The organism is Pseudomonas sp. 382, from assembly GCF_002759075.1.
In the GTDB taxonomy this organism is placed as follows: domain Bacteria; phylum Pseudomonadota; class Gammaproteobacteria; order Pseudomonadales; family Pseudomonadaceae; genus Aquipseudomonas; species Aquipseudomonas vlassakiae.
Window position 1 is genome coordinate 1 of the sequence record NZ_PEMX01000012.1, and the last position, 54,766, is coordinate 54,766.

At 57.8% G+C, this 54,766-nt stretch carries 63 protein-coding genes, 1 tRNA gene and 1 pseudogene; 52 read left to right on the plus strand and 13 right to left on the minus strand.

Going from position 1 to position 54,766, the window contains the following annotated elements; all coding sequences use genetic code 11:
• Together CQW31_RS15285 and CQW31_RS15290 are read right to left on the minus strand one after the other, a co-directional pair.
• Window positions 1–1,854, minus strand: a 1,854-nt coding sequence (locus CQW31_RS15285; protein ID WP_143524222.1) for a Tn3 family transposase, incomplete at its 3' end; no start/stop codon positions are given.
• A 2-nt stretch (window positions 1,855–1,856) separates the two neighbouring features.
• Window positions 1,857–2,417, minus strand: coding sequence for a recombinase family protein (locus CQW31_RS15290; RefSeq protein ID WP_003124096.1), 561 nt, complete (start codon window positions 2,415–2,417; stop codon window positions 1,857–1,859).
• A 465-nt stretch (window positions 2,418–2,882) separates the two neighbouring features.
• Between CQW31_RS15290 and CQW31_RS15295 the strand changes: the two genes are divergently transcribed.
• The 4 genes from CQW31_RS15295 to CQW31_RS15310 are packed head-to-tail and all read left to right on the plus strand — an operon-like array spanning window position 2,883 to window position 6,603.
• Complete coding sequence (locus CQW31_RS15295) at window positions 2,883–4,370, plus strand: SulP family inorganic anion transporter (protein ID WP_003090759.1); 1,488 nt, start codon at window positions 2,883–2,885, stop codon at window positions 4,368–4,370.
• A 14-nt stretch (window positions 4,371–4,384) separates the two neighbouring features.
• Window positions 4,385–5,236 (plus strand): universal stress protein, encoded by an 852-nt coding sequence (locus tag CQW31_RS15300; protein ID WP_003090760.1) that lies wholly within the window; start codon window positions 4,385–4,387, stop codon window positions 5,234–5,236.
• Window positions 5,236–5,595, plus strand: coding sequence for a TraR/DksA family transcriptional regulator (locus CQW31_RS15305; RefSeq protein WP_003090764.1), 360 nt, complete (start codon window positions 5,236–5,238; stop codon window positions 5,593–5,595). The genes CQW31_RS15300 and CQW31_RS15305 overlap by 1 nt, the downstream gene beginning before the upstream one ends.
• Before the next feature lie 45 nt (window positions 5,596–5,640).
• The gene (locus CQW31_RS15310) at window positions 5,641–6,603 is read left to right on the plus strand and encodes an SdiA-regulated domain-containing protein (RefSeq protein WP_010794530.1); all 963 of its coding nucleotides are present in this window, start codon (window positions 5,641–5,643) and stop codon (window positions 6,601–6,603) included.
• Here the strand turns inward: CQW31_RS15310 and CQW31_RS15315 are convergent.
• Window positions 6,576–7,229: a site-specific integrase gene (locus tag CQW31_RS15315; protein WP_081011204.1), complete on the minus strand. Its 654-nt coding sequence runs from the start codon at window positions 7,227–7,229 to the stop codon at window positions 6,576–6,578. The genes CQW31_RS15310 and CQW31_RS15315 overlap by 28 nt on opposite strands.
• Complete coding sequence (locus CQW31_RS15320; protein ID WP_230852927.1) at window positions 7,204–7,482, minus strand: helix-turn-helix domain-containing protein; 279 nt, start codon at window positions 7,480–7,482, stop codon at window positions 7,204–7,206. Before CQW31_RS15320 ends, CQW31_RS15315 begins: the two co-directional genes overlap by 26 nt.
• 104 nt (window positions 7,483–7,586) lie before the next feature.
• Here CQW31_RS15320 and pilM point away from each other — a divergent pair, with 104 nt between their 5' ends.
• The 14 genes from pilM (at window position 7,587) to CQW31_RS15385 (ending at window position 18,444) form a co-directional block, all read left to right on the plus strand.
• Window positions 7,587–8,027, plus strand: coding sequence for a type IV pilus biogenesis protein PilM (gene pilM, locus CQW31_RS15325; protein ID WP_023629574.1), 441 nt, complete (start codon window positions 7,587–7,589; stop codon window positions 8,025–8,027).
• A gap of 898 nt (window positions 8,028–8,925) precedes the next feature.
• Window positions 8,926–9,276, plus strand: a complete 351-nt coding sequence (locus CQW31_RS15335) for a hypothetical protein (protein WP_023629572.1) — start codon at window positions 8,926–8,928, stop codon at window positions 9,274–9,276.
• Window positions 9,277–9,525: 249 nt separating this feature from the next.
• Window positions 9,526–9,651 (plus strand): hypothetical protein, encoded by a 126-nt coding sequence (locus CQW31_RS31650; protein ID WP_023629570.1) that lies wholly within the window; start codon window positions 9,526–9,528, stop codon window positions 9,649–9,651.
• 324 nt (window positions 9,652–9,975) lie between these two features.
• Window positions 9,976–10,548: an STY4534 family ICE replication protein gene (locus CQW31_RS15340; protein WP_023629569.1), complete on the plus strand. Its 573-nt coding sequence runs from the start codon at window positions 9,976–9,978 to the stop codon at window positions 10,546–10,548.
• Between the two features lie 53 nt (window positions 10,549–10,601).
• On the plus strand, window positions 10,602–10,760 hold the full coding sequence (locus tag CQW31_RS31160) for a hypothetical protein (protein WP_023629568.1): 159 nt from the start codon (window positions 10,602–10,604) through the stop codon (window positions 10,758–10,760).
• A 75-nt stretch (window positions 10,761–10,835) separates the two neighbouring features.
• Window positions 10,836–11,261: a hypothetical protein gene (locus tag CQW31_RS15345; RefSeq protein WP_023629567.1), complete on the plus strand. Its 426-nt coding sequence runs from the start codon at window positions 10,836–10,838 to the stop codon at window positions 11,259–11,261.
• Window positions 11,262–11,492: 231 nt separating this feature from the next.
• Window positions 11,493–11,843, plus strand: coding sequence for a hypothetical protein (locus CQW31_RS15350; RefSeq protein WP_023629565.1), 351 nt, complete (start codon window positions 11,493–11,495; stop codon window positions 11,841–11,843).
• 307 nt (window positions 11,844–12,150) lie between these two features.
• Entirely contained in the window at window positions 12,151–12,471 is a 321-nt protein-coding gene (locus CQW31_RS15355; protein WP_031314724.1) for a hypothetical protein, read from the plus strand.
• A 69-nt stretch (window positions 12,472–12,540) separates the two neighbouring features.
• Entirely contained in the window at window positions 12,541–12,951 is a 411-nt protein-coding gene (locus CQW31_RS15360) for a hypothetical protein (protein WP_023629564.1), read from the plus strand.
• Between the two features lie 60 nt (window positions 12,952–13,011).
• Window positions 13,012–13,617, plus strand: coding sequence for a DUF3275 family protein (locus CQW31_RS15365; RefSeq protein ID WP_023629563.1), 606 nt, complete (start codon window positions 13,012–13,014; stop codon window positions 13,615–13,617).
• Between the two features lie 92 nt (window positions 13,618–13,709).
• Window positions 13,710–13,964 carry a hypothetical protein gene (locus CQW31_RS15370; protein WP_023629562.1) on the plus strand — a complete coding sequence of 85 codons (255 nt, stop codon included), beginning with the start codon at window positions 13,710–13,712 and terminating at the stop codon, window positions 13,962–13,964.
• Between the two features lie 63 nt (window positions 13,965–14,027).
• Window positions 14,028–14,624, plus strand: a complete 597-nt coding sequence (locus CQW31_RS15375; RefSeq protein ID WP_023629561.1) for a hypothetical protein — start codon at window positions 14,028–14,030, stop codon at window positions 14,622–14,624.
• Between the two features lie 32 nt (window positions 14,625–14,656).
• The gene (locus tag CQW31_RS15380) at window positions 14,657–16,096 is read left to right on the plus strand and encodes a DUF6094 domain-containing protein (protein WP_023629560.1); all 1,440 of its coding nucleotides are present in this window, start codon (window positions 14,657–14,659) and stop codon (window positions 16,094–16,096) included.
• A gap of 98 nt (window positions 16,097–16,194) precedes the next feature.
• Window positions 16,195–18,444, plus strand: a complete 2,250-nt coding sequence (locus CQW31_RS15385; protein ID WP_028692964.1) for an SNF2-related protein — start codon at window positions 16,195–16,197, stop codon at window positions 18,442–18,444.
• Between the two features lie 41 nt (window positions 18,445–18,485).
• Here CQW31_RS15385 and CQW31_RS15390 read toward each other — a convergent pair whose 3' ends face one another.
• The 3 genes from CQW31_RS15390 to CQW31_RS15400 are packed head-to-tail and all read right to left on the minus strand — an operon-like array spanning window position 18,486 to window position 21,303.
• A complete protein-coding gene (locus tag CQW31_RS15390) occupies window positions 18,486–19,826 on the minus strand; it encodes a hypothetical protein (RefSeq protein WP_028692963.1) in 1,341 nt (446 codons plus the stop codon).
• Window positions 19,771–20,559 carry a hypothetical protein gene (locus tag CQW31_RS15395; RefSeq protein ID WP_081011201.1) on the minus strand — a complete coding sequence of 263 codons (789 nt, stop codon included), beginning with the start codon at window positions 20,557–20,559 and terminating at the stop codon, window positions 19,771–19,773. Before CQW31_RS15395 ends, CQW31_RS15390 begins: the two co-directional genes overlap by 56 nt.
• A gap of 57 nt (window positions 20,560–20,616) precedes the next feature.
• Window positions 20,617–21,303: an SOS response-associated peptidase family protein gene (locus CQW31_RS15400; RefSeq protein ID WP_028692962.1), complete on the minus strand. Its 687-nt coding sequence runs from the start codon at window positions 21,301–21,303 to the stop codon at window positions 20,617–20,619.
• A 106-nt stretch (window positions 21,304–21,409) separates the two neighbouring features.
• On the opposite strand from CQW31_RS15400, the gene CQW31_RS15405 reads away from it, so the two are divergent.
• The 24 genes and pseudogenes from CQW31_RS15405 (at window position 21,410) to CQW31_RS15520 (ending at window position 41,731) form a co-directional block, all read left to right on the plus strand.
• Entirely contained in the window at window positions 21,410–21,838 is a 429-nt protein-coding gene (locus CQW31_RS15405; protein WP_028692961.1) for a LexA family transcriptional regulator, read from the plus strand.
• Window positions 21,828–23,108 carry a translesion error-prone DNA polymerase V subunit UmuC gene (umuC, locus tag CQW31_RS15410; RefSeq protein ID WP_023628655.1) on the plus strand — a complete coding sequence of 427 codons (1,281 nt, stop codon included), beginning with the start codon at window positions 21,828–21,830 and terminating at the stop codon, window positions 23,106–23,108. Before CQW31_RS15405 ends, umuC begins: the two co-directional genes overlap by 11 nt.
• Before the next feature lie 121 nt (window positions 23,109–23,229).
• Window positions 23,230–23,319 (plus strand): annotated as a pseudogene (locus tag CQW31_RS32160) (SEC-C metal-binding domain-containing protein); the annotation flags it as partial.
• A gap of 1,292 nt (window positions 23,320–24,611) precedes the next feature.
• Window positions 24,612–25,307, plus strand: a complete 696-nt coding sequence (locus tag CQW31_RS31165) for a hypothetical protein (protein WP_028690565.1) — start codon at window positions 24,612–24,614, stop codon at window positions 25,305–25,307.
• Window positions 25,308–25,317: 10 nt separating this feature from the next.
• Window positions 25,318–26,076 (plus strand): TIGR03759 family integrating conjugative element protein, encoded by a 759-nt coding sequence (locus CQW31_RS15425; protein WP_023628657.1) that lies wholly within the window; start codon window positions 25,318–25,320, stop codon window positions 26,074–26,076.
• Window positions 26,061–26,621 carry a hypothetical protein gene (locus CQW31_RS15430; RefSeq protein ID WP_023628658.1) on the plus strand — a complete coding sequence of 187 codons (561 nt, stop codon included), beginning with the start codon at window positions 26,061–26,063 and terminating at the stop codon, window positions 26,619–26,621. The genes CQW31_RS15425 and CQW31_RS15430 overlap by 16 nt, the downstream gene beginning before the upstream one ends.
• On the plus strand, window positions 26,618–27,148 hold the full coding sequence (locus CQW31_RS15435; RefSeq protein WP_051555665.1) for an integrating conjugative element protein: 531 nt from the start codon (window positions 26,618–26,620) through the stop codon (window positions 27,146–27,148). Before CQW31_RS15430 ends, CQW31_RS15435 begins: the two co-directional genes overlap by 4 nt.
• Window positions 27,149–27,231: 83 nt before the next feature.
• Window positions 27,232–27,402 (plus strand): hypothetical protein, encoded by a 171-nt coding sequence (locus CQW31_RS31170; protein WP_152955717.1) that lies wholly within the window; start codon window positions 27,232–27,234, stop codon window positions 27,400–27,402.
• 1 nt (window position 27,403) lies between these two features.
• A complete protein-coding gene (traD, locus tag CQW31_RS15440) occupies window positions 27,404–29,620 on the plus strand; it encodes a type IV conjugative transfer system coupling protein TraD (RefSeq protein ID WP_028690567.1) in 2,217 nt (738 codons plus the stop codon).
• 10 nt (window positions 29,621–29,630) lie between these two features.
• Entirely contained in the window at window positions 29,631–30,380 is a 750-nt protein-coding gene (locus CQW31_RS15445; RefSeq protein WP_023628661.1) for a TIGR03747 family integrating conjugative element membrane protein, read from the plus strand.
• A gap of 11 nt (window positions 30,381–30,391) precedes the next feature.
• Window positions 30,392–31,861 (plus strand): UvrD-helicase domain-containing protein, encoded by a 1,470-nt coding sequence (locus tag CQW31_RS15450; RefSeq protein WP_023628662.1) that lies wholly within the window; start codon window positions 30,392–30,394, stop codon window positions 31,859–31,861.
• 18 nt (window positions 31,862–31,879) lie between these two features.
• Entirely contained in the window at window positions 31,880–32,188 is a 309-nt protein-coding gene (locus CQW31_RS15455) for a hypothetical protein (RefSeq protein WP_023628663.1), read from the plus strand.
• Window positions 32,189–32,691: 503 nt separating this feature from the next.
• On the plus strand, window positions 32,692–33,009 hold the full coding sequence (locus CQW31_RS15465) for an RAQPRD family integrative conjugative element protein (protein WP_028690570.1): 318 nt from the start codon (window positions 32,692–32,694) through the stop codon (window positions 33,007–33,009).
• A 2-nt stretch (window positions 33,010–33,011) separates the two neighbouring features.
• Window positions 33,012–33,245 (plus strand): TIGR03758 family integrating conjugative element protein, encoded by a 234-nt coding sequence (locus CQW31_RS15470; protein WP_371040110.1) that lies wholly within the window; start codon window positions 33,012–33,014, stop codon window positions 33,243–33,245.
• Between the two features lie 66 nt (window positions 33,246–33,311).
• On the plus strand, window positions 33,312–33,611 hold the full coding sequence (locus tag CQW31_RS15475) for a TIGR03745 family integrating conjugative element membrane protein (RefSeq protein ID WP_230852930.1): 300 nt from the start codon (window positions 33,312–33,314) through the stop codon (window positions 33,609–33,611).
• A gap of 13 nt (window positions 33,612–33,624) precedes the next feature.
• Window positions 33,625–34,008: a TIGR03750 family conjugal transfer protein gene (locus CQW31_RS15480; protein WP_023628668.1), complete on the plus strand. Its 384-nt coding sequence runs from the start codon at window positions 33,625–33,627 to the stop codon at window positions 34,006–34,008.
• An 8-nt stretch (window positions 34,009–34,016) separates the two neighbouring features.
• On the plus strand, window positions 34,017–34,667 hold the full coding sequence (locus tag CQW31_RS15485; RefSeq protein WP_023628669.1) for a PFL_4703 family integrating conjugative element protein: 651 nt from the start codon (window positions 34,017–34,019) through the stop codon (window positions 34,665–34,667).
• Entirely contained in the window at window positions 34,664–35,560 is an 897-nt protein-coding gene (locus CQW31_RS15490; protein ID WP_023628670.1) for a TIGR03749 family integrating conjugative element protein, read from the plus strand. The genes CQW31_RS15485 and CQW31_RS15490 overlap by 4 nt, the downstream gene beginning before the upstream one ends.
• Window positions 35,541–37,040 (plus strand): TIGR03752 family integrating conjugative element protein, encoded by a 1,500-nt coding sequence (locus CQW31_RS15495; protein ID WP_023628671.1) that lies wholly within the window; start codon window positions 35,541–35,543, stop codon window positions 37,038–37,040. The genes CQW31_RS15490 and CQW31_RS15495 overlap by 20 nt, the downstream gene beginning before the upstream one ends.
• Complete coding sequence (locus CQW31_RS15500) at window positions 37,018–37,467, plus strand: TIGR03751 family conjugal transfer lipoprotein (protein WP_023628672.1); 450 nt, start codon at window positions 37,018–37,020, stop codon at window positions 37,465–37,467. Before CQW31_RS15495 ends, CQW31_RS15500 begins: the two co-directional genes overlap by 23 nt.
• On the plus strand, window positions 37,467–40,460 hold the full coding sequence (locus CQW31_RS15505; RefSeq protein ID WP_371858383.1) for a conjugative transfer ATPase: 2,994 nt from the start codon (window positions 37,467–37,469) through the stop codon (window positions 40,458–40,460). The genes CQW31_RS15500 and CQW31_RS15505 overlap by 1 nt, the downstream gene beginning before the upstream one ends.
• Window positions 40,457–40,762 (plus strand): hypothetical protein, encoded by a 306-nt coding sequence (locus CQW31_RS15510; protein ID WP_023628673.1) that lies wholly within the window; start codon window positions 40,457–40,459, stop codon window positions 40,760–40,762. The genes CQW31_RS15505 and CQW31_RS15510 overlap by 4 nt, the downstream gene beginning before the upstream one ends.
• A complete protein-coding gene (locus CQW31_RS15515) occupies window positions 40,755–41,399 on the plus strand; it encodes a thioredoxin domain-containing protein (RefSeq protein WP_052062247.1) in 645 nt (214 codons plus the stop codon). The genes CQW31_RS15510 and CQW31_RS15515 overlap by 8 nt, the downstream gene beginning before the upstream one ends.
• 8 nt (window positions 41,400–41,407) lie before the next feature.
• Window positions 41,408–41,731: a hypothetical protein gene (locus CQW31_RS15520; RefSeq protein WP_023628675.1), complete on the plus strand. Its 324-nt coding sequence runs from the start codon at window positions 41,408–41,410 to the stop codon at window positions 41,729–41,731.
• Between the two features lie 316 nt (window positions 41,732–42,047).
• On the opposite strand, the gene CQW31_RS15525 is transcribed toward CQW31_RS15520, so the two are convergent.
• Both CQW31_RS15525 and CQW31_RS15530 read right to left on the minus strand, forming a co-directional pair.
• Window positions 42,048–42,272, minus strand: a complete 225-nt coding sequence (locus CQW31_RS15525; protein WP_038705586.1) for a hypothetical protein — start codon at window positions 42,270–42,272, stop codon at window positions 42,048–42,050.
• 67 nt (window positions 42,273–42,339) lie between these two features.
• The gene (locus tag CQW31_RS15530) at window positions 42,340–42,621 is read right to left on the minus strand and encodes a hypothetical protein (protein ID WP_023628677.1); all 282 of its coding nucleotides are present in this window, start codon (window positions 42,619–42,621) and stop codon (window positions 42,340–42,342) included.
• Window positions 42,622–42,813: 192 nt separating this feature from the next.
• Here CQW31_RS15530 and CQW31_RS15535 point away from each other — a divergent pair, with 192 nt between their 5' ends.
• Genes CQW31_RS15535 through CQW31_RS15555 form a run of 5 tightly spaced genes read left to right on the plus strand, consistent with a single transcriptional unit; the run spans window position 42,814 to window position 47,435 of the window.
• Window positions 42,814–43,233, plus strand: a complete 420-nt coding sequence (locus tag CQW31_RS15535) for a TIGR03757 family integrating conjugative element protein (protein ID WP_023628678.1) — start codon at window positions 42,814–42,816, stop codon at window positions 43,231–43,233.
• On the plus strand, window positions 43,233–44,168 hold the full coding sequence (locus CQW31_RS15540; RefSeq protein ID WP_038707443.1) for a TIGR03756 family integrating conjugative element protein: 936 nt from the start codon (window positions 43,233–43,235) through the stop codon (window positions 44,166–44,168). The genes CQW31_RS15535 and CQW31_RS15540 overlap by 1 nt, the downstream gene beginning before the upstream one ends.
• Before the next feature lie 20 nt (window positions 44,169–44,188).
• The gene (locus CQW31_RS15545; protein WP_023628680.1) at window positions 44,189–45,550 is read left to right on the plus strand and encodes an integrating conjugative element protein; all 1,362 of its coding nucleotides are present in this window, start codon (window positions 44,189–44,191) and stop codon (window positions 45,548–45,550) included.
• 2 nt (window positions 45,551–45,552) lie between these two features.
• Window positions 45,553–45,909: a hypothetical protein gene (locus CQW31_RS15550; protein WP_023628681.1), complete on the plus strand. Its 357-nt coding sequence runs from the start codon at window positions 45,553–45,555 to the stop codon at window positions 45,907–45,909.
• Window positions 45,906–47,435 carry a conjugal transfer protein TraG N-terminal domain-containing protein gene (locus CQW31_RS15555; protein WP_023628682.1) on the plus strand — a complete coding sequence of 510 codons (1,530 nt, stop codon included), beginning with the start codon at window positions 45,906–45,908 and terminating at the stop codon, window positions 47,433–47,435. The genes CQW31_RS15550 and CQW31_RS15555 overlap by 4 nt, the downstream gene beginning before the upstream one ends.
• A 39-nt stretch (window positions 47,436–47,474) precedes the next feature.
• Here the strand turns inward: CQW31_RS15555 and CQW31_RS15560 are convergent, their stop codons facing one another.
• Window positions 47,475–47,825 (minus strand): hypothetical protein, encoded by a 351-nt coding sequence (locus CQW31_RS15560; protein WP_023628683.1) that lies wholly within the window; start codon window positions 47,823–47,825, stop codon window positions 47,475–47,477.
• Between the two features lie 113 nt (window positions 47,826–47,938).
• On the opposite strand from CQW31_RS15560, the gene CQW31_RS15565 reads away from it, so the two are divergent.
• The 5 genes from CQW31_RS15565 to xerC all read left to right on the plus strand — a co-directional run bounded on the left by CQW31_RS15565 (window position 47,939) and on the right by xerC (window position 52,879).
• The gene (locus CQW31_RS15565; protein ID WP_023628684.1) at window positions 47,939–48,220 is read left to right on the plus strand and encodes a type II toxin-antitoxin system ParD family antitoxin; all 282 of its coding nucleotides are present in this window, start codon (window positions 47,939–47,941) and stop codon (window positions 48,218–48,220) included.
• A gap of 4 nt (window positions 48,221–48,224) precedes the next feature.
• The gene (locus tag CQW31_RS15570) at window positions 48,225–48,578 is read left to right on the plus strand and encodes a type II toxin-antitoxin system RelE/ParE family toxin (protein ID WP_023628685.1); all 354 of its coding nucleotides are present in this window, start codon (window positions 48,225–48,227) and stop codon (window positions 48,576–48,578) included.
• A 113-nt stretch (window positions 48,579–48,691) separates the two neighbouring features.
• Window positions 48,692–49,639, plus strand: a complete 948-nt coding sequence (locus CQW31_RS15575) for a hypothetical protein (RefSeq protein ID WP_023628686.1) — start codon at window positions 48,692–48,694, stop codon at window positions 49,637–49,639.
• Window positions 49,640–49,733: 94 nt separating this feature from the next.
• Entirely contained in the window at window positions 49,734–51,629 is a 1,896-nt protein-coding gene (gene mobH, locus CQW31_RS15580) for a MobH family relaxase (RefSeq protein WP_028690576.1), read from the plus strand.
• Complete coding sequence (gene xerC, locus CQW31_RS15585) at window positions 51,626–52,879, plus strand: tyrosine recombinase XerC (RefSeq protein ID WP_023628688.1); 1,254 nt, start codon at window positions 51,626–51,628, stop codon at window positions 52,877–52,879. The genes mobH and xerC overlap by 4 nt, the downstream gene beginning before the upstream one ends.
• 338 nt (window positions 52,880–53,217) lie before the next feature.
• Here the strand turns inward: xerC and CQW31_RS15590 are convergent.
• From CQW31_RS15590 to queE, 3 genes are all read right to left on the minus strand, one after another.
• A tRNA-Lys gene (locus tag CQW31_RS15590) sits at window positions 53,218–53,293 on the minus strand.
• Window positions 53,294–53,354: 61 nt separating this feature from the next.
• Complete coding sequence (gene queC / locus CQW31_RS15595) at window positions 53,355–54,029, minus strand: 7-cyano-7-deazaguanine synthase QueC (RefSeq protein ID WP_054883394.1); 675 nt, start codon at window positions 54,027–54,029, stop codon at window positions 53,355–53,357.
• A 16-nt stretch (window positions 54,030–54,045) separates the two neighbouring features.
• Window positions 54,046–54,693, minus strand: coding sequence for a 7-carboxy-7-deazaguanine synthase QueE (queE, locus tag CQW31_RS15600; RefSeq protein WP_099814855.1), 648 nt, complete (start codon window positions 54,691–54,693; stop codon window positions 54,046–54,048).
• Window positions 54,694–54,766: the final 73 nt, after the last annotated feature.

Here is a 54,766-nt window from a genome sequence, read left to right on the forward strand (position 1 = left end):
CGCGTCGGCGAGGATCGTGGTCAGCAACAGGTTCTTGTCTTTGGCCGGGTCGCCCGATTTCAGATGCGCGAAATGCCGAGTGAAGCCCGTCCATTCGTCCACCTCCAGCAGCAGTTCGGTGATCTTGACGTGCGGCAGGATCATTGCCGTCTGGTCGATCAGCGCTTGGGCGGTGTCGGGTACCGCCGCGTCGAGCGGCGTGATCTTCAAGCCTGACTCGGTGATGATGGCGTCCGGCAGCTCGTTGGCCGTCGCCATACGGTTGACGGTGGCAAGCTGTGTTTCCAGCAGCGTCAGCCGGTCGTTCAGGTACCGGTTGCAGTCGGTGGCCACGGCCAGCGGCAATTCGCTGGCCTGCTTGAGGCTGGCGAATTTCGCGGGCGGCACCAGGTAGTCCTCGAAGTCCTTGAACTGGCGCGACCCCTGCACCCAGATGTCGCCGGAACGCAACGCGTTCTTCATCTCCGACAGCGCGCACAGTTCGTAGTAGCGCCGGTCGATGCCGGTGTCGGTCATGACCAGCTTCTGCCAGCGCGGCTTGATGAACTCGGTCGGCGCGTCGGCGGGCACCTTGCGGGCGTTGTCGCTGTTCATGCCGCGCAGCACCTCGATGGCGTCGAGCACGTCCTTCGCGGCGGGAGCGGCCCGCAGCTTGAGCACGGCAAGGAATTCCGGCGCGTAGCGGCGCAGCGTGGCGTAGCTTTCGCCGATGCGGTGCAGGAAATCGAAGTCCTCGGGCTGCGCAAGCTTCTGCGCTTCGGTGACGCTCTCGGCGAAGGCATCCCAGGACATGACGGCCTCGATGGCGGCGAACGGATCGCGGCCCGCCTGCTTGGCCTCGATCAGCGCCTGGCCGATGCGGCCGAACAACCGCACCTTGGCGTTGATCGCCTTGCCGGACGCCTGGAATTGCTGCTGATGCTTGTTCTTGGCGGCGTTGAACAGCTTGCCCAGGATGCGGTCGTGCAGGTCGATGATTTCGTCGGTGACGGTGGCCATGCCCTCGATGGCAAGCGCCACCAGGGTGGCATAGCGTCGCTGCGCCTCGAACTTGGCCAGGTCGGCGGGCGTCATCTGGCCACCCTCACGGGCGATCTTGAGCAGGCGGTTCTGGTGCACCGACCGCTCGATGCCAGAAGGCAGGTCGAGCGCCTGCCACGCTTTGAGGCGTTCGATGTGTTCCAGCATGTGCCGCGAATTCGGTTTGACGGGCGATTGGCGCAGCCAGGCCAGCCAGGTCGTTTTGCCGTTGTCCCGACGCTTGAGCAGATCGTCGAGGCGGCGGCGATGCGCGTCCGACAGCGGTTCGGCCAAGGCATCGTAGATGCGCCGGTTGGCGCGGGTGATTGCTTCGGCGCTCGCCCGCTCGACGGCGTTGAGGGCAGGCAGAATGACCGACTGCTGCCGCAGGTGCTCGATCAAGGTGCTGGCCAGCACGATGCCCTTGTCGGTCTGCAAGGCCATCTCGGTCAGCAACTGGACGGCCTGCCGGTAGTGGCCCATGGTAAAGGGCTGGAAGCCGAACACCGTTTGCAGTTCGACCAGGTGCTCGCGCCGGGTCTGCTCCCGCTGCCCGTATTCGTCCCAGCTTTCGACGCTGACCTTGAGCTGGTCGGCGACCAGTTTCAACAAGGGCGGAAACGGCGGCTCATCGACGCCCAGGATGACACCAGGAAAGCGCAGGTAACAGAGCTGCACGGCGAAGCCCAGCCGGTTGGCCGGGCCGCGCCGCTGCCGGATGATGGAGAGGTCGGTTTCGCTGAACGTGTAGTGACGGATCAACTCATCCTTGGTGTCCGGCAACGCCAGCAGGCTTTCGCGCTCGGCGGCGGACAGGATTGAACGACGTGGCATATTTACTGATCCGTTCTCAAGTATTGATACAGGGTTTCGCGACTGATTCCGAATTCACGAGCCAGCTTGGTCTTTTGCTCGCCAGCCTCGACACGTTGGCGCAGTTCGGCAATACGCTCAGACGACAGGGATTTCTTCCTGCCACGGTAGGCCCCGCGCTGCTTGGCGAGCGCGATGCCCTCGCGCTGCCGCTCGCGGATCAAGGCGCGTTCGAACTCGGCGAACGCGCCCATTACCGACAGCATCAGGTTCGCCATCGGCGAGTCCTCGCCGGTGAAGGTCAAATGCTCCTTAAGGAACTCGATGCGTACGCCGCGCTGGGTGAGGCCCTGCACCAGGCGGCGCAGGTCGTCGAGGTTGCGCGCCAGACGATCCATGCTGTGCACCACGACCGTGTCGCCTTCGCGCACGAAGGCGAGCAGCCGTTCCAGTTCGGGCCGCCGTGTGTCCTTGCCCGACGCCTTGTCGGTGAACACTTTATCCACCTGGATCTGTTCGAGCTGCCGTTCTGGGTTCTGGTCGAAGCTGCTGACGCGGACGTAACCGATGCGCTGACCGTGCAAGGTATCCTCCTGAGGGAAATGTGTCAGGAAGAAATCTATGACCCTTGACGGCGTATGTCAATCAATTCGGAAGGCAACTCTATTCTGACGATTTAGCGCCGGATGGTCTGACGCCAAGTTAGGGTATAGCTCAGGCTGACATCCAAACAGGACGCCCTAGTCCGGGGGTGACTCGCAGAAATTGCCCTCTTCCTGTAGACTGTTGCGGCCATTGAGTTACTAAAGACACTCGATAAGACCTCATGCTTACCCTGCAAAACATGATCTGGCTGCCTACGCCGCCATAGCGCTTCGCCCCCCCGCATCATCTGTGACTGCTTGCTCTGCCAGCGGTCGCTTTCTGCTGTGCTTTAGGTTTTAACACCCGCCACAGCTCCTCTACATCCGACATTTGACCTCGTATCGACCAGCTGCACTTGGCCTGCGCCATGCTGTGCTGCGCGATCCATTGCCTTGGGAATTCTGATGCTCCACTCGTTAAAACAAACCTGGTTATCCAACATCCGTGGCGACATCCTCGCCGGTCTTGTGGTCGCACTGGCCCTAATCCCTGAAGCCATCGCCTTCTCGATCATTGCTGGCGTTGACCCTAAGGTCGGCCTTTACGCCTCTTTCTGTATCGCTGTGGTGATCGCCTTTGTCGGTGGCCGCCCAGGCATGATTTCGGCCGCAACGGGTGCCATGGCACTGCTGATGGTGACTCTGGTCAAGAACCATGGTCTTGAATATCTGCTGGCCGCCACGCTGCTATGTGGCGTGCTACAAATTGCTGCTGGCTACCTGAAGCTCGGATCGCTGATGCGCTTCGTCTCGCGCTCGGTGGTGACCGGTTTTGTCAATGCACTGGCGATCCTGATTTTCATGGCTCAGCTGCCCGAGCTGACTAATGTCACCTGGCACGTCTACGCCATGACAGCCGCAGGCCTCGGCATCATCTATCTGTTCCCCTATGTCCCCAAGATCGGCAAGCTCATCCCATCGCCGCTGGTGTGCATCATCGTGCTGACCGCCGTCGCCATGTCGGTTGGTCTGGATATCCGCACGGTCGGTGATATGGGTGAACTGCCGGATACGCTACCGATCTTCCTCTGGCCTGATGTGCCGCTGACATTCGAGACGCTGGCCATCATCTTTCCTTATTCGGCAGCACTGGCTGTGGTCGGTCTGTTGGAGTCGATGATGACCGCGACCATTGTCGACGACCTGACCGACACCCCGAGTGACAAGAACCGCGAGTGCAAGGGCCAGGGCGTGGCCAACATTGCTTCGGGTCTGATCGGCGGTATGGCTGGCTGCGCGATGATTGGTCAGTCGATCATTAACGTGAAATCCGGCGGTCGTTCTCGCCTGTCGTCTCTTGCCGCAGGCGTATTTCTGCTGCTGATGGTGGTTTTCCTCGGCGACTGGCTGAAGCAGATCCCAATGGCTGCGCTGGTGGCAGTGATGATCATGGTGTCCATCGGCACCTTCAGTTGGGATTCGCTGCGCAACCTGAAGAAGCATCCGTTGTCGACCAACATTGTCATGGTCGTCACCGTGGTGGTCGTGGTGGCCACCCACAACCTGGCCTTCGGCGTGTTAGCCGGCGTGCTACTGGCTGCGATGTTCTTCGCCAACAAGGTTGGCCATTACATGGCGATCAGTTCTTCGCTGGACGAAGCCGGCGAGCATCGTAGCTATAACGTCACCGGTCAGGTGTTCTTCAGCTCGGCTGACAAGTTCGTCGCAGCCTTCGACTTCAAGGAAGCCCTGAACAAGGTAACCATCGACCTGAATCGTGCACACTTCTGGGATATCACCGCTGTTGCAGCCCTGGACAAGGTAGTCATTAAGTTCCGCCGTGAAGGTACTGAAGTCGAAGTGCTGGGCTTAAACGAGGCCAGCGCCACTATCGTGGATCGCTTTGGTGTTCACGATAAACCTGACGCCATTGATCAACTCATGGGCCACTGAGAAGGAGAACAACAATGACCCACGTAATTGCCTGTATCGACGGTTCCACCTCGGCTCCAGCTGTTTGCGACTACGCGGCCTGGGCCAGTCTGAGCCTGGAAGCGCCGCTGACCTTCCTGCATGTGCTGGATCAGCGCCAGTATCCGGTTGCAGCAGATTTGAGTGGCAACATTGGCCTTGGCAGCCGCGAGCACCTGCTTGATGAGCTTGCTTCCCTGGATGAACAGCGCGGCAAGTTGGCCCTTGAACAAGGGCGAATCATGCTTGCAGCCGCGAAAGAACGGGCCGTGAATGATGGTGTGCGCGCACCGGAGTCCAAGCAGCGACATGGCGATTTACTGGAGAGCTTGCAAGAGCTGCAAAGTGAAACGCGCTTGCTGGTTATCGGTCGCCAGGGCGAGTCTAGTGGCGGTCTGAGTCAGCATGTCGGAAGCCAGCTGGAAAGCGTTATTCGTATCATGCACCGGCCAATCCTGGTCACCCCGGCCAACTTCCAAAAGCCCAAGAGCGCGATGCTGGCATTCGATGGCGGCGCTACAACCCGCAAGGGTGTGGAGATGCTGGCAGCCAGCCCGCTGCTGAAGGGGCTGCCGATCCATCTGGTCATGGTTGGGCCCGTGAACGACGAAGCGTCCGCGCAGCTGGACTGGGCGCAGAAAGTGCTGATCAACGCCGGATTTACCGTTCGCGCTGAGACTCGGAGCGGTGAAATAGAACGTACCCTGCACGCCTATCAGAAAGAGCATGGCATCGATCTGCTAGTGATGGGGGCTTATGGACACTCACGTATCCGGCAGTTCCTGGTCGGCAGCACCACTACCAGCATGCTCCGTACCACCACCAGTCCGCTGTTACTGCTGCGCTAATGAGCCTGGACGACGCCCTCGATCTTGCCCATTTCAAGACCCTACTGGAACAGCGGGCTGCCGAGCTGGATCGATTGCTGGGAGACGCTGAGTCTCGCTCGCAATCGGTAGAGCTGGATCAAAGCAAGGTGGGGCGTCTATCGAGAATGGACGCACTCCAGCAACAAGCGATGAACGATGCGATCCGCAGTCGTGCACGGCATGAACGTGTCCGTCTCCAACTGGCCCTCAAGCGCTGGCACGAGGGCGACTATGGCTGGTGTAACCAATGCGGCGAGTTGATCGCCTCGGGCCGTCTGGAGTTCGATCCGGCCACGCCGTTGTGTATCACCTGTGCCAGCCGCGCCGAGTCGGGTTGAAACCATCACGGCTCGTGGCGTCAGTCTGATTTAACGAGGCTTCTAATGTATTTGATGGCTAAAAACTGGCTGGGCCGAACACGGAAAGTAAGTGTTTGGATGTGGGCGCTTGTATGCCTTGTGTTGCTCACCGTATTCCAAGTACGTACTCATCACCTTGATGATCGTCTGTACTTTTGGATCAAGACCCACTGGCACACAGACGATTGGCAGGAGCGCTCTGTGTGGCTGCCTGGCTATCGGGTTGAGCTGGATGCTAAGGCGGTTCCCGGTGTGGACAACAACCTTTCGGGCCTGACCTTCGATCCTGACCTAAATCTGCTGTGGGCGGTTACCAATGGCCCGAACGAGCTGCTGGCCCTCAGTCGTGACGGTGACGTGGAGCGACGTTACAGCCTGGATGGCTTCCACGACGTGGAAGCGGTGTCCTATGCCGGCAACGGTCAACTGGTCATTGCCGAAGAGCGGCGGCAGAGCCTGGTTATCGTGGATATCCCCATCGACGAATACGGTAAGCTTTCTCCTGATCGACCATTGAGCCTAGACCAGTATTCAGCGCTAACCTTGGCGCTTGGCAAGGAGGACAACAAAGGCCTTGAAGGGCTCGCCTACGACCTAAAAGGTGATCGTTTGTTTGTGACCAAGGAGCGTGACCCCCGGCAATTACTGGAAGTGAGCGGCCTTCGTGCCAGCCTGGAAGGAGGCGTTTCCCTGCACGTCCGCGACATGTCCAACCTAGTAAAAGACAAGGTGTTTGCCACTGACTTGTCTTCGGTTGTATTCGATCAACAGAGCGGCCATCTGATCCTGCTCAGCGACGAGTCGAAACTGCTGATTGAAATGACCGACGAGGGCAAGGTGGTGAGTTTCCGCTCCTTGGCGAGGGGGTTTGCTGGTTTGCTGAAAGGTATACCCCAAGCCGAAGGCGTAACCATCGACGATGAAGGGTATTTGTACGTGGTCAGCGAGCCGAACTTGTTCTATCGCTTTACCCGCGAGACAGATTGACCAGTCAACAAGCTACAGTCAGGCGTGGCCGGGACGCTTGAACTGTTAGCGTACGATTTTTTCCGAATTCTGCGGGCTCCCCTCTTCGATCCGTTCTTGGTATCGGGGAGGTGCGCAATTCGCCGCTGTAGGCTGATGTGCTCCCACTCAAGCTTCAACAGTTCCCCCTGGCGCATAGCTGTCTCGATCGCCAGCACAACCAGGACATAGAGGTCTGGTGTGGGATGCGCATGGCAATAACGCATGATCTGGCGCTCCTCGCGGGCAGTTAGTCGCCGATCTCGGCCAGGTGCTGCTTTCGGTTTGCGTACGTTCGAGACCGGGTTCGACTCGCACACCCCCCACTCGATCCGGCCAATGTCGAACACGTTCGACAGCAGCGACATTTCCAGGCGCACCGTAGATGGTGATATGGGTAAACCCGTTTTAGGGTTGGTCTGCAAGAGACGCTCGTCGCGGAGACTAGCGATATCAGGGCTTCGAAAATCACGCATGTTCTTGTCGGCATACTTCGACTTAAGCAGACTTGAGATACGGTAACTCTCTTGTACAAAGCCTTTCTTTAGTACGGAGACTTTCTGTCGATAAAGGGTCAGGCCTTCAGCGAGCGTCATGTCCTGGGTCATTCAACTCTTCCAGTTTGGCCTGCAGCAGCCTGGCCAGCTGGTCGAATTGGATTTCCAATGCGCAGCAAAGGTTGAAAACGGTATCCAGGGTTGGAGATTTGTGGCCACGCTCAAGCAGACTGATGTACGACCTATCTACACCAGCTTCGAAGCTCAGCTTTTCTTGCGAGATGCCCCGAGCAGTGCGCAGCTCGGCCAGCACCATGCCGAATGCATGATTGTGCTTTTTCGAAGAGTCTGGTTGTAATTCCAAAAGTCCAACCCGAGATCACGAGATCAAAGGTCAGAATTTTCGGGTTGTTGACTATAATCGTCAGCGGACTATAGTCCACAACGCTCATCCCCCAGGATTTCCTCATGTACATCTACTGGATCGCTATGACCCTGCTGATCGTGGCAGGAGGCATCTTCACTCAGGTGCAGCACACCGATGAGGCCGTGACTGAGCAGGCCACGATCGATGCCCTCAGCCGGAGTATGTTGATCTACCGCTCGGCCGCAGCAGAGTATGCCCGGACCAACCCTGGGTTCACTGGAGCACCGACGGACTCATCCCTGAACCTTCCAAGCTGGTACACCAAGCAAAGCGGGATCGCCACATACATCGTGAGTGGTGTGTCCTACACCTACATCGCGGGAACGGTTCCTGCCGGCCTGCCGGCTGCACTGACCGAGCGCACTGAGTCCGCCACCGTTGGTGTGAAGAGGTCTGGCCAGTTGTTCTCACCGAAGGTGGGTAACATGGCCATAGCCGTTCCAGCGCCCGTCCCAGAGGGGGCAGTCGTTGCGGTCTATTGACAGTTGACGCCTCGCGAAAAAGCCTACGAGCCTTGCATCCCGGCCATGGTACAACCCATAATGACATCAGTTTTGGTTCAACCCCGCTGGCTACTGACGGTCATCAGTAGCGCCCAGGTGTTGTGGTTCGCCTCAACACCAAACCGTAAGCACGCTATAGCTCCGGGAAGGGCGTGCGGATCTGGTTGAAAGCTCTCCCTGTGTCTCCCTGCTCTCTCTAGTCGCGCAGCCGTCTAACTCGTGATGATCGAGTTCACAGGCACATAGAGTTTCAAGAGGTTCGGTGCTTCTTTGATCCAAGGGCCACATTGGTAATGTGGCCCCTCCTCTTTCCTTCCCCTTGGGTAGCCTGATGGACTTGTCGAAGGTCCATGAGGCTACCCAATGGGTACTCTCTCCTTTGCCGGTGGCCCGCCGGCGATAAGCCGGGCTCCTTTTGTGCGCGGATGCGTGCCTCATGTTTGCTGGCCAAAGCCACGAGAATGGCCAGGTGATGAGAGTCGAAACGATCAATGCCCAGGGATCGACGATTCCGACACAGGTGGCTCCTTCAACTTTTTTTTTCAACCACGGCTGGGTCACCTTTCAAGGGCTGATCCAGCCGGACTTCTCCCTCCATCTCTCCCCCCTTTCCCCCTCCGCTTGACACAACCCTTCCCCGCTCCGATTATTAAGCCGTGATCTGCTGACGTCGTCAGCAACATGCCCCATGCAGCTCGGATCCGTAATGCTGCAGCACGAAGTCTGTGTGATCCACCAGCCCAAGGTCGTTTAGCTTCTGGTAGCACGACCGGTCGACCTCCGTCGATAGAAGCTCCTTCCGCAAACCCAGCGGGGAATACATTTCCCCGTTAGGGACAGTGTTTTCTCCGCATTTTTTAACCGCAGGAGAAACACCATGACCGCAATGTCCGCACCCTCCATCGGCTTCCGTTTTGGCTACGCGCTCGGCACCCTCACCCGTGAGTTCCTGCGCGCCATGAAACGTCCAGCCCCAGTAGTCCCAGCACATGTTCGGCCTGTTGTACAACTCGCGAACATAGCACCCACCCGCAGCGACTGGGATGAGCTTTGCCGCATTCCAACCCTCGCACGCCGCGGTGTTGATCTGAACCAGTGGTTCGAAAACAACACCAAAGCGGTACCACCGACCAAGCGCCGTACCCGTCAGCGCAAGCCGAGCAAACCCAAAGCATCAGAGCTGCGTATGGGCCCGCTGAACGACCTCATAGCTCCAGTTGCGATCTAACTCCCTCCAACCTCACCCAGTGCCAGGCACCCCACCTGGCAAGGTGAGGGCCTGGCGATCAAAGGAACGCCATGGTTTCAAAAAAACGTGCCGCTGTGGCAGACGACCTTCGCAAGATCGGAACGACGGCCGTTGCCGCCGCCCTCGTAGGTATCTTCCTCAGCACTAGCCGTCTCCTGACCGCTTTCGCCCTCGTGGTAGGTGTTGTAATCTGGATCACAGGCATTTACCTCACCCCGGAGGAATGACATGAGCCAAACCACATTCGGCATCCTCATGTTCACCGCCCTGCTCGTCATCTGCGTCGGCATGGCAGTTTGGGCCGATTGGCCTAATATCAAACGCCGGTGCCAGAAGATTCTTCGAGCACATTGATCATCGATTTTCCCTACTTAACCCTCCACCTGGAGGGTTTTTTTCTTTCAGGGCTTGACAATGTGTTTCTCCGTTTCCATCCTTGTGACCGTGAGCTGCTGACGTCGTCAGTAACCCAAGCCCGAGCAGTCATGATCTGAAAGACTGCTACACCCACTGCGGTGTTGATCTCCCCAAAATCGCCAAGCTTCCGGAAGCGCGATTGATCAATCGAGAGATTGATGGAAGCCCACCCAACTTGCTACATCCCAACCCACGCGGGGAATACTTTCCCCCATGGGCGAAGTGTTTCTCCGCTTTCGCTATTGAAACTGGAGAATCACCATGAGCAACCAATCCAACGAAGCCAAATTCTTCGACCTGCACACCACTGGCATCGGCTACCTCAACCGTATCCGTGAAGTAAGCCCCCGCAAGGGCAAGCCCTTCACCTGTGTCACCGTTGCAACTTTGCACGGCGCGACTGATAAAGCCGAGTATTCCTACATCGACTGCAACGTTGTCGGTGCTGAGGCAGAATCGCTGGTTAAACGCTGCCAGCAGGCCGTTGAAGCCAAAAAGAAGGTGCTCGTCTCCTTCCGAATCGGCGACATCTGGGCTGACGCTTTCACCTATGATAAAGGCGACAAGAAGGGCCAGGCCGGCGCAAGCCTCAAAGGCCGTCTGCTCTTCATCGGCTGGATCAAAGTTGACGGCAAGCTGGTTTACGAAGCGAAGCCGAAAAATGCCACCCCGCCCACTGACAATCAGGGACAACCTGGTGTTGATCAAACGTTGAATCAGGAACAACCTGAGCAACCCGTGAATCAGGGACAGCCAGTCGCCGACCAATTCGGTGAGCAACTCGACCCTGTCCTCGGTAATGATCTTCCCAAGGAAGCCAACCAGGCTGCATAACCCCTATCAAGGCGCTGATTTCAGCGCCTTCATATTCTGCCAAGGAGGCAGTCATGAAAATCCTGTTCGCGTTGAACCTTCTAATCCTGGTCGCCGCTGTAATCCTCGGCGACATTGTTTTCGGTGCCTGCGCTTTCATTGGGCTGAGCGGTTTCGCGATTAACGTGCTCAACCGCAAAGCCAGCACAGTCCCGACTGCGCTCCCCCACTGATCACTAACCTGATTCCTACCCAATAGGGGACGACGATCCCCTTCGGGAGGCGTTTTCCTCACAAAGGACTTCGCCATGCCCTACTGCATCACTGTCGCTGGAGATATTCAGCAGTGCTTCCCTGACTTCGCTACCGCGCGCTCAGATATTCAGGAGCTGCGTAACCAGGGTCAGAAACCTAGGCTGTACTACTCGACCTCATTCGCGCATCTGGGCTGTGAGATCGATGATAACGGGGTGCGAATCCCAGACTACACGAACATGCAGTGGTGCGATTACGCCAAGCTGCTTCCTCACTTCGCCTCATCCTGGTCAATCACGGATGATGAACTGTCAAATGACAGATATCGTCTTGTTGATGTCTATGCGCAACTCAGCGGCCGTGAATACCATCTAGCTGACATGGCCTATGCCCGAGGCGAGATAACTCCCAAGGATCTTCGGGTTAATACATGCCTTATCAGGGTCATACAGGGTCTTATGGATCCGAATGATCTGTAGCATTTCACTTAACCGTATCGGGAACATCACCCGATCTGGCTGATGATCCTCAATGGAGAGACATCATGCCTCCGCTGAACTTCGAGCGAAATTTCGAACTCCTCTACGTACCAATCGATGCGACGTATGCCATCGTGCTGTAACAACCAGACATCCTTCGGCTGCGCTCTTATAAACCTTATCGGGTACATCACCCGAGCGGGTTGGTGACCCCCTCATCGGAGAATCACCATGTCTGAAGCCACCCAAGTCTTCAATGGCGTCATGTTCATCACCAATCCCTTCGAGAAACGAGTTGCCGGGGCCTTCATCCGCGTAGACGTGCTTGAGCGGCGGTTCGCGGACTCAATCAAAGCTAGCTCGAACCTCGCCCTGGATCGCTGTGGCCAACACTTCGAACTGTACGAGATGAGCCTGCTCACTACGCTGCGCGATCAGTATGCAGCTCTCACCTTTCCTCACGACCAGTTGTTCAAACGTGAGGCAGAACGGCAAGGCTTCCAGCTCGATGATGAGCACTACCGCGCTGTACAGGAAGCTAGTTCCAACCTCTGGGAAGAGATCTACGAAGACATGATCTGACCCACCCTGTATCACCAGTCCTCCACCCCGAAGGGTATCCCTTCGGGGGGACTTTCAAAGCAGACACCTGGCAACTGTGAGGCCTCAGCCTACAGTCCGGGAAACGAATTCCGTATTGGTTCACTGTCGTTGACAGTGCCTCCCGGAGCCAGGGTTTAAGGCTCCAGCGCGTTGCGCCAACCCACCCAAGATCGCCGAGCACTCGGCAGCGCGATCGCATCACCCAGTGATGGAGTGCCTTCTACATTACCTACCTGCGGGGATCTCATCCTCGCGGACGAGGCCTCGCTTTATTTGGAGACCTCATATGTCGTTTTCCCCCGCCTCATCCGAGGCATACCTCACCCTTCCTGTAGTCTTGGACAACCCGGCTTGGATGCGGGCGGTCTATCTCGAAAACCCCATGCGGGTGGCCGAGATGAGCCAACGCCTCGCCACTGTCGTCCAGGCGGCGTGGCAAGAGCTCAAGCAGCAGCCTCAGGCCAGTGCTCTGTCCTTCGGTGTGTACACGAAGCGCCACACCGGCCGCGACCGTGACTGGGTCGCCCTCATGTTGCAAATCGTGACCCCCGAGGACGAGCCATCCTACATCCAGATCCAGCTGCAGCACACTGCAGACCCCGCCTGACACAGCCATTTTTACTCACCCAGAGGGGTCACCCTCTGGGGTGGCTTCTCTCAACCAGGAGCACGCCACATGGCACAATCACCCAACCCATTCCACATCGCTACCGGCGATCACCCTGTACCTCATCCTTGCTACAGCCAAGCGTTCGAGATCGCCTCGGCACACTTGCCCGAGGAGGACTGGGAGGAGCTGCAGGCACTCGTAGAAACTGCTGATACAGCTCTGCTTCATTTCGAGTGCTTCACCCTGCCCGACAGTGACGCCATCGGCTTCAAACTTCTCAGTACGCCCTGGACCGACCAACATCTGGGACAGCACTGGGGGTACGACCTGTCGACACTTCAAGCTCTGCAAGCCGCCGAGGGTTTCAGCGAGGAGACCATCCAAGTGCTCACCCTTGCCGCTCAGGCTGAAGTGAGGTTCCTGGTCATCGACCCCAACAGCAACGTTCTCTACGGTCTGCCTCTGTTCGACTACTGATCACCTTCCACCTCGCGGGGAGCACCCGCTGGTGTTCCCCATGCCTTACGGGGAGCGCACATGATCTCCATCACCGGCCAGTTGGCCATCCGCACCATCTCCGGTCGACTCGGGCTCTTCAACGTCGGCCGCCTCAGTACCTCGATCGGTGAGTTCACCATCAAGGATGCTCTCCTGGATCAGTACCAGGAGGGTAAATACCGAGGTGACTTCGCAATCAAGCAGATTCGACCTTCGTACTACTCGCACGGCGGTCGACTCGTTGTTGAGATCAGGGCTGAACTTGAGGGCATGACCCTGGAGGATGTCACAGGTCTCAGTCGCGAGGACGAAGAACACCTGCCAACAAACGTCCCTGACCCTCTTGAAGAGGACGGGCCACCATCCACACCGATACCGCCACGTCGGACTCCAAATACACCGGCGCGACGGCCCCAAACTGATGCCTTCGCCTCGGATGAGCCCTTCGGGATGAGTCCAACGGCACCACCAAGCACGAACGACATCGATGCCGAGCTGTTTGGCACGGTGTGGCCACTGGGCGAAACCGTGAGGCTCGACACTACCGTTGACCGACAACGGCTTCGCGCCCAATGCACCCGACTGGACCAGCTCGGTTTCACCATGGACTTCAAAACTCAAACCTGGACCAGGGCCTCGCTTTAAAGCGCCCTGCCACACCACTGCCGTGGTCAACCTGAACCACGCACCCTGAGGGGCCTCCTCGGGGGGCTCCATTCTCTACCTGGAGCACCACCATGAACGCCATCTTCAGCAACTTGAGCAAACAAACCCTCGCGAACATCGAGGACCAGCTGTCCAACAACGAGGTGTCGACTGACGAGGAGCTCGTCGACCTGTTCATCGAGGAGTTGGAGCTCACACTGGACCAGGCGGAGGCCGCTATCCGCCTGCGTGACCAGTATCGCATCCAGATTTTCCTTGCTGGTCACGGGCCACTGCACAATGAGAAACCCGTGGTGTTCGATCCAGACACCAGGACCTTCAACTAACCACCAGACCACCCCGGGGGGCTTCCGCCCTCTGGGACGGACGCCTCCACTACGGAGGCCATCATGCACCCATCCCCCTTGTTCCAGATCGAAGAATGCCCGGACCTGTACGTCGACGCCTGTGTGTGCGACGAGCAACGCAACCTGGTGTTCATGTCGGCCTGGGGTCGTGACACCGCACTGCAGGAGTTTCTGGCCAGGCTCACACTTGGCCGAGAAGAGAATGGCATCGAGCAGTTCCACATTCTCGTCGACGGGCGGAGCATTCCCGTTTTCCCTAACCATGACCTACTGGAAAAGCGCACCACACGGCAATTCCGCGGCACCCTATTCGGCAGCATGTTGCACCTCTGGCTGTTCGATCGGCGCGCTTCGGTGCCCGACCAAGCCAATCACTTCGCTTTTGCCCTCCTGGAGCGCAATGAAGCCCCTCACCAACGGCTTTGGCCACTGGTGATCGAGACCTGCCCGCTTCCCCTTCTCCCCCACTGGCACGAGCCCGTGATGGAAGTCCTCACCCAGCACCGCATGCTGACTGCCCTACCCGGGGCGATCGGCAACGTCTGCGCCTGGCGGCTCGCTCTTCAGCTCGACGTGCTCGAGCCCTCCCTCGGAGAGCTGATCCGTCGCGGCGAACTCACTATCGAAGCTCAGGCGTAGGCCTGGGCTCACCTATGACTCAAGGAACGCTTATGGCCCTTATGTTTCCGCGCCTGGCGCGCAACTTTGCCCGCAACGGCTACTACCCCACCGATGAGATCACGCTCGAACGCACGCTGCAGGCGCTCACTCCCGCCACCTCGGGCAGGATGAGGATCTGCGACCCCTGCGCCGGCGAGGGTGTTGCCCTTGCTGAAGCAGCTCACCTCCTGGGCCGCGACCAGGTCCAAGCATTCGCCGTCGAGTACGATCGCGAACGCGCGGATCACGCGCGTGGCCTGCTCGATCGGGTGCTGCACAGCGACCTCTTCGACACCTTGATCAGCCGCCAGTCGTTCGGCTTGCTCTGGCTCAACCCACCCTACGGTGACCTCGTCGCGGATCACTCCGGTGCATCCCAGTACCAAGGCAGCGGCCGCCGGCGCTTGGAGAAAGCTTTTTATCAACGCTGCCTCCCGCTTCTGCAGTACGGCGGCGTCATGGTGCTCATCGTTCCTCACTACGTGCTGGACGACGAGTTCACTGGATGGCTGAGCAACCACTTCACCGAAATGCGTGTATACGGTGCTGCAGACCCCACCTTCAAACAGGTGGTGATCTTCGGCATCCGTGTACGTCGGCAGGACCTGGCCCGGGTTTCCACCAACCAGGTGAGGTCTCGCCTGCAGGCGATCGGCGCCGGCCAGGAGCAAGCTGAGGAGATCCCAGCCAACTGGACATGGGAGCCGTACCTCGTCCCGTCAGCTGCTAGCGAGCTGGAGCACTTCTACCGCATTACCCTGGAGCCGGAGCAATTCGCCTCCGAGATCCTGCGGTTGCGGGGCCTCTGGCCAGACTTCAACTTGCACTTCGGGAAAACCGGGCTTCAACCCCGAGCCCCTGTCCGCGAGCTTTCACGCTGGCACCTCGCACTGGCCCTGGCCGCCGGCGCAATCTCCGGTGTTGTACGTTCGAAGTCGGGGCGGACCTTGGTCGTGAAGGGTGATACCTACAAGGACAAGGTGCGCAAGACCGAATTCACTGAGGACGAGAAGGGTAACGTCTCAGAAGTCAGGATCCTCACCGACCGGTTCATTCCGATCATCCGCGCCTGGGAAATGACACCTTCCTCGGTGAACCACGGCCAGGTGCTGATCATCAGTTCCTCACCGGCGAGCAACGACGAAACGCCTGCAACCGACCAGTCAGTTGCAACGCCGCTGTTCAACCCGGGGCAGATCATGATGACCGCTGCTGTCAGCCATCTGGTCGAAACCGGGCAGCTCAACCCTACTCCCGCGCTGAAACGCCATCTTGCTGGCGACTGGGGTGAGCTATGCGATGACGATCGATCCTCCAATCAGCTCGCGCTTACCCATGGAGACCGTTTGTTCTCAAGCTACGACATCGACGCCGGCGACGAGTCCAGGCTCTGGATCATCACCGAAGCCGACCGCAGCTCCACTACCCTGCTACTTCCCAGCGACTACTGACCAGCGCCACAACAGCTCCCCACCCCACACCAACCCACAGGGTATGTCCATACCCGTCTGGGTTTGTGCATGCCCTGTTTTCCCTGCAGGAGATGCACATGAACGCACTGACCCAGGCGGCCGCCTCGGCCAACTCCCCCCTGAATATCAACCTGACCGATTTCATCGACGAGTTCGGCGACGAGCTCTTGGAATCTCTCAACCGCTCCAACCCTCCGGTCTACACCGGCAGCATTAACGAACAGCGGCAGGCCGTGATGGCGAACCTCAAGCGAACGCCATTCGTGGCGCAAGCTGAGGTTGTCCAAGCTATTGCGGCGCTACTGCTCGATCGCAACGAGCAAGCCGCGATCATCAACGCCGAGATGGGTACCGGGAAGACGATGATGGCCATCGCTGTCGCTGCAGTGATGCATGCATCAGGCTACCGTCGGACACTCGTCATCTCACCGCCCCACCTGGTCTACAAGTGGCGACGTGAGATCCTGGAAACCACGCCAGACGCCCGCGTCTGGGTACTCAACGGCCCGGACACGCTGGTCAAGCTGCTCAAGCTGCGTGACCAGTCGGGGCAAACCTACGACGGCCGGCCGGAGTTCTTCATTCTCGGCCGAGTCAGGATGCGGATGGGTTTCCACTGGCGACTCGCCTGCTGGAAACGGCGTACTGCAGGTGGCCAGCTGCTGGCAGCATGTCCAGATTGTGGCCAGGTCCTCGAGGACCTGGAGGGCAACCTGGTCACCGTGGACGAATTCGAGCGCGGTGATCGCCGTCGCAACTGCACGGCCTGCAACGCTGCCCTCTGGACGCTTATGCGCCCAGGCAAAGCCGATGGTGGGGACCGACGCTCGACGATCCTGAAGTCGATGTGCCGGATACCGACGATCGGCCCGGTCCGGGCGGACCGGCTGCTGAACGACTTCGGCGAGGACTTTCTGGCCTCGATGCTGGTGGACAACGTCTCAGAGTTCATCAACTTGATGGACGCGAAAGGCAACTTCGTCTTCAGCGACCGCCAGGCCAAACGCATGGAGCGGGCGATGGCCAACATCGAGTTCGGATTCGGCGAAGGCGGCTACCAGCCGACAGAGTTCATCAAGCGCTACTTACCCGATGGCTTCTTCGACCTGCTGGTTGTCGACGAGGGGCATGAGTACAAGAACAGCGGCTCGGCCCAAGGCCAGGCCATGGGAGTGTTGGCCGCGAAGGCGCGTAAAACCTTGCTCCTCACCGGGACCTTGATGGGGGGCTACGCCGACGACCTGTTCTACCTCCTGTTCCGCATCCTCACCCAGCGCATGATCGAGGACGGCTACCGACCCAACGCACGCGGCAGCATGGCGCCTGCAGCCATGTCGTTCATGCGCGATCACGGCGTGCTCAAGGACATCTACACCGAGCGCGATGGCGATTCGCACAAGACCGCCAAGGGCAAGAAGCTGTCGGTACGCACCGTGAAGGCCCCAGGCTTCGGCCCTAAAGGCATCCACCGGTTCGTGCTGCCATTCACCGTGTTCCTGAAACTCAAGGATATCGGCGGCAATGTGCTGCCCAGCTACCAGGAGGAATTCATCGACGTGCCCATGGCGCCGGAGCAGGCCTCGGCCTACCTGCGCTTGGCGGCCACGTTGACAGCTGAACTCCGCCAGGCTCTGGCCCGGAGAGACACCACCCTTCTGGGAGTGGTGCTCAATGTGCTGTTGGCCTGGCCGGATTGCTGCTTCCGATCGGAGATGGTCAAACATCCTCGCACCCGAGACACGCTAGCCTTTGTGCCGGCGCTCTTCGGCGACGATGAACTGATGCCCAAGGAGCAGGCGCTGCTGAACCTATGCCTCGAGGAGAAAGCGAAAGGCCGCAAGGTCCTTGCATACACCGTCTACAGCGGGACGCGCGATACCACGTCCAGGCTGAAGAAGGTCCTCGAGCAGGCCGGTCTGCGCGTTGCGGTACTGCGGGCCACGGTTGAAACGGCTCGGCGCGAGGACTGGATCCTCGACCAGGTCGACCGCGGTATCGACGTGCTGCTCACCAACCCGGAGCTGGTCAAGACCGGGCTGGACCTGCTGGACTTCCCAACCATCGCGTTCCTGCAGACGGGGTACAACGTGTACACCCTACAGCAAGCCGCGCGGCGGTCGTGGAGGATTGGGCAGAAACATCCGGTCCGCGTGATTTTCTTCGGCTACGCCGGCAGCTCGCAGATTACCTGCCTGCAACTGATGGCCAAGAAGATCGCGGTGGCGCAGAGCACTTCGGGCGATGTACCGGAATCCGGGCTCGACTCACTGAACCAGGATGGGGACTCTGTTGAAATGGCTCTTGCTAGACAGCTTATAGCTACATGAAAAAAGGGCCACCAATCGGTGGCCTTTTTCCCTGAATGCTATTACTCCGATTCGTAACCGAAGCCACGACAAATCTCCCACACTGCGAGAAACGGAGTTAACATCTGATAACCAAACATCACTTCTTGTTGGCCAGTTTCATATAGATAACAAACATATTCAGTATACACTTCCCTCAAGAGCCCAGTAGTATGCGCCTCCAAATTGTGTGTAAATACCGCATCCACCATACTCGTCTTGAACCCATACCAATCCGGCAGTCCAGTTTCGACATGTATTGATCGCGAATCATTCAGAAGGCAGAACTCCAGCTGATCGCGGACGGCTCGAATCAAACGACCGGTAAAGTCACTTTCCATCGTCTCAAGCCAGTTAAAGCGCTGACCGTCTTTGGTTAGCTGGTTATAAATTAACTGAACTTCAGTCAGCCTCCCGGGTGCAGATCTTCCCCCTATCTCATCATCCTCAGCATACGTTCTCACCGAAGAAAATGGATTCATTGCCGCCACAACAATCATATTAGGATAGGGGAATAGACCCGCGATCTCGCTCCACTTCTGAGAGGCATAAACTATAGAATGGAACCCTTTGGACTCTAAAACCTGCGCAATAGAGTTGCTTATTTGATTCAGCGCATCTTTTGCGTACTGCGGAGGCTCGCTATATTCAGAGTCTATCCAGCCTTTAATCAGCGGAAACGACATGGTCACACAGGTCATGGAGTGATCATTGAATACGTTATTCTCGAACCATTTGTAGTAATTCTCATCAGGGTAAAATACATTAAGACAATAGCGCCCATCCTGACAAGAAGGAATAAGAGATACAATGTTCTTCTTATTCAGCAATAGCTCTTGAACGTATGCATCCTTTACCGTTCTGGTCTCCATCGGCGCAACCAACACAGTGGTGATTGCCGTCTCGTTAACTCCAGGAAATATCGAGCAGAAGTGATTTGCATAGGCTAAGAGTTCAGTAAAAGCTTGGCGTTCGGTTTGCTGCGACTTTTTCAACTCGATGATAGTGATGCCCGTAGACTCTGAGCACCCAAAAAGATCCACGCGAGTCGGATGAGGACCATTTTTTTCAAGCCGTAGCTCCTTAGCCGTTAAGACCAATTCTTCCAGCTGATCCAGAATTTCATTTATGGCACGTTCAACCTTTCGGCGTAGCAAGAAATGAAGCGGTGGAAATTCTTCGCCGTACCACTCCACCGGCTCCCTCCGCCCTGCAATCAAAGAGGAAAAATCTTCTCTATGGTTATTGAATATATAATCCCTGAATGCATTCTCACTTATATTCAGCATAGCAACCTCTTCGATGTAGTCAAAGCGGCGGGCTAACGGAAGAATAGACTGGCGTACTGCGATCGCAAGCTTCACCAGTTAGCTCCTCAACCATCCGATTTTTGGCATCTACCCAGCCTTGGAATACTGTACTACGCTCGTGAATCAAAGGGTGATTTGCGATTGAGGCCGCTATTAAATACGCGATGGCCTGCCCTGCCTCAACGCAGACAAACAAGGCGTGGTTGACTTGCCAGCTATTTTCTCCGTACACGCTAGTAAGCTCAAACCCATGCAAACCTTCTCCAACCGACCCGGAGTCAGACAGATGACCAATCACAGACTTGGTGTTAGGGTGCGCACCAAAATCTATTGAGGCCTCGTAATACCCCCAGACATAATCGGCCATCACCGGATCACTGCACTTTAAAATATCCACAGCTTTTTTAGCAGTAAATACATTCCGACACCTCTTTACAGCATTATCCGACGAATGTCTTTCAAGCCAAACATCAGCCTTGGTAGCGTCATTTGCTATGAGATAAGCGTAACAGGCAGACTCTAACGCAGCTCTAACTATTGGAAAAACGCAAACAACATGCCCAGACAAGGCCTCTCTAATCCCAGCCAGAAGCATGGTATATGCATTTATCATAAGCAAGTTTGCTGTCGGCTCTTGTGAGAGCGGAATAGAGAAAATCTCATCGTGAAAAATATCATCCATCTCAGCAATCAAATGCATGAGCTCAGGGGCTTCATTTGCGTGAGCCTGGGTATTTTCCAGTGTGGCAACCAAGTAATCGCGGACCCTACCAACCTTTATTTTCAATCGATCACCTTGCATATTTACAGATATGTGTATTTTGTCCGACTTTACCCAAAACGGTTAAACCGGTTTTATCAGCTCCGGCCCCTGATTGCGAACATTCCCGACCTGTTTGCTCACTGGGAACCATTGAAAGTCGGTACTATGCCGGCAGCCTGTTTGGACTATTTCTGCCAGCCGTTCAGTTGTTATGCCTGGATCAATCCATTCTCGGGCAAGCTCAGGAGTAAGCACTAACGGCTTACGATCATGGATATCCACCAAACCTTCATCAGCCGCAGCAGTCACGATAACGAAGCCACTGCGTTCATCTGGTTCCAGCCCTGGATGAACCTCGGCCAACGCCGCGAAAAACAATGACCTACCGTCCGCCGCTTGGATGTAGTAAGGCTGCTTGCGCTTCGGATCTGCAACATCGGGTATCCACTCGAACCACCCATTGGCCGGCGCCAAGGCTCGGCCATTCGGCCAAAGCGACTTGAAGAACTTCCCTGTCATCACCGTCTCGGCCCGCGCATTGATCGGGTCGACCCTCTTCCCCTTCGCCCAGAAAGGCGACCATCCCCACTTCACCCGATCGACGTTCAGTCCTCCCGGGGCGGGCCTTATCACCTCCACGCGAGTAGAAGGCGCCACGTTGTAACGGTTGATCCGCTCATGGTCATATCCGTTGATGACCACCAGATCGAGGGCCAACTGCCGCAGGTAGTCGTCCATGCTCTCGTAGATCGAGTACCTCCCACACATACCCACCTCGCTCGTTTGTCGGCTGCCAGGCATCCGCGCATTGACGTAGGAACGCTCTGACAGTTTACTGTATAAATATACAGATATCCTTTTGAGTTGATCTGCCATGACCATCACCTTCCTGGGCGCGCCGACGGGCGGCCTTATGCTGCTGCCGGTGTACTCCTTCCGTGTGCCGGCCGGGTTCCCTTCGCCAGCGGCGGATCACCTGGAGCGTCACATCTCCCTCGACGAGCTGTTCGACCTGCGTGCACCTCACGTGTATCTGGTGCAGGTGGAGGGCGACAGCATGCAGGGCGCCGGGATCTTCTCGGGCGATCTTCTCATCGTAGACCGCAGTAGGGAGGCCGAGCACGGCGATATCGTGATCGCCGCGATCAACACCGAGCCCGTCTGCAAACGCCTTTATCGTCGCGACGGCGTGCTGGTCCTGCAATCGGAGAATCCAGCCTACCCCCCGCGCCACGTTATGGAAGGCGACGACCTAGTCATCTGGGGTGTGGTTCGCTACAGCGTGCGCGATCATGCCCAGTGACCACCAGGTGTTCGCGCTGATCGACTGCAACTCGTTCTATGCGAGCTGCGAGCGCGTGTTCCGGCCGGATCTGGCCAAGACGCCCATCGTGGTGCTGAGCAACAACGACGGCTGTGTAATCGCCAGGTCATACGACGCCAAGCCGTACGTGAAGATGGGCGAGCCCTATTTCCAGGCCAAGGAGAAGTTGCGGCGGCATGGCATCGTGGCATTTTCGTCCAACTATGCGCTGTATGGCGACATGAGCGAGCGGGTTATGTCGCTGATCGAATCGATGGTGCCTGCGGCCGAGGTCTACTCGATCGATGAATGCTTCGCTGATCTCACTGGCGTGCAGGGGAGTCTGACCCAATTCGGCCGGGAGGTACGCGCCAAGGTGCTGCGCTGCACTGGCATCCCTGTCGGTGTGGGGATCGCCCGAACCAAGACTCTGGCGAAGCTCGCCAACCACACCGCGAAGCGGCTGCAGGCGCATACGGGTGGGGTGGTCGACATCACTGATGATTTCAAGCGCGACTGGGTACTGCGCAACACTGAGGTGAAAGAGGTCTGGGGCATTGGCCGGCGGATGACGGCACACCTCGAGGCGATGGGCATCTGCAGGGCCATGGACCTAGCGAAGGCAGATCCGCGGATGCTGCGTGACAAGTTCAGCGTGGTGGTGGAAAAGACAGCGCGCGAGCTCGCCGGCACGCCGTGCCTCGAACTGGATGAGGCTGATCCGCCGAAGAAGGAGATCTGCTGCAGCCGGATGTTCGGTAAGAAAATGACCGAACTGACACCAATCAAGCAGGCGGTAGCGACCTATGCAGCGCGAGCAGCCGAAAAGCTGCGCGCCCAGGGATCGGTGTGCAAGCGCATGCGAGTGTCGATCCGCACAGGCATGTTCAATCCCAACGAACTGCATTTGGCGAAAGGGGCGCTGGTTGAACTGCCTTACCCCACGAGCGACACTCTATTGCTCACGCGGGCAGCGACTGAGGCTGTGGAGAAGGTCTACCAGGACGGGTACCGCTACAGCAAAGCCGAGGTGCTGCTGCTCGATCTACGGCAACCAGGTGAATTCACTGACGATCTGTTCGCGTCAACGCAGCCAGTTGCCTGCGATCGCCTGATGTCGGTTATGGATGGCATAAACCTTCGGTACGGCAAAGGCACACTGAGGTCTGCCAACGTCCCCCGAAGCCCAGAGTGGGGTATGCGTCGAGAGCTCTTGAGCCAGTCGTTCACAACAAGGTTGGATGAGCTGTGGCGGGTTTACTGTAAGTGAATAACTAGTTAAGGTCTGGGAGAGCACACGCGCATACTTAATTGGCATTGCCAACTGGATAAATTAGCATCCAGTGTATATGCTCTCAAAAAATTCATCACCAACACGGCATACTAGATCAATAAGGAATTCCATGAAACTTCCAGGGCGAAATGAACGTTGCTGGTGCAAATCTGGGAAGAAGTTTAAACACTGCCACCTAGACATTGATCGCCAACCACCTGTAGCAGCACACACTGTCTTGCAAACCCTTGGCTCTTTCAAGAAAAATAAAAAATGTAGCGTACCGCAATCATTGCAGCACGAGTGCTCAGGCGGGATAATAAATGCCCACACCGTCTCAAAAAGCTCATCTCTGAAGGCGATAGCTAGAAACGGGCACGTATTAAAAATATCGATAGAACTAAAAGTTAATATCCCGCCAAAAATAAAATTGAGCGAGGTGGGTATAAATAGCGCCTCGACTTTTACAGGCTTCTGTGCCAGCCATGATAAAAAATTATTCTCAACAATCGAAGACCAACCGTTCAAGCCTGTACCATCACACTGCTTCCTGATTATGTACAGAGGCATTTCCAGAGAGATCTTCAGCAAAGAGTACGCCTCAAAAACCTTTGATTTCATGAGGATCCTAGACAGGGGAAAGAGCCTGGCTGAACAGGTCGTAATCCAGAATGCATCAGCCTTACTCGGGAATAATAACTCCTTAACAACAAGCGACCTAAAACACATAAAATCAAAGCTAGACACTATGTTAGTCACGGGCGACTACAGCGACTTAAACTACGCCGTATTCACACTTGAATCCCCACCACCGATAATGGGAAGTGCTATAGTTGGCCCGACATTCGACTTTGATGGATATGAAGCCCAGAAGATAACAAGCATTCCTGGCGACATGCCGGACTACATGACCATTAATTCATTCGCTAGTGACGGCAAAGGCTTCATTGTTTTATCCTGGCTTTCAGAACACTCTTTGACCTGCAACAAACTGATAAGACAATTCTTGGACAAGAAACTAACAGCCGACAGCCTGGCGGCCTTTATGGTGTTACTAATAGAGAACTTCTACATTTCACCAAGCTGGTGGGAATCACTGGATAACGGCACACAAGCCCTGATAAAAAATATGTACTCGCAAGGTGTAGAAACCCACACCGATGGCAACTCGATAAACATCGACCGCCCACTGCACTTCCCTGCAATAATAAATGTATCAATGAACCCCACGCTTTAGATCCAGCCATCATAAACTGAGCAGATGGAACCCGCGGCTGCCAGGACTTTGAAGGATCGGCGTATTCCATGATGCTCATTGTGAGCGCACGAGGGCGGCAGAGGGCGCTGGACTGTACGAGGGGCTTTTCAGTCCCGGCGCTCGCCAACAGAGGGTTTGCCCTTCGACATCGATCGAGAAATTCCACGCCGGCGGGCTAAGTATTTTCTGCTGAATCAGGATCATGGTTGCGCGAGGGTGTACTCGGCTTCGAGAGGACACCCATGAAACTGCCGATCCGAAAACACCTGCCCCTTGCTATGGGCCTGCTCATCCTGGGCGCCATCATCGCGTTCCAGCAGTACCAGCTGTCGACTCTGTCTCGCGCCGTGAATGGAGCAGCAGAAAAAGTCTCGATCGATGCACTCCAGAACAGGGTGAGCGCGATCGACGATCGGCTCGACAATGTGTCAGGCAAACCCCTGGTCACGATGGAAGACTTCCGTATAAGCCAGCAAGCGCTCTCGAGCCGGATCGATGCTGTGCAGGCCACAGCATCGCAGGCCCACGAGGCTGCAGCTGAAGCCACTCGCTCTTCCGCGACTGCGGGCGATCTCCTAGTACTGAAAGCCGACCTTGAGTCGCTCGACGGCAAACTGCAGAAAATGAGCAAGCCTCAGGCTCAGGCGACTGCACCAGCCCCCAAAACCTCCTCCAAACCGAAGGCGAAGCCCGCACCGGTTAAAGCCCCACCAATCCCGCAAGATCCTCCGCCCTTTCAGATGGTCGGCCTCGAATACCGAGGCGGAGAGCGTTTCCTGTCTGTTGCCCCCACTGGTAGCACGCGGCTGAGCCAGATCTACCTGATTCGGCCTGGCGAAGTGGTCAGCGGCAGCAACTGGCGCCTCAGGGCTGTAGATGAACGGACCGCAACCTTCGACGCCGGCGGAACAACCCGAACCCTGAGCATCCAGCCATGAGTAAAGCACCATGAATCTACCGATCGTTCGAGCCATCGCCTGCGCCTGCGCGTTTACCGCAATTGGCATTGAGGCCGCGCCGCTTCCTTCCGCCGCTGGAGGGGCCGCCTCCAGTGTTCAACAGCTCACCAGCGAAAGCACCCTGTCCCAGAACAAGCTCGATGATAGAGCCGCGCAGGAGTGGGGACTGACCCCCAAGGAGTACGAACGATATCAAGAGGTAATGCAGGGACCCCGGGGGGTGTATTCGCCAGGGCTTGACCCTCTCACCGCGCTGGGAATCGAGGCCCGATCAGAGAGCGAACGACGCCGGTTCGCCGAGCTGCAGGTCCAAGCAGAGCGCCAACGAGTCGATCGGGAGCTCGCCTACCAGCGAGCCTACGACGAGGCGTACCAGCGCATGTTCCCAGGCATCAAAGCCATTGAGATTTCGACCACCCCTTCGGGCCAGGCCGGATCCGGGAGCGGCCCAGCTCTGGAGGGCAACGGGCGCATGGCACTCTTCGTCAAAGACGACTGCCTACCCTGTATCAACCAGGTCAAACGGCTGCAGGCGTCACAGACGCCGTTTGATCTGTATTTCGTCGGCAGCCAGCAAGACGATGAAAGGATCCGCCGCTGGGCAATTCTCGCGGGTATTGACCCGTCCAGCGTTAAAAGCCGTCTGATCACACTGAATCATGACCAGGGCCGCTGGGTTCGCCTCGGGCTCGGTGGCTCGCTGCCAGCCGCCGTAACACAGGTGAATGGATCATGGCGTCGTCAGTGAGCGGGTGGCGGCTCTACGTTCTGTCGGTGGTTCTGCTCGCCGGCAACGCATGGGGTGTAGAAGATCCGCCAGCAGCTTACAAGGCGATCGGCATCAGACACGGGGTCCCGCCCGTTGTGCTCTATTCGGTGGCACTGCAGGAAAGCGGGACGCGATTGCGCGGGCAGCTTGTGCCGTGGCCCTGGACGTTGAATGTTGCCGGAACCGGCTACCGCTTCGCCACACGAGCAGACGCTTGCCAAGCTCTGATGATAGCGATTGTTAAGGCTGGACCCGCTCGAGTCGACGTGGGGCTGGGACAAACAAATATTCGCTTCAACGGGCATCGCTACCGCTATCCCTGCGAAGGCCTGGATCCATACAAGAACCTGGCGGTGACCGCTCAGATCCTGGCTGAACAAAAGGCTAAGGGTGGAACCTGGATCGATGCTGCGGGGCGGTATCACCGCCCTGCCGGGGGGGCGCCGGCCGCGAAGTACCGTAGCTATTTCACGAAACATCTTAGCCGGGTCACCGGCATCAAATTCGAGGTAGTGACCCCATGACATATCCCCACGCCCGGCGATCACACGCCGTGCAGGCCCTGGCCCTCGCGATCGTGAGCAGCCTGGCTCTGCCCTGCAATGCTGATCAGCAAGCGGTGCTCACCGTGGTGGAGGACCGTGGCGGCTCATCCGCACTGTCCTACTACCAAGACATTGATCCCGAGCCTACGCACACCACCCCAGTTGTGACTGGCGTCCGGGCGGGCGGGGCATTTCCGGTGTCGACTCCAGAACTGAGCCCCGGCCCAGTACATGGACGAGTGATCAACGCAGCAGGTCTGCAGCCGATGTTCATCGTTGGGGATGATCCAACGTCGCAGGCCTGGCTCAAGCAGAAGCTGTCGGCACTTCAAGGCCTGCAGGCAGTAGGCCTTGCTGTGAATGTCAGCAACGCTGCACGACTGCAAGAGATCCGCCGCTGGGCACCTGGGTTGCAGGTGATGCCTGTACCTGCCAGCGATATTGCTGGTCGCCTGGGGCTGCAGCACTACCCGGTGCTGATCACAGCTACAACCCTTCAGCAGTGAGAACCGGGATGCGCCCAACACGACTATCGCCAGTGTTCACACTGATCATCAGCCATCCCCTACACCGGCCCGGCCGGGAGCAAATGATTGAGCAGGTTCGCCATGTGAGCGAGCTGTACGGTGCTCGCTTGACAGGAATCTCCGAGCTCAACGAACACGCATTCGCCCAGCGCCTGGCCGAACGGCTGACACCGGACCAGGTTGAGCAAGCGCGTGCGGAAGTCGACGCCATGACATACACCGCGAGGACCTGAGATGGCGACATACACCCTTGAATCTCTGCTCCGGCCGCCGGTAGAGCTTTTCACTACTGCGGTCTGCTATGTGGCAGCTTCGCTTTGCATTTGCGCGCCCTGGGCTTTTGCGCTGACCCCACTATTTGGAATTGTCGCCGCGCTGGGTTTTATCTACCTGGGCACCATTCGGCTGCTGCAGGCGCGGAGGGTCCTAAGGTATCAGGCGAACCTCAGGCGACTTCCCCACTACACCATGACCAGCGCTGAAATGCCGATCAGCAACGAGCGCCTGTTCATCGGACGCGGGTTCCGGTGGACTCAGAAGCACACACAGCGCCTGGCCGACACCTACCTCCCTCAGTTCGCGGCATACGTCGAACCGACGAACCTTTATGAACGGGCGCGCTGGCTGGAGGAACGCCTAGAGTTCGCCCCCTTCCCACTGAAACTGATCACAAAACTCACTGGTTGGGATTCCAACTGGAACCCCGCTCGGCCTCTCCCACCAGTGGGTGGCCTGCCCAGATTGCACGGGATCGAACCAGATGAGCAGAATGTCAGTCTCCCTCTGGGTGAGCGCGTGGGCCACACACTGGTCCTGGGCACCACACGGGTAGGCAAGACTCGCCTGGCGGAAGTGTTCATCACCCAGGACATTCGCCGAACGCATCGCCGCGGGCCGCGAGTCCGCATGGGGCGACGGAGCCAAACCTCCCATCGATGGAGCCGGCGCCGGCGAGTAGAGGAACAGGCCGACCACGAGGTCGTGATCGTTTTCGATCCGAAGGGCGATGCCGACCTGCTCAAGCGCATGTACGTCGAGTGCAAGCGCGCCGGGCGCCTCGACGAGTTCTACGTGTTTCATCTGGGATGGCCGGATATCTCCGCTCGCTACAACGCCATCGGCCGCTTCGGCCGAATCAGCGAGGTGGCCACTCGCATCGCTGGTCAGCTCTCCGGCGAGGGTAACTCTGCAGCATTTCGGGAGTTCGCTTGGCGGTTCGTCAATATCATCGCCCAGTCGCTTGTCGCGCTCGGCCGTCGCCCTGACTACGAGCAGATCCGCCGGCACGTCATCAATATCGACGAGCTGTTCATTGAGTACGCACAGAAGTACTTCGCTGAACATGATCCGAAGGCCTGGCAAACCATTGTCGAGCTTGAAGGCAAGATCGATCGCAAGAACCTGTCTTTCGCCATGAAAGACCGCCCGCTGCGCGTGGTGGCCATCGACATGTACCTGACCCAGAAGCGCATCAACGATTCGGTTATGGATGGCCTGCGCAGCGCTGTCCGCTACGACAAGACCTATTTCGACAAGATCGTCGCATCGTTGCTGCCACTCCTGGAAAAGCTCACCACTGGGCGTATCGCTGAACTGCTTGCCCCCGACTACCTGGACCTCGCCGATGAGCGTCCCATCTTCGACTGGATGCAAGTGATCCGAAAACGCGCCGTGGTATATGTTGGCCTCGATGCACTATCCGACACCGAAGTCAGTGCGGCCGTGGGCAACTCGATGTTCAGTGACTTGGTCTCTGTTGCAGGCCACATTTACAAGCACGGCATCGACGACGGCCTGCCGGGGCATATGGCTGGGGGCAAGGTACGCATCAACCTCCACGCTGACGAGTTCAACGAGCTCATCGGGGACGAATTCATCCCGATGGTGAATAAGGCCGGTGGTGCCGGCATCCAGGTCACCGCCTACACCCAGACGATGAGTGACATCGAAGCGAAGATCGGCTCGAAGGCGAAAGCCGGCCAGGTGATCGGTAACTTCAACAACCTATTCATGTTGCGTGTTCGAGAAACCGCGACCGCTGAGCTGCTGACCAACCAGCTACCAAAAGTGCAGATCTACAACAGCACGCCGGCGAGCAGCGCGAACGACTCGGTCAACGGCAAAACCGCGTTCACCTCAAGCTCGCACGACCAGGTGCAGCTGGCGAGTGTGCCGATGATTGAGCCGGCCCACGTGGTGGGACTGCCGAAGGGACAGGCCTTCGCGCTCATCGAAGGTGGGAATCTGTGGAAAATCCGCATGCCGCTCCCCGCGAACGACCCAGATGAGGTCATGCCCGGCAACCTGCAGGAGCTGGCCGCCGGCATGCGGCGATCGGCAGCGTCCTCGAACGATTGGTGGGAAGCCCCTGGCTATCAAGAGCTGAAATCAGCTTTGCCCGAAGACCTGGTTGAAGATTTCCGCCAGGTGGCCACCGATGATGCAGCTTGAGGTGTAGCCAATGGCAGATGACGTATCAAAGAAGGCCGAACAGCAGCAAGAGCGACAGGAATCGCTGTTCAGCAAGATCTTCTGGTTCCCGATTACCTTCATCGGCGTAATGTTCAGCTCGCTGTTCCTCGCCATCGTGGTCGACTGGGTATGCCTGTACTTCTTCTGGCCAGAGGCCGGGTGGCGGCACGGTCAGCAAATGCTGGTCAGCGAGGTCGGCTGGTTGTCCAAGGGGCTGGTCCATAGCGCTGTCGTCCAAGAACCCGGGCGCACCGCGACCTGGCTGGTCACTGAAGCTTACGACTGGCTGGTCGTGAAGACCGGGATGCTTAGCTGGGTCCAGAGCATGGAGTCGATCGCTCAAGCCGGTCCCCGTAACGAGCTGGACATGCGCTATTGGGCCGCGCAGAGCGTCACAACGGTACAGAACTATGCCCTGGCTGCCCTCTTTACCGTCCTGGTGTTTTGCGTCCGCCTGGTCGTGCTGCTGATGACGGTACCGCTTTTTGCCATGGCTGCACTCACAGGCCTGGTCGACGGGCTGGTGCGGCGAGACCTCCGTAAATTTGGTGCCGGCCGAGAGTCCAGCTACCTGTACCACAAGGCCCGGGCAACGATGTTGCCGTTGGCCATTTTCCCCTGGACTTTCTACTTGGCGCTCCCGATCAGCATCAGCCCACTGCTGGTACTACTCCCCTGCGCTGCCTTACTCGGGGTGTCCGTGAGCATTACGGCCGCGAGCTTCAAGAAGTATTTGTGAGGAAGAGAACGATGCAATGGACACACGAGCAGTCGCCAATCATCCAGTCGGAAGCCCCGAAACTCCTTATCCAGGCCGGCGCTGGCAGTGGCAAGACCACAACGCTGGTGGGCTACGCGCAACACCACACCCGTCTGCGGATTCTCTATCTCTGTTACAACAAGTCGGTCGAGATCGCCGCGCGTGGCCGATTTCCGCGCAACGTGGTGAACAAAACTGCGCACGGCCTGGCCTACGCCGTCTATGGCACACAGTTCAGCCATAAGCAGACCAACAACTTGCGACTGACCGATATCGCCCGAGCGCTTGATACGCAGGACTGGGAGCTGGTCAGGGACGTGCTAACCACCCTCAACAACTATATGGCCAGCGCCGACGACCTGATCGAGCGCTGCCACTTTCCACGGTTCCGTGACCGCCCGATGCTTACCTCCGCCCAGGAGCGCTACCTGAACCAGGCGCTGGTAGCAGCGATGAGCATCTGGAAGCGCATGACTGACCTGCAGGACACAGCGGTGCAGATCACGCATGACGGATACCTGAAGCTGTACCAGTTGAGCAAACCCGACCTGAGCCAGCGCTTCGACTGTGTCCTGCTCGATGAGGGACAGGACGTAAACCCCGTCATCGCTGACATTGTGCGCATTCAGCGTATTCGCAAGGTGGCCGTGGGTGATCGTCATCAGCAGATCTATCGCTTTCGAGGGGCGGAAGACGCTCTAAATGCCAGCTGGATGGCCGGGGCGGAGAAGCACTACCTGACCCAGAGCTTCAGATTTGGGCCTGCAGTCGCCCATGTCGCCAACATCATCCTGTCCTACAAGGGAGAAACCAGGAAGCTGCAGGGACTGGGCGAGAAGACATTGGTGAAGAAGGCGTTGCCGGCCGGGCTGCCGCACAGGACATACATTCATCGGACCGTTATCGGGGTGATTGAAAACGCACTGTGCCTGGTCACCGAGAAGCCCAAAATCTACTGGGTTGGCGGCATTGACAGCTATTCAGTACGCGACCTCGAGGATCTGTTCTATTTCAGTCGCCAACAGCGCGATCTGGTCCAGAACAAAAAGCTGCTCCGTGACTACCGAGACTATGGCCAGTACGTGGAAATCGCCGAGGTTAGCCAGGACAGCGAGATGATCCGGTCCATCAAGATCATCAACATGTATCCGGATCTGCCTCAGCGAATCTTGGCCCTGCGCTCATGCACCGTGGACCAAGAGCTGGATGCAACTATCACCCTCACCTCTGCCCACAAGTCGAAAGGCCTGGAGTGGGACTTCGTCGGGCTCTTCGACGACTTCACGTCGGACCCGCTCTCACCTGACATCGATCCAGGTCGACGAGATGATGAGTTGAACCTCCTGTACGTTGCCGTCACCCGGGCGATGAAGATCCTCGCCATCAACAGTCTGGTGCTGTCCATCATGGAACGCTACGTGGACGCTCTCGCCCCAGGAGCGCGTCAAGCGCGCGGCTGATTAAATAAAGGAGTCACTATGAGCAAGAAATTCGAACACCGCGCTGACTATGTCGCTATTCCATTCAAAAACGCGACTAGCGGCGCTTGGATATTTAAGAGCACAGAACAGACGCTTGAGCCCGATGTTGCGTCTCTTTTGGCAGAAGAGGAGCAACTGCAGAAGAAGATGCTCGAGCTCGGAGCCCAAGGCTGGGAACTCGTCAGCACCCAGCCAGTGTGCCGGGGCGAGATCAAAGTGGGCAATCAAAATGCCCAGGCCTGGTCCTACGGGTTCCCAATGCCGGTCGGATATCTGCTCTTTTTCAAGCGCGAGTCAGTAGCCTGACCAATCAGGCGCTTTAGGCTTCATGATCATGCCCTGGAAGGAGGGCCAACATGGCGTTGGCCCTCCTGACCATCTCGACCAGCTCCACTGAGCTCACCTCTCGTCGGTGCTGAAGCATCTCGGCGGCCAAAACCGCTTTGTCGTAGCAACCTTCATCTCGGAAACGGGCACCCAGAAAGTCCGATACCCAAGCTTCAAACACCGGCGAGTTGGTGGTTTTCCGCGGCATAAGACTCCCCCACAGATCAGTTTTTCCCGTATGCCTACTCCTTGGCTTAACTTCGGCTCATTGTAATCGGTCTGGGCCGTTCAATCGCCCTACCAAAGTGGATCAATCCACTTCACCAAAGCGTGACCGGCTTAGAGAAAAAATTCTACGGACCTCAGATAAGTATTTCTTGAGGCGCCCCTCCACCTGGTCTCGGCATTCTGACGCCCACAGTCAGTTGCCCCAGAGCCCAGCCGTGAACAAGCCATCCCTCCTCCTTGTATCTCCTCGCCGAATCCTGCTTGGCGCGCTGATCAGCGTCAGCGGCGGCTTTTCACTAATACCGAGCGCTCAGGCGGCCGGTGCATCAGAACAGGCCAACATCGAGGTGATGATCCGGCAGCTGAACGCGCTGGAGGACTCGGCGCGGCGCAGCGCCACGATCGCCAGCGAACCTGGCCAGCGCTACTACTTCGACTATGAACGTCTGGCTGGCGACATCCAGCGCGTTCGCCAGGGCCTGCAAGAATACCTGACCCCAAGTCGCGCACAGCCGCGAGATCCGGCAGAGCTGGCTGGGAAATACACCCTCACCGGCGGGCGGATGCCATGAGCATGAGCGGCACTCAAGTCGCAGCTTTCAACGCTGCAAGCGGGGTCACCCCCCAGGCCAGCACCGTGCTGTTCGTAGGCACCGTCATCGCACTGTCGACCCTGTGGGGTGCCTGGGCGCTGTACAGCATCTACCGGGGCTGGGCGACTCAGAACATCGACAGAAACATTGCAGCCGCGTCGACCGTCAAGGTCATCGTCCTGCTGCTGATCCTCGCCACACTCGTTCTCAGCTAGCCAAGGAGCTAACCGATGTCTATCCGCACCATCACCAAGTCACTCACCGGCGCCGCCGCATTGATTATGGGCCTGCACCCAATCATTGCCGCTGCCGCATTACCAGGAGCACAAGCCCCAACACGCGGCGAGGGAACCAGCTGGCTGCAAACCATCCAGAACTACGGTTACGACGGTTTCATGCTGATCGGTCTCTTCCTGCTCGGAGCCATGATGGTGGGGGTCGCCTCCCATGCCTACGGCGTTTACCACGATATCCATGAGGGCAAGAAAAAGTGGCGAGACCTGGGGCTCACCGCTGTGGTCGGGATCTGCCTGATCGGCGTCGGCATCTTCATGGTCACCAAAGCTACTGGCGTCCTCTAACTGGTGATGCGATATGGCTGAGACCACTTACCTGAAGGATGGAACGCTCGATTTCCTTCCCCACAACCTTAATAGGCAGCCCATCGTCATGGGAGGTCTCACTGCGGATGAAATGTGGGGAACGGTCGGTGCTTGTGGAGGGGCCGGCGTGATTCTGGGCATCCCCGTGTCGTTCTTGTTCGGCAACCCAGCTCTCTTCATCGCTTGCGCTCTTGTAGGTGGAGCTCTGGGCTTGACCGTGGCAAGCCGGATCCTCCGGAAGATGAAACGCGGCCGCCCGGATACATGGTTTTACCGCCAGCTCCAGTTCTACAAGGCTCAACACCTCCCCTTCCTCGGTGGCCCCCAGTTGGTCATCCGGAAGGGAGCGTGGACATGCCGTCGTACAGGAAAGTAGGAATCTTCATGAGTTTTCGAAAACGAGTGGATGCTCAGCAAGCACACATTCTCAGCTTGCGAATCGCGGTAATTGTGCTGGGCGCAGTCAGCCTGTTCGCGTTTTACGGCTGGCACAAAGCCCCCGAAGACCTGACCGTGCATGTGCCGCCGGACCTCCGCTCCGGCAGTACTCGCAAATGGTGGGAGGTGCCACCAGAAAACGTGTATGCCTTCGGGTTCTATATCTTCCAGCAGATGCAGCGCTGGGAGAAGAACGGGGACGACGACTACCAAGACAACATCGAGCGTCTGGCGTCCTACGTGACCCCTGGCTGCAAGGAGTACCTGCAGAAAGACTACGAGATGCGCCGTAACGCCGGTGAGCTGCGCCGCCGTGAACGGAATGTCTCAGAAATCCCGGGCCACGGGTTGACCGACCCTGGCGTGCTACGCGTGGAAGAAATCGGAATCAACGATTGGACAGTCAATCTGGATCTACTCGCTGACGAGTCGGTGAACGGCGAGCGGGTCAAGCGTGCAATGACGCGTTATCCACTGTCCATCGTCCGGGCCGACGTCAATCCAGAGAAAAATCCGTTCGGGTTGATGTGGAACTGCTATGCGTCCAACCCGCAGCGCATCGAGGTTGATCTGCAAGCAGCCGGGGTGAAACCATGAATCTGCGCGCGTGCCTCCTTGTTCTGGGCCTCTCTGCAGTTGCCAATGTGAAAGCGGTAGAGCTGCTGCTGTGGGACCGTATCCCCATGGCAATCCCGCTAATTGTCGGTCAAGAGCGCATTGTGTTCGTCGACCAGAACGTGCGGGTAGGCATGCCTCCGCAGCTTGTTGGCCAACTGCGGGTCCAGAGCACTGGCGGCGCCGTCTACCTGCTGGCCAGCCAAGAAATTCCACCGACCAGGCTGCAACTGCAGAATGTGGCCACTGGCGAGATCATGCTGGTGGATATTGCCGCGACACCAGCGGCAGAGGGCCAAGCCAAGCTCGAACCCGCGAAGATCGTCGCCGGCGCGGCCCCTTCTACCTACTACGGCGATACCACCTCGACGCGAGCTCCGACGAAGCGATCCGCGACGTCGGAGGAGGAGGAGGAGGATGTTCCGCCGGCACCGCGACATGAGACACCTGCGCCGGTGGCCCTGACCCGCTATGCGGCGCAAATGCTGTACGCCCCACTCCGGACCGTTGAGCCTGTCGCCGGCATCAGCCAGGTGCGTGTTGATCGAGCCCTGGACCTCAGCACCTTGTTGCCGGTATTACCGGTGGAAGCATCGGTGCTGGGGGCTTGGCGCCTCGACAACAGCTATGTCACGGCAGTCAAACTCAGAAACCTGAGTGCCCAGCAGTTGACGATGAATGCAACAGAGCTGATGGGCAACTTCTCCACGGCGACATTCCAGCACCCGTACCTCGGAGCTCGTGGAAATGCCAGCGATACCACCACGCTTTACCTGGTCACACAAGGAAAGGGGCTGAAAGAGGCCCTGCTGCCGTCTTCGGTCAGCCAAATTGATCCGAAAGCAGGAGGGCGCCGTGGGCAGTCTGAAAAGTAATCCACTCCTCAAGTACCTGCTCATCCCCGTGCTGATCGGCGCGCTCATCATCGTGTTCAAGGGGGGGAGTAAAAAAGAGGAGCCGAAGGCTCCTGAAGATAAACCGATCATCATCGGAGGCGACACCGCACGCAAGCTAGGGGTGGACGGTGATACTCCGGCCGACACCCTCCGCACGGTGGTCGCTGAAAGTCGGGAGGTGAAAGACCAGATCGCGAAGGTGCTGACCGACAACAAGGAACTGAAGGACCAGAATGCAGAGCTCCAGCTCCGGCTTTCGCGCATAGATCAGAATGTCGACAACAAGCTGAATGATGCGAAGGGCGAGCTGCAGGAGCAGGTGAAGAACCAAAGCGTGGGCCTGTTGGACCAGTTCCAGCGTCAGTTGGATAACCTATCGCAGAACCCAAATGCCGCTGGGCAGGACCTCCCCATTGGGCTCGGAGTGATGCCAGGTGACGGCGCGGGTTTCGACAAAGGGACGAAGTCCAATGGACTCGTATGGGTTGAACCCACCGATGCCACTGCCTTGGACGCTAGCGGTAAACCCCTTCAGCCCGGCTCCGCCCAGACGGCCAGTAGCTTCAATTTTCCCACCAGCTTTGGGAGCACCCTGGACAAAGGCCAAACAGTTCTCAGCGCGACGGCCCAGAACGTCGGCGCTGATTTGTCTCCCCAGGATGCCCGCAAGCAAGTACGCAAAGCCTATACCTTGCCCCAGAACTCGACCTTGATGGGGTCGGTGGCCATGTCGGCGCTCATTGGCCGCGTACCGATCGATGGAACAGTCAATGATCCCTTCCCTTTCAAGGTCCTGATCGGTCCGGACAACCTCACCGCAAACGGCATCGAGATACCTGACGTCGTCGGTGCTGTTGCCAGCGGTACCGCATCAGGCGACTGGACATTGTCCTGCGTGCGCGGGCAAGTCCGGAGCCTGACGTTCGTCTTCGCAGATGGCACGGTCCGATCGTTCCCTGCCCCGGCAGAAGAGGCCAACGGCAGCCAGAACAACAACCAGAACAGCAGCAACGGTAACGGGCAGCCAGCGATCCAGGGCGGACTCGGCTGGATCAGCGACTCCTACGGCATTCCTTGCATTTCCGGCGAGCGCCGATCCAACGCCAAGGAGTACTTGACCAACCAGTCCCTGGTGACGGCCGCGGGCGCCGGCATCGCCAAACTGTTGAAGGCTGATGAGCAAAATAGCTCCACTACCTTCAGCAGCGGAGGAACTTCATTCGGGACCACGGGCTCCTCGGGGAACTCCGCCATGGGCGCGATTCTGACCGGTGGGGTCAGCGACATCCGCTCCTGGATGAACAAGCTCTACGGCGAAGCTTTCGCCGCCGTGTACGTACAGCCCGGGGCGAAGGTCGCCGTCCACTTGGACCAGCAGCTCGCCATCGACTACGAGATCAAAGGCCGCAAGGTCGATTACAACGCCGGAGCCAACCATGTATCCGCAAACCTTGACTAAGCCCCGCCTGCAGGCCGGCGCCTGGCTCGTGCTCGCCCTCATTCTAGGCGGATGCACGACTGACAAAGACGAGCTGCTCCCCCACGGGGAAGCCAACATGATGGACGTGTGGCAACACGGCACGTCTGGCGGGAGCTCTGGCAGTTCCAACAGCAGAATGTTGCTGGATGCGCGCCAAGAGCTGCGCCGACCGCTCGATGAGGCTCAGGTGGCCCGCCAACAGGCAAGTGCTGACGCCTTCAACCGCACGCCCCAGAACGAAATTTACAGCCAGTTCAAGCGCCTCCCGAACCCTGATCTGGTGATGTACGTGTTCCCACACCTGGCTGGTACGGATCCAGTCCCAGTCCCGGGGTACACCACGGTGTTCCCGATGTATCAACGCGTGCAGTACGCCATGCCAGGCGAGCGGACGGAGGAGTACTGATGCAGTTCATAAGCAAATTGCTGGGCAAAGGCCCTGCAACGCCTATCGAGCCCGTGCTCGGCCAGCCGACAACCGATACCGACCTTGTCGACGACTATCCCGCAACAGCCAGTACTGTCATCAACGAAGAAGACCGCCAGGCTGCGAATGACCGGTACATAGCTCGCCTGGAGTCCATGGGCATCCCTTCACCCATCGACTGGCAAAACCCTAAACGTCGGCCGGCGACAAAAACTGACGTGGCGAGGATATACGAGGTCAACCCGTCGTTCGTGGACATGCTGCCATGGGCAGAATACCTGCCCGAGGAAGAGGCCATGCTCCTCGAGGATGGCATTTCCAGGGCGGCGTTTTTCGAGTTGATCCCGATCGGGACCGAGGGACGCTCCGACGACTGGCTTCAACAAGCTCGCGATGCGTTGCAAGGTGTCCTGCAGGACAGTTTCGACGAACTCGAGAGCTCTCACTGGGTAGTGCAGCTTTATGCCCAGGACGAAACGGACTGGACCGACTACCTGCAAAAACTCCAGGCCTACGTCCAGCCCCGGGCTGAGAACACGGATTTCACCAAGCTCTACCTCGCGCTGTTCCGCCACCACCTCGAGTCTATCTCCAAGCCAGGTGGATTGTTCGTCGACACGGCAGTCAGCAACCTCCCGTGGCGTGGTCAGACACGGAAAGTCCGCCTGGTGGTGTATCGCCGAGTAAAGAAACAGGACGTCGTGGTGCGCGGCCAGGAGCCTGCCGCCTACCTCAAAGCGATCTGCGACCGTCTTAAAGGATCCCTGGCCAACGCCGGCGTGACAACCAAACGCATGGATGGCCATGCGATCAAGCGTTGGCTCGTAGGCTGGTTCAATCCACACCCAGATCACCTGGGGTCGACTGAGCGCGATATCCGACGTTTCTACGAAGAGGTGTGCCAGCCAGCCCGCGAGTTGCAAGAGGGTGAGCTGCCGGTGGCGAGCGGCACCGACTTCTCAGAGAACTTGTTCTACAGAGAACCGCGCTCGGATATCGACAGCGGTCTCTGGTCGTTCGACGGCATGCCGCACCGGGTTGTGATGCTGGATCGCCTGAAAAATGCCCCCCTCACTGGGCATCTGACCGGTGAGACCAAGCAGGCCGACTCATTGAACTCGCTGTTCGACCGGCTGCCGGAGGATACCGTGTTGTGCATCACCATGGTGCCGACCCCGCAGGATCTGCTGGAAGGGCATCTCGAACAGCTATCCAGGAAGGCTATCGGGGATACCCAGGCGTCCAGTCACACCCGGGATGACGTTGAAACGGCGCGGTCCCTTCTCGGACGAAAGCACAAGCTCTACCGGGGAAGTGTCGCGTTTTTCCTCCGTGGTCAGAATAAAGCCGTGCTCGAGGAGCGCACGACTAGCTTGTGCAACGTGCTCCTCGGCGCCGGCATGCAACCAGTCCAGTCACAGGACGAGGTAGCTCCTCTAAACAGCTACCTGCGCTGGTTGCCATGCAACTTCGACCCGAATGAAAACCGCGCCTTGGATTGGTACACCCAGCTTATGTTCACCCAGCACATCGCCAATCTGGCTCCAGTCTGGGGGCGCTCCACTGGCACAGGTAACCCGGGCTTCACCCTTTCCAATCGAGGGGGGGCAGCGCTGACCTTCGATCCGCTGAACAAGCTCGACCGACAAATGAACGCGCACTTGTTCTTGTTCGGCCCCACCGGCGCGGGTAAATCTGCCACAGCCAACTACCTGATCATGCAGGCCATTGCGCTCTACCGCCCTCGACTCTTCATCATCGAGGCCGGCAACAGCTTCGGCCTGCTGGGCGATTTCGCCAAGCGGCTTGGCCTGACCGTCAACCGGGTACGGCTCGCTCCGGGTAGCGGCGTGAGCCTCGCCCCGTTCGTCGACGCCGTGCAGCTCGTAAAAAACAAGGACCAGGTCAAGGTCTTGGATGCCTCGGACGTGGATGCATCGGACCAGCACCTGACCGACGCACTGGCGGGGATGGAGGACGAACAGAGGGACATCCTGGGCGAGCTGGAGATCACAGCCCGCCTGATGATCACTGGCGGCGAATCGAAGGAGGATGCGCGACTCACTCGGGCCGACCGCAGTGCCATCCGGCAGTGCATCATCAACGCCGCCGAGCTGTGCGTAAGTAAAAACCGTCCGGTGTTGACTGAAGACATCAGCGCAGCGCTGCAGGCGATGGCCAGCGACGACAAGCTCCCTGAAAGCCGGCGCAACCGGTTCATGGAGATGGCCGAGGCCATGGGGATGTTCACCATGGGCACCGAGGCTGAGATGTTCAACCGTCCTGGTACCGCCTGGCCGGAAGCTGACATCACAATCGTCGACTTGGCCACCTACGCTCGTGAGGGCTATCAAGCCCAGATGGCCATCGCCTACATCTCCCTGCTGAACACCATCAACAACATCGCAGAGCGGGACCAGTTCAAAGGCCGACCACTCATTGCCTTCACCGACGAAGGCCACATCCCATTGAAGGTGCCACTGCTCTCCCCGTATTCGGTGAAGATCACCAAGATGTGGCGAAAACTAGGTGCCTGGTACTGGATGGCAACCCAGAACGTTGACGACATCCCTCCAGAAGCATCCGCCCTGCTGAACATGATCGAGTGGTGGATCTGCTTGAACATGCCGCCTGACGAGGTGGAGAAAATCGCGCGTTTTCGTGAGCTCACGCCGGCGCAGAAGACGATGATGCTCTCGGCACGAAAGGAAAACGGCAAGTTCACCGAGGGCATCGTCCTGGCCAAGCGGATCGAGATGCTGTTCCGTGTGGTGCCACCCAGCCTGTGCCTTGCTCTGGCCATGACCGAGCCAGAAGAAAAGCGGCAGCGTTACGAAACCATGCAGGCGCTCGGCTGCGATGAGCTACACGCAGCACTGCAGGTGGCCGCGGACCTGGACCACAAACGCGGTATCACTCCCTATCCCATCACCTTACCCGAATCAAAGAAGGCCGTGGAGCGCGTGGCATGAGAGTCATGAATACCCTGACCCAGAACATCATTGATAGCCTGACCCAGCTGCTCAAAGAGCCCGGGCACGACACACTCCAGTCATTGTCGGTTTGCGCACCAGTGCTCATTGACGAGCTGCAACAGATCAAAAATAACGCCCTCGATCGTCGCGACATCATTCCGCTGGTTCAGTCCGTGTTGGATGAGTGGCTGAAGGAGCACCCTCAGCCTGACGGAGCCATTCACGATCTACAGGCCGCCCTGCAGAAGCTCGGCCAGCCTGAGGTCCCCCCTCATGCTCGGGGGGATGAGCATGCGTAAGAACAGGCTCAAACTCATCGTGGTCGGCATCATCGCGATCACTGGCCTCGGCGCTGGCTGGCTGCTGGCAAAGAACAACAGCGCACGCCCCGCCGATGAGACCTGGTATTTCGGTCCGTCCAGTGCCCGCTGGGTGATCACGGAGTACGCCGATCTGGAATGCCCATACTGCAGGGCATACACGCCACAACTGAAGCGATGGGTGAGCGAGCAAGAGAACGTGAAGCTCGCTTGGCATCACTTCCCTCTCGATAGTCATGGCCCTGCAGCAGTATCAGAGGCAAGGCTCGTTCAATGCGCGGGTTCATTGGGCGGGGCTTCGGCGTTCTGGGAAGCGATCGACCAGGTCCTGCTGCGCACACGTGGCAATGGCCAGGGGCTCGCTGATGAGTTGGAGGTACCTGGCATCTCTGCAGAAGGTCTTTCCACTTGCGCGAGGACAAGACTGGATATCCGAGCAGCCATTGAACAGCAATTGGCTGTGGCCAAGGGCCGGGGCATTGCCGCTACCCCTACGATCGAGGTCACCGACAGTTTGACGGGGCACAGCATGCGCCTGGAAGGTCCCGTGGATAGCGCCACACTGCTGTCGGTCGTGGATGACCTCGCAGCCCAGGCCACTGCGAGCAAGGAGTAGCCAGGGTAATGATCAAGATCACGGTCTCCCGCATCGACAATAATGACGAAGAAAGCAATCTACCAAGCAGGTTCTTCCCAAGCGCAGGCTCTGGCCATGGATGGTTTCAGCTTGAGTCGACCGGGGAAGAATTCCCCTCACACGATGAGCTGAGCTGGGCTCTCCAGGAGTGGAACGACGACTGCGTGCTCATGGACTATGACGCGACCACAGGCAAAGGTCGGTTCGTAATAGTCGACTGGTATGCCCCAGCGCCCGGGACCGTGATCGAGCTGCAGCTCGATATGAACCTGGAAGAACTTGATCCAGGTGACGAGGAATGGTTCGACTAGTTCACATTCTTGTAACGACCTGAGATCCGAGGGGAACGGACTTCCCTTCGCCCAGTCTCTGTCGGTGTGATTGTGGAGGTGAACGGGATGATGGAACTACAAGGTTTCGCCAGTAGACACAGCTTTTTGAGTGTTCAACTTGAAAAGCTCTATCAGCAGCTATCCGACTCACACGATGCCGTCGGCTTGTCGGCCTCCGTGACGCAACTCAACAACGATATTTGTGAACTGCAGCGGGATGTCATGGAGGCAGTAATACTTCGAAACCGATCATCCGCCGCAGTGACTTGGGCATCAGCGACCGGATACCCACAACTCACTCACGCTCTCGACGATCATGAGGATCTGGAGGAAGTGTGATGGTCAGCGTGAAACTACCGGTGAGACCCTGACGCAGTTCCTGAGGCATCCAATAGGCAAACTGCACCAGCCACGCGCCATCCTGCAGGCGATGGGTCTCCTGCCGAAACTTCTCAACCGATGCCTCATCAATCCCAAGAATGGCCGCCACTTCTTGGTTGGTGGGTATGGCGTCCTTCACCAGCCTGCCTCCTTGCGTCAAACCGGTATAGAAAATACTCCAGTGCCACCTGAGCGCCATCAACCGCTTATCGGTTGGCGAGTTTATCGCTCTCAATCCAAGAATGAGCGCGTTTAAGGGCCCAGGTCATCGCAGCCGTCATAGTCTGCCCTTTGCAGTCCATATGGCCCTCTTCGAGCAAAAGCTTTCCATCCAGAGCATAGATACCGAGAAATAGCTGAGTCAGGTGCTCGCGAGAGACCCGCACCTGAATGTTAATGAGGGAGCCGTCGGCCATCCGCTCATCGAAGTTCCTGAAGTGCAGATCGGGATCCGCCCACTCCCAGAATACTTGTCCTCTTTTGCGCATGTCCGTTCCAGTGTAAGTGCTGATCCGGGCAGTATGGAGTCACCTCAACGAGTCTGCCAGACCGAAAACGCCTCGCTTACGCCCGTGTGGGGATTCACCGAGAAATCCAAGTACCGTCAGATATCTATTTCCTACTGCGCCTGGCGGGCCGATCCGTTTTCCTGTACCCGTCCCCACTTCAGGTGCAGCCTCATGTTCAATATCCCCCCGCCTTCATCGCGAGTGATCCCGTTGTTCGTCGCCGCGCTGGCCACCGGTACCGCGCATGCCGAGACCTGGGCCATCACAGACGCGGCGCACCCACTCACCTCCGTACCGGCAGATGTGCGTGTCATCAAGCTCGATGATCAACAGCGCATCGAGGAGCAGTTGTCCAGGAAGCTACCACCCAACCCGCACCAAGCCGCGCTCGCCGCTAGGCAACTAATGGGCACGCCGGCCGGAGCTGCCCTTATGCAACAGCTAGCTGCCGCTCAGCAGGGCAATGCCGATGCCTGGAGTGTTGGGGTCTCGAAGGTGCCGGCAGTCGTTGTCGATCGCCGGTTTGTGATCTACGGCCAACCCGACGTGGCTGCTGCCATTCAGGCAATCAACCAGGCAAGGGGACGATGATGAGACGAATCTCGCGACTCACCTTGGCTGGGCTTCTAACCTCGGCGCTACCTTTCTCAGCCTACGCGGCCATCAGCTCAGCGGCGATTCTCGCCTCCACCACCTCGCCTACCTGCTTGGAATACAAAGTAGTCGGCATCTGCTACTGGCTGCTCTGCACACCCGTTGGCTGCACGGTCAAAACCTCAACCAAAGTCCGGCACTACATTCCGGACGCAGTGGTATCCGCCTATGCCAACACAGGGGGGAATCCGTGGACAGAGGTAAGCCCCATGGGGGCGCCGAATGCGACGGCGCAAGCCGGTAATGATGGGACTACCAACCACAACGCCGAGAACAACATCACCAAGTTCAAGGAGGCTGACGTCATCGGCCACCCTGGAGCTGCGGTATTCAGCCGATTTGTAAGCTCTTTTGGCTATTCCTGCCACGGCGCGACGACCCCCTACGTGCCCTACATGCTCAGCACCCTGGACACCCTCGCATGGCGGTACGGGGTTCCCGAATCCGTCTATCCAGAGGCCCTGATCCCCGGCATGCGGGAGGTCGGTGGACTTCTCTCGGCCGACATGTGGGGGAGCGTCTACCCACGGAGCGGGTTCATCCACCAGGTCGACGACTTCAAGGCCGGTGCAGTCATCGCCCAGCGTGCCGGTGACATCACGACGCGGGTAGGACAACCCCACGTATACCTGCCTATGCGCTCCCTGCCGGAGCCTGGCTACTGGCCTGCCGGGGAACTGAAAGAAGGTGATGCCAGCACAGGCAAGTGGCAGGAGCTGACGCCAACCATCAGCCCTACCTGCGCCGTGTTCCCCTCCCCTGGCCCGAATGCCGATGCAGTCGACGAAGCCTATGCCTGGGCCCTGTGGCGGCCCTATTCATGCTGCCAGCGCAAAGGCCAGACCTTCCTGGGAAGCACTGACTTCCAATGAGATAAGACCTGGAGAGCTATATGAACAAATTTACCATCGCCATCATTCTCGCTACTGGCATGGGCAGTACCTGGTGTATGGCTGAGGCCGCCGACCCAATCAAGGTGGAGTCCCAGGGCAGCGTGATCGGGGACGACGTGCTCTACAGTATCGGCGGCGGCAGCGCTGTCCAGATGGGCAGCGCTGGCCAGATGGAAAGCATCACCGTCGGCGCCGGCTGGCAGAACAACCTGGTCTGCGGAAACATGGACCTCAGCAACACCCTGCAGAACCAGCTGAACGGCGCAACACAGGGCTTCCAACAGATCATGGGCAGCGTCATCCAGAACGCGACCGGCGCTGTCACGTCGTTGCCGGCACTGATCCTGCAGCGGGCAAATCCCGCCCTCTACAACCTGCTGACCAACGGGATCCTGCAGGCGCGCCTCGACTACGACCGATCGAAGGGAACCTGCAGGGCGATGGCCGAACGGATGGCCGACATTGCCGGCGGCCAGATGGGGTGGGGCAAGGTTGCCGAAGGTCAGAAGATGGGGCAAGCCCTGGCATCGAGCAACGATGCCGTGGCAGTGGTCGACAAGGTCGAGCAAGCACCAGGATCGAACGGCGTGACTTGGGTCGGCGGTAAACAGGCCGGTGGCAATGGGCAGCAGCCCATCAAAGTGGTTGGGGATGTTGCCAAAGCAGGCTACAACCTCCTCAACAATCGCGCAGCTCAGGACACCTCGAGCATCCCGCAGTCCAGCTGCTCCAATGGACTGGTATGCGGCAGTTGGGAGTCTCCGGCCGAAGCCGCCCAGTTCGCAAACCGGGTCCTGGGTGAACAGCAGCTACAGACCTGTGAAGGATGCACGACTACATCGACTCCGGGTGTGGGCTTGACCCCGCTGATCCAGGAAACATACGACAAGAAGCTCGCGGCCCTGCAGGAGCTCTTGAAGCCCGGGACCCAGATCACCTCCGAGAAGCTGCGTGAAGCAAGCAGTGACTCCCTCCCCATTACCCGCGGCGTAGTTACTGCCCTTCGTGACGAGCGGGATCAGGCGGTGTTGGCCTCCCGCCTGGCATCCGAGGTCGCCTTGGCTGATGTCCTGGAGAAAGGTCTGCTGCTGCAGCGCATGCTGATTACAGGCAGCAAGGAACCCAACGTGAATGCGAACAAGCTCGCCGTTGAGGCCACACTCGGCCAGGTCGACACGCTTCAGCAACTCATCACCAACCTCAAGACCGAGCTCGACATGCGGCAGCAGCTCGCCAACAACTCTCCGATGAAGATCATCGAGCGCAGCAAGTCGCGCGCCGAAAGTTCCCGCTCGATCTACGAAGCGGCGCCTGAACAGGATCGCCTGATTCAGCTGCAGAAGCCTGCCGGCAAGGAGTGACCATGGCGGAAGATGTCGAGAAAAAAGCCCACCCCCTCAAAGTCCTCCTGGGAGGCGTGTTATTGAGCGTGGTGATGCTGTTGCTGAGCGTGTTGCTCGGCGTCATCGCGGTCAATCATCTGGGCGTGTTCGACACCTGGTTGAAGTGGCGTGAGGGCAATTACCTGCCACTGTTGCTATGGCGACTCGCCCTCTATGGCAGCATCGTCTTCGCGTGGGTGAAGCTCAAGGCGCGTCTGCCTGGGAGCGACGAAGATCAGTCGTCCAAGGGGGTTCAGCGGATCGAGTTCCTGGTACTCCTGTTGTTCGTGATCATCGAGATCTCGAAGGCGCCAATCACCTGGTCGGAGGTCCTATGACGCTCTATACGAACGACTACCTCGAGTATTACCTCACCCTGGTAGGGTGGATCATCAACAACGGGATCTGGGACATGATTTCGGACACGGGCCTTTTCGCCCTGCCCTTTATCATCATCGTGGCCCGTGAGTGGATCAAAGTCCGAGGAGAAGGCGCTGACGAGGGCAACAAGGGGGTGCTGTCCCTGGCTCGCATTGAAACCCAGCTGTACGTTGGGTATGTGGTTGTTTCACTGTGTGCTGTGCCAGCCATCTCCGTGGGATTTGACACTCTGCAGTTCGACCAGGCGCGAGGGAAGCAGTGCCAGGTACTGACGCCGGCGCCCTCGGAGACAGGCTGGAACACCACCTTCAGCTCGTTGGCCGGCAAGAGCGCGAAGGTGCCGGTGTGGTGGGCGCTCGTACACGCGCTGTCCAAGGGGTTGAATAGCGGCGCTGTTGCAGCAATCCCCTGCGGTACAGATCTCAGGCAAATGCGCATGGAGGTCGACGCGATGAGGATCGGCAATCCTCTGCTCGCGCAGGAGGTGGCAGACTTCACCCATGATTGCTTCGGCCCTTCCCGCGCGCGCCTGTTCATGCGTCAGCCCGACATTGGGTCGATCGCCAAAGACCAGAAGGCCCTACAGGACCTGAACTGGATCGGGTCCCACTACCTGCTGAACACGGCTGGTTACTACGACACGGATTACTCCAGAACACCCCGTACATCCTGGCCGTATGACACGAAACGAGATGATGGCATGCCCCAGGTTACCGGTGGTGGTGGGTATCCCACTTGCAAACAGTGGTGGTCTGACGGGAACATCGGCCTGCGGGACCGACTGAAAGCCCAAGTCGATCCTAGTTTGCTGAACCAGTTCCTCGGGTGGGCAAAGTGGCTGTCCCAGGAGGAAGTCACCGACTCGATGATTCGCCAGCTCGTGTCGCCTTCTAGCCAGGTCAACGGCGACGTCTACACCGATTATGGTGGACAGGTCGATGGAACCGTCTGGAACGGCCTTGCACGTGCAGGCGGAACATTGGGGGTCGCCGTCGGGTCGCTGGCCTTCTTCCCGGCGATGGACATGGTGCGCCAAGCCTTACCGATGGTAGTGGCCTTCCTCAAGATGGCCATGGTCATCAGCATTCCACTGGTGCTGATAATCGGTGCGTATCAACTGAAAGTTGCCATGACCATGTCAGTAACAATGTTCGCGTTAATATTTGTAGACTTTTGGTTCCAACTGGCAAGATGGGTCGACAGCACAATCATCGACGTTTTGTATGGTTCGGGCTCACCACACCTATCCTTTGATCCAGTGATGGGCTTGAACACCACCACTCAAGACGCGATTCTGAACTTCGTCATGGGTTCGATGTTCATCATCCTCCCGACCTTCTGGATAGTTGCTCTCGGCTGGGCTGGAGTGCAAACAGGGACGATCCTTAACGGTCTAACCAAAGGAACCGACGCTGTAGGAAAAGCTGGCAGCGAAGGGGGACAAATGGCTCAGAAGGCAGTGAAGTCAATCGGTGGGCAGTAGCGTTGATAAAAGCTTGGTCCTTTACTGAGACCAAGCTTTTCAAGGAAGATCCCGATCAAGACCGTCAGTACGCTCGCCCCACATATTGAGAGGGCAGCCCATAACTCCGTCCCGACCATAGGGGGCTTCTTTATCCTCGGAGAACATATCAACCTTATCCAGGTCAGCTTTGGAAAGTGCGTACAGGCCGAGAGCAAGTGAAATGACCGTCAGCAGCACCGACATAAGCCAGCTTATCGAGTTGGCTAAAATGAGCGCAATTACCATGGCGAGGACTACCCGCTTAACCCAACGGACTGTCGGATTCAAGTCATGCATGCAGAAGCGCGCCACACCTCCCAGGGCCCGGCCTAAGCGGAAGGCAATCGAGTGTTTGGCGGCTGCAGTCATGATTCAATCTCCTTGCCCTATGAGAGCATCTTGCCATCAGATATACGACAGCTTTGGCATTTTCGCAAGGGGTATGGCATAAAACGCCATCACCACTCATCAGGTTCACATCCATGGCCACCCACAATGTCGTCGTTCCACAGCCAATGGAGCAGTCCATTGATGAACTAGTCAGCACGGGTCGTTACCAGAACTTCAGCGAGGTCGTGCGTGCAGGCATCCGGATGCTGCTTGAGCATGAAGCAGCTGAGGCAGCCAGACTCGAAGCGCTGCGCAACGCAACATCAGTGGGCATCATGCAGGTCGAAGCAGGCCAATACGATGAAATCGATCCGGCCAATCTGGCAGCCTACCTCAATAATCTTGGAAGACTGGCGGGCGAAAAGCATGAGTAGGGCCATGGTTCGCATGTCCCCCCAGGCATGCATCGACATCGCCGATACGCTTCGCTTCACTGAGGTGAGGCTCGGTCAGTCCGTCAGGAGTCGGTATCAAGACCTGCTACAGCAGACGTTCCTCGCCCTAGCTGAACAGCCGACGCCGGTAGACAGCAAAATGCGTGATGAGCTTTCCCCGGGCCTTCGTAGCCTGCATCTGTCATTCAACGTGCTGCAGATGACTGACGGCCGCGTGATTAGACCTCGACATATCGTGTTCTACCGAGCTGGGACAGATCAAATCGTTGAGATACTACGAGTCCTCCACGATGCTATGGAGGTCGCACAGAATTTGAAACACCTGCATCAGCAGTAAAGGGTAAATGGCTCAACAGAAAATGGGCTTGAATGGATAATGGAATGGATCACAAGGGTAAAAGCCTTACCTGAAAGGGCCCAAAAACTGAAAGGGCGTCAAGGAGTTAGTCGATGAGTTTCTTAGGGAAAATGGTCCGCCTTGCGACGGTACACCCCCCGTTCATAAACAGCATGAGCAAGGACTTTAGAGACGAAGCAAATGCAGCTTTCGCCGCAAAGCTTAAACGTAGCAAGTTATACATGATCGGGGCTAGGCCACGGACAGAGTTTGGCGATGTACGAATCGTCGACACAGTAAATGACATTGCCCGGATAGAAATTAAGTTAGCAGGAGAGACAGTTGACTGGGGCTATATTAATCTGCAAGCAAATGTACCCCTTGGGGGAGCGGTACATGCGGCCTGGGACGACCAAATAATTCAGATCGGACACAACCGTCCAGGTCCTGGTGAGAAGATGCACTCACACACCTGGTATACCCCCGATTCAGTATACTGGGAAAAATCTAGGGGGAACCCAAACTTACAAGGATTCAACAATCACGCCATTGTTTGCAACTACGACCTACTTTATGTTGGGATAGCAAACAAGCAGGATAGTTTCGAGCGACTGCTAAATAAAGCTCATCAAGGTCGTGTTGAGATCCTTACAGAAGAACAGATTCGCTACCCAACCCCATCGAATCGAGTTTCAGACGAAATCGTATTATTCTTCTTCGACATTGATCCACTTATTATTCAGACATGGGCGCCTGAGGATGAAATGGATGACATGGTTTTGGATATTAATAGCTCGCGCACTATAGCAGATGCCGAAAAAGCATTTGTTAGCCTACTGAAACCCGAGTACAACAATGTTCAATTCAAAGAGTATCCAAGAGGAAAGGATGGCCTTTACGGTTCGGGCTTCAACGTCTATCAATACGTAATATTTGAAAATTTCACTTTTAACACACCATCTGGAACGTTTAATGGCTCAAGAAACGAATTTGGGCTGGGTAGCTCCGGGCACACCATCGTCGTAGAGGGGGACAACGTGACCCTCTACCCTCCCGAATGATGGCCATCTGCCAAGAAATCCGTTCCCCTCGGAATTCGCTTTACCGTTGATGCCATCTTGGCATTAAGAGAAAAGCCCGCTCCATGCACACCCCATGGAGCACCCTATGCAACTCCTCTCCTGGTTGAGCCGCAAACCGGCTAAACCAACACCAGAAGCCTCACCACAGGGCTTCCATCTGCCGGCGAAGGCTACTGCTCTCCTGCAGAGCCCACTCCGTCAGCAGCTCCTGGAGAACATCTGGCGCCGGGCTTCGCTCTCACGAGCTCAGTTCAATACCCTCTACCTTAAACCGCTCGAGCGCTACGCTGAGCTGGTGCAGCTGCTCCCTGCCTCTGAAAACCATCACCATGCCCACCTTGGCGGACTCCTGGACCACGGCCTGGAGATCGTGGCCTATGCCCTAAAGATCCGGCAGACGCACCTTCTGCCAATAGGCGCTCCACCGGAGTCCCAATCCGCTCAAGCAGAAGCCTGGACTGCAGCGGCCGCCTACGGCGCGTTGCTACACGACTTGGGGAAGATCGCTGTTGACCTCCGCGTCGAGCTCGAAGATGGCCGCGCATGGCACCCATGGCACGGCCCGATCAACCGCCCCTACCGGTTCAAGTATGTGAAAGGTAGGGAGTACCAACTGCACGGGGCTGCTTCAGCTCTTGTGTACATGCAAGTCCTGGACACCGGAATCCTGGACTGGCTCAGCGGTTTCCCTGAATTATGGAAGCAACTGATCTACCTTCTCGCCGGCCAGTACGAGCACGCCGGCATCCTCGGCGAAATGGTGATCCAGGCGGATAAAGCTTCCGTTGCCCAGCAACTGGGAGGCAATCCTGAACGCGCGCTGGCGGCCCCAAAGCAATCGCTGCAGCGACAACTGGCCGACGGTCTGCGATTCCTGGTGCGAGAAAAACTCAAGCTCAATCAGCCAGATGGACCGGCAGATGGTTGGCTGACGCAAGATGCGCTTTGGCTGGTGAGTAAGCCAGCAGCAGACCAGCTCCGGGCATACTTGCTGACCCAGGGTATTGAGGGAGTGCCAACCTCCAATGCTCCGTTCTTCAACATGCTGCAGGACCAGGCAATCATCCAGACCAATGCCCAGGATAAGGCGATCTGGAAAGCCACCATCGATAACGGCCGCGGTTGGAAGAACAGCTTCACCTTCTTAAAGGTCTCGCCGGTACTCGTCTGGCCGAATCCGGACGAACGCCCCCCTCTATACGGTGGCAGCCTCACCCTGGACCAGGAACCGGAGACAGTCGCGCAGGCGGGCACCAGTGCGGAAACCGTCTGTGCGGTACCGGATGAGCCAGTCGCCCCCTCGGGCGATGCAACTCAACCGCCGGCACGACCTCGAGCCCTAGTCCAGCCAACTCCAACCGAAGGGATCCGATCATCTGAGCGCGAAGAATTACTGTCACTGTATAGTAATATCACTGCGCCATCAGAAGAGCTAAGTGCTAGCCCAGGCTCAGCAGCCGCCTCCCCTCCTCAGCAAGGACTCGAAGAGGTAGAGCCGGCTGACGATTCTCTAGCAGCCACAGCAAGGAATGCTGCAATAAAAGATGTCACCACCATGCCTACGAGTAGTTCGCTGGGAGGAGCTTTCATCGCCTGGCTCAAAGCCGGGGTCGCCTCCCACAAATTGATCATCAACGATACCAAGGCCCTGATTCACACCGTCGACGACACAGCAATGCTCGTTACCCCTGGGATCTTCAAGCGATATGTGCTTGAGCACCCGGAGCTTGAGAGGATCGTCGGTAAACCGGGGACAGCGGCCTGGCAGCATGTACAACGCGCATTTGAGAAAGAGAAGAGCCACCAGAAAACCAGCAAGCAGCTGAACATCTGGACCTACGATGTAGTAGGCCCACGGAAGACCACGCAGCTGAGGGGCTACTTGCTTCTTGATCCGAAGCTGATCTTTGCTGAGCAGCCCCTGAACAACCCAAGCTTGCGACGAGTGACGGAAGGGGCCGCTGAATGACGCCCCAGAAATTGCTCCGGGAATACCTCGTCGATCACGACCTCCGGCCTGCCAGCGCGAAAATCTACGGCGCGGCAATGAAGAAGCTGGAAAAGAACTTCGGTAACGCTGTTGATGTGGAGACCATCGATCGACGGGACGTCCTTGCCTTAAGGAACAAGCTGATTGAAGGAGGTCTGTCGAAGCGCAGCTGGAACACTTACTCCAATCACCTCCGAACAATATGGGGGTACGGCATCGAGTACGGGATTCTTCCCAACACCGATGTGAACCCATTCAAGAAGACGACGGTAATTGCACCGAAGCGACAGAGCAAAATCATTGCCGGCGAAGCGATCGTCCGTGCAAGGCGGTGGCTCAGAAGTCTTGCTGACCAGGAGGAGTCGACTGGGGACCGGGCCAGAATCACACCAGCGTGGTTCTGGCTGGCAACTTTCGAGATGTTCTACTACACCGGCATACGGCTGAATGCACTGCTATGCATCCGGCTCAAGGATGTGGACTGGGATCGACGGCTGGTTCTCGTCCGCGGCGAAACCGAAAAAACACACCGCGAGTTTCGCATTCCCATCATGGATGGGCTAGCGCCGCACATTCAGCGCCTCGTCGATGAAGCTCGTCGAGCGGGCTTTGCCGCCGATGACCAGCTGTTCAACGTCAATCGTTTCTCCCGCCATTACAAGCGGCATGAAATGAACTCGGACCAGGTCGAGGCGATGTACAAGAAGCTGATCATCAGGCTCGGGGTGCGGATGACTCCGCACCGGTTCAGGCACACGCTTGCAACCGATCTGATGAAGCAGCCGGAAAGAAACATCCACCTGACCAAGAACCTGCTGAACCATTCGAACATCGCAACCACTATGAGCTACATCGAAGCCGACTATGACCACATGCGAGACGTACTGCACGAGCGCAGCATGCAGCAGGGGGCATTGAGGCTTGTACGTCGGGTGGATGAATGTAGTGCACCAAATTCGCGTCCTGGTGAAAGCGGTACCCGCACAGAGCCTGGTCGACGAATAACGATCGAAGAAGATGATCAAGGAGGTGGCTGCTCGGCACCAGAACGTCTGCTGATTGAGTTCAGGCAGAGCTGTGCCAGTGCTTTGCTACCGCCCGAAGATCTCTTTCAACCAAGCCTTCTGTTCAGCCTGATGGCATCGACAACAGGGTCTACACCTTTTGCTCGATCTCATTCTGCTGTCGCAGGCACTGTGTACAACGCCCGTGCCTCCCCGAAGTTCTGAACCGACGAATGGCAATGAGCCACTACATGGTTAGCTGAAGCAGGGCAGATAGCACATAACTGTTCCAGGTCACTGGTGCTAGGAAACTGGCGCCATGCCTTTGGCTGCGCGTGTTTTGGAGACGTCGCGAAGCGAGGTTTCGCGGAGGTGAGCAGCCCGCAAATCCCCTAAGTCATTGAGTTTTTTGGCCCAGGAACGAAAAAGCCCGCCATAAGTGGCGGGCTATTCCATATTGACATCACGCCGAAGCGAGCCTAAGGTTCGCTCCAGACGGCTGCAAGACTAGACATGGCTGTGGCAAGCCCCCCTCTCTAGCACTCACGAACCGCTGTGAATAATGGTGGGTCGTGTAGGATTCGAACCTACGACCAATTGGTTAAAAGCCAACTGCTCTACCAACTGAGCTAACGACCCGCTGGTTGGCGCGTATAATACTGATTTCTAACGGGAAATCAATACCCGAGCCAACCTTTTGTCAGAAGTAGCGGGTTGGATCTGCTACGCCCGCCGCCTTGAAACCATCGGCACGCAGGCGGCAGCTGTCGCATTTGCCACAGGCTTGGCCTTCATCATTGGCCTGGTAGCAGGACACCGTCAGGCTGTAGTCCACGCCTCGGGCGATACCCGCCTGCACAATCTGCGCCTTGCTCATGTTCTGCAGCGGCGCCTGGATGCGGAAGCCCTGCCCTTCTACACCGGCCTTGGTGGCCAGGTTGGCCATGCGCTCGAACGCCTCGACGAACTCGGGGCGGCAATCCGGGTAGCCGGAGTAGTCCACTGCGTTGACGCCGATAAAGATGTCACGCGCCTCCAGCACTTCCGCCCACCCCAGTGCCAGCGACAGGAACACGGTGTTGCGGGCCGGCACGTAGGTGACGGGAATACCCTCGCCCGGAGACTCCGGCACATCGATGCTGCTGTCGGTCAGGGCCGAGCCACCGATACCATCGAGGTTGAGGCCAATGACCTTGTGTTCGACCACGCCCAGGTCACGGGCGACGCGGGCGGCGGCGTTCAGTTCGGCGCGATGGCGCTGGCCATAGTCGAAGCTCATGGTGTAGCAGCTGTAGCCTTCGGCCTTGGCCATGGCCACCACCGTGGCCGAATCGAGGCCGCCAGACAGCAGGATTACTGCGCGTTTATCAGTCATCTGTTTCACTCCTCAATCAACGTCCGGGTTCGTCGTTCCACAGCAGCTTGTGCAGCTGCATCTGGAAACGCACGGGCAGGTTGTCGGCGACGATCCAGTCGGCCAGGTCGGTCGCGCTCACCTGGTGATGGCTGGGCGAGAACAATACCTCGCCCGCGCGTTCGGCCAGGTTGTACTGGATCAGCTTGGACACTGCCCAGTCGTAGTCCTCGCGGGAACAGATGACGAACTTGACCTGGTCGTTGCGGGTCAGCTGCTCGATGTTCTCGTAGCGGTTGCGGTGCGACTCTTCCGACCCTGGGGTCTTGAGGTCGACCACGCGGCTGACGCGCACATCGGTGCCCGAGATATCGAGGGCGCCGCTGGTCTCCAGCGACACTTCGTAGCCGGCATCGCACAGGCGCCGCAGCAGCGGCAAGGCGTTCGGCTGGGCCAACGGCTCGCCGCCAGTGACGCAGACATAACGCGGTTTGAAGCCGGCCACCTGCTCAAGGATCGAATCGAGGGTGCGAATGGTGCCACCAGTGAAGGCGTAGGCGCTGTCGCAGTACTGGCAGCGCAGGGGGCAACCGGTCAGGCGCACGAATACCGTGGGCAGCCCAGCCGTTCGTGTTTCACCCTGCAAAGAGTAAAAGACTTCGGTGATGCGTAATGTGTCTTGCATGTTCGCCACGGGCGTGACAGCTAAACAGGCTGTCCGCCTCCGTCAGGCACTGTCGCGGACTCGACATGGCGTT

Excerpts from the sequence above, each read along its gene's own strand:
- CQW31_RS15575 (WP_023628686.1), top strand. The coding sequence starts at position 48,692 with ATGAGTTTCTTAGGGAAAATGGTCCGCCTTGCGACGGTACACCCCCCG.
- CQW31_RS15555 (WP_023628682.1), top strand. The coding sequence starts at position 45,906 with ATGACGCTCTATACGAACGACTACCTCGAGTATTACCTCACCCTGGTA.
- CQW31_RS15370 (WP_023629562.1), top strand. The coding sequence starts at position 13,710 with ATGAACGCCATCTTCAGCAACTTGAGCAAACAAACCCTCGCGAACATC.
- CQW31_RS15535 (WP_023628678.1), top strand. The coding sequence starts at position 42,814 with ATGTTCAATATCCCCCCGCCTTCATCGCGAGTGATCCCGTTGTTCGTC.
- CQW31_RS15365 (WP_023629563.1), top strand. The coding sequence starts at position 13,012 with ATGATCTCCATCACCGGCCAGTTGGCCATCCGCACCATCTCCGGTCGA.
- CQW31_RS15470 (WP_371040110.1), top strand. The coding sequence starts at position 33,012 with ATGAGCGGCACTCAAGTCGCAGCTTTCAACGCTGCAAGCGGGGTCACC.
- CQW31_RS15315 (WP_081011204.1), bottom strand. The coding sequence starts at position 7,229 with ATGACCCAGGACATGACGCTCGCTGAAGGCCTGACCCTTTATCGACAG.
- CQW31_RS15450 (WP_023628662.1), top strand. The coding sequence starts at position 30,392 with ATGCAATGGACACACGAGCAGTCGCCAATCATCCAGTCGGAAGCCCCG.
- CQW31_RS31160 (WP_023629568.1), top strand. The coding sequence starts at position 10,602 with ATGAAAATCCTGTTCGCGTTGAACCTTCTAATCCTGGTCGCCGCTGTA.
- CQW31_RS15295 (WP_003090759.1), top strand. The coding sequence starts at position 2,883 with ATGCTCCACTCGTTAAAACAAACCTGGTTATCCAACATCCGTGGCGAC.
- pilM (WP_023629574.1), top strand. The coding sequence starts at position 7,587 with ATGTACATCTACTGGATCGCTATGACCCTGCTGATCGTGGCAGGAGGC.
- CQW31_RS31170 (WP_152955717.1), top strand. The coding sequence starts at position 27,232 with ATGATTGAGCAGGTTCGCCATGTGAGCGAGCTGTACGGTGCTCGCTTG.
- queC (WP_054883394.1), bottom strand. The coding sequence starts at position 54,029 with ATGACTGATAAACGCGCAGTAATCCTGCTGTCTGGCGGCCTCGATTCG.
- CQW31_RS15530 (WP_023628677.1), bottom strand. The coding sequence starts at position 42,621 with ATGCGCAAAAGAGGACAAGTATTCTGGGAGTGGGCGGATCCCGATCTG.
- CQW31_RS15375 (WP_023629561.1), top strand. The coding sequence starts at position 14,028 with ATGCACCCATCCCCCTTGTTCCAGATCGAAGAATGCCCGGACCTGTAC.
- CQW31_RS15345 (WP_023629567.1), top strand. The coding sequence starts at position 10,836 with ATGCCCTACTGCATCACTGTCGCTGGAGATATTCAGCAGTGCTTCCCT.
- queE (WP_099814855.1), bottom strand. The coding sequence starts at position 54,693 with ATGCAAGACACATTACGCATCACCGAAGTCTTTTACTCTTTGCAGGGT.
- CQW31_RS15400 (WP_028692962.1), bottom strand. The coding sequence starts at position 21,303 with ATGTGTGGGAGGTACTCGATCTACGAGAGCATGGACGACTACCTGCGG.
- CQW31_RS15510 (WP_023628673.1), top strand. The coding sequence starts at position 40,457 with ATGAGAGTCATGAATACCCTGACCCAGAACATCATTGATAGCCTGACC.
- CQW31_RS15455 (WP_023628663.1), top strand. The coding sequence starts at position 31,880 with ATGAGCAAGAAATTCGAACACCGCGCTGACTATGTCGCTATTCCATTC.
- CQW31_RS15505 (WP_371858383.1), top strand. The coding sequence starts at position 37,467 with ATGCAGTTCATAAGCAAATTGCTGGGCAAAGGCCCTGCAACGCCTATC.
- CQW31_RS15570 (WP_023628685.1), top strand. The coding sequence starts at position 48,225 with ATGGTTCGCATGTCCCCCCAGGCATGCATCGACATCGCCGATACGCTT.
- CQW31_RS15520 (WP_023628675.1), top strand. The coding sequence starts at position 41,408 with ATGATCAAGATCACGGTCTCCCGCATCGACAATAATGACGAAGAAAGC.
- CQW31_RS15355 (WP_031314724.1), top strand. The coding sequence starts at position 12,151 with ATGTCGTTTTCCCCCGCCTCATCCGAGGCATACCTCACCCTTCCTGTA.
- CQW31_RS15550 (WP_023628681.1), top strand. The coding sequence starts at position 45,553 with ATGGCGGAAGATGTCGAGAAAAAAGCCCACCCCCTCAAAGTCCTCCTG.
- CQW31_RS15335 (WP_023629572.1), top strand. The coding sequence starts at position 8,926 with ATGACCGCAATGTCCGCACCCTCCATCGGCTTCCGTTTTGGCTACGCG.
- CQW31_RS15515 (WP_052062247.1), top strand. The coding sequence starts at position 40,755 with ATGCGTAAGAACAGGCTCAAACTCATCGTGGTCGGCATCATCGCGATC.
- CQW31_RS15545 (WP_023628680.1), top strand. The coding sequence starts at position 44,189 with ATGAACAAATTTACCATCGCCATCATTCTCGCTACTGGCATGGGCAGT.
- CQW31_RS15485 (WP_023628669.1), top strand. The coding sequence starts at position 34,017 with ATGAGTTTTCGAAAACGAGTGGATGCTCAGCAAGCACACATTCTCAGC.
- traD (WP_028690567.1), top strand. The coding sequence starts at position 27,404 with ATGGCGACATACACCCTTGAATCTCTGCTCCGGCCGCCGGTAGAGCTT.
- CQW31_RS15565 (WP_023628684.1), top strand. The coding sequence starts at position 47,939 with ATGGCCACCCACAATGTCGTCGTTCCACAGCCAATGGAGCAGTCCATT.
- CQW31_RS15480 (WP_023628668.1), top strand. The coding sequence starts at position 33,625 with ATGGCTGAGACCACTTACCTGAAGGATGGAACGCTCGATTTCCTTCCC.
- CQW31_RS15385 (WP_028692964.1), top strand. The coding sequence starts at position 16,195 with ATGAACGCACTGACCCAGGCGGCCGCCTCGGCCAACTCCCCCCTGAAT.
- CQW31_RS31165 (WP_028690565.1), top strand. The coding sequence starts at position 24,612 with ATGAAACTGCCGATCCGAAAACACCTGCCCCTTGCTATGGGCCTGCTC.
- CQW31_RS15425 (WP_023628657.1), top strand. The coding sequence starts at position 25,318 with ATGAATCTACCGATCGTTCGAGCCATCGCCTGCGCCTGCGCGTTTACC.
- CQW31_RS15445 (WP_023628661.1), top strand. The coding sequence starts at position 29,631 with ATGGCAGATGACGTATCAAAGAAGGCCGAACAGCAGCAAGAGCGACAG.
- CQW31_RS15500 (WP_023628672.1), top strand. The coding sequence starts at position 37,018 with ATGTATCCGCAAACCTTGACTAAGCCCCGCCTGCAGGCCGGCGCCTGG.
- mobH (WP_028690576.1), top strand. The coding sequence starts at position 49,734 with ATGGAGCACCCTATGCAACTCCTCTCCTGGTTGAGCCGCAAACCGGCT.
- CQW31_RS15340 (WP_023629569.1), top strand. The coding sequence starts at position 9,976 with ATGAGCAACCAATCCAACGAAGCCAAATTCTTCGACCTGCACACCACT.
- CQW31_RS15430 (WP_023628658.1), top strand. The coding sequence starts at position 26,061 with ATGGCGTCGTCAGTGAGCGGGTGGCGGCTCTACGTTCTGTCGGTGGTT.
- CQW31_RS15380 (WP_023629560.1), top strand. The coding sequence starts at position 14,657 with ATGGCCCTTATGTTTCCGCGCCTGGCGCGCAACTTTGCCCGCAACGGC.
- CQW31_RS15310 (WP_010794530.1), top strand. The coding sequence starts at position 5,641 with ATGTATTTGATGGCTAAAAACTGGCTGGGCCGAACACGGAAAGTAAGT.
- CQW31_RS15475 (WP_230852930.1), top strand. The coding sequence starts at position 33,312 with ATGGGCCTGCACCCAATCATTGCCGCTGCCGCATTACCAGGAGCACAA.
- xerC (WP_023628688.1), top strand. The coding sequence starts at position 51,626 with ATGACGCCCCAGAAATTGCTCCGGGAATACCTCGTCGATCACGACCTC.
- CQW31_RS15360 (WP_023629564.1), top strand. The coding sequence starts at position 12,541 with ATGGCACAATCACCCAACCCATTCCACATCGCTACCGGCGATCACCCT.
- umuC (WP_023628655.1), top strand. The coding sequence starts at position 21,828 with ATGCCCAGTGACCACCAGGTGTTCGCGCTGATCGACTGCAACTCGTTC.
- CQW31_RS15405 (WP_028692961.1), top strand. The coding sequence starts at position 21,410 with ATGACCATCACCTTCCTGGGCGCGCCGACGGGCGGCCTTATGCTGCTG.
- CQW31_RS15490 (WP_023628670.1), top strand. The coding sequence starts at position 34,664 with ATGAATCTGCGCGCGTGCCTCCTTGTTCTGGGCCTCTCTGCAGTTGCC.
- CQW31_RS15560 (WP_023628683.1), bottom strand. The coding sequence starts at position 47,825 with ATGACTGCAGCCGCCAAACACTCGATTGCCTTCCGCTTAGGCCGGGCC.
- CQW31_RS15435 (WP_051555665.1), top strand. The coding sequence starts at position 26,618 with ATGACATATCCCCACGCCCGGCGATCACACGCCGTGCAGGCCCTGGCC.
- CQW31_RS15305 (WP_003090764.1), top strand. The coding sequence starts at position 5,236 with ATGAGCCTGGACGACGCCCTCGATCTTGCCCATTTCAAGACCCTACTG.
- CQW31_RS15350 (WP_023629565.1), top strand. The coding sequence starts at position 11,493 with ATGTCTGAAGCCACCCAAGTCTTCAATGGCGTCATGTTCATCACCAAT.
- CQW31_RS15300 (WP_003090760.1), top strand. The coding sequence starts at position 4,385 with ATGACCCACGTAATTGCCTGTATCGACGGTTCCACCTCGGCTCCAGCT.
- CQW31_RS31650 (WP_023629570.1), top strand. The coding sequence starts at position 9,526 with ATGAGCCAAACCACATTCGGCATCCTCATGTTCACCGCCCTGCTCGTC.
- CQW31_RS15540 (WP_038707443.1), top strand. The coding sequence starts at position 43,233 with ATGAGACGAATCTCGCGACTCACCTTGGCTGGGCTTCTAACCTCGGCG.